Here is a 57,365-nt window from a genome sequence, read left to right as displayed (position 1 = left end):
CCGTGCAATGATGTGCGCCATCTGGACACCAAACTGCATACCGGCCGCTTGAATCCGCGCGGGAGAGTCCCGGCAGGCCGCGAGGCCGTGCCCGGGCGCCGAAGGAGCAAGTACCTCCCTTGAATCTCTCAGGCCCCGTACCGCGTGGATGAGGCAGATCTGAAAAGCGAGCAGGCGCCGCGCCCGTCCCCGACGGCCGCCCGGCACGTGCTCCACCCAAGGTGCAAGTCGGCGTTCCCCCTCCGGGAACTCTCGGCGAACCTCTCAGGTTCCGATGACAGATGGGGAGGAACCTCCTCGTCATGTCATGCCCTGGGACCCGGGAGCCACACCCATGAGCACTGCCCCCCGCCTGACCGCGCTCGACGCGCTGCACCGCTCGCTCGGTGCGACCATGACCGACTTCGCGGGCTGGGACATGCCCCTGCGCTACGCCAGTGAGCGCGACGAGCACAACGCCGTACGCACCAAGGCCGGCCTCTTCGACCTGTCCCACATGGGCGAGATCACCCTGACCGGCCCGGAGGCCGTGAAGGCGCTGGACTACGCGCTCGTGGGCAACATCTCCACCGTCGGCGTCGGCCGCGCCCGCTACACGCACATCTGCCGGGAGGACGGCGGGATCCTCGACGACCTGATCGTCTACCGCCTCGGCGAGACCGAGTACATGGTCGTCGCCAACGCCTCCAACGCCCAGGTCGTGCTGGACGCGCTCACCGAGCGCGCCGCCGGCTTCGACACCGAGGTCCGCGACGACCGCGACGCGTACGCGCTGATCGCCGTCCAGGGCCCGGAGTCCCCCGGCATCCTGAAGTCCCTCACGGACGCCGACCTGGACGGGCTGAAGTACTACGCCGGCCTGCCGGGCACCGTCGCGGGCGTGCCCGCGCTGATCGCCCGTACCGGCTACACCGGCGAGGACGGCTTCGAGCTGTTCGTCTCGCCCGAGCACGCCGTGGAGCTGTGGCAGGCGCTGACCGAGGCGGGGAAGGACGCCGGTCTGGTGCCGGCCGGCCTGTCCTGCCGCGACACCCTGCGCCTGGAGGCGGGCATGCCGCTGTACGGGCACGAGCTGACCACCGCCCTCACCCCCTTCGACGCCGGGCTGGGCCGGGTCGTGAAGTTCGAGAAGGAGGGTGACTTCGTCGGCCGCGCCGCCCTGGAGGCCGCCGCCGAGGTCGCGGCCACCAAGCCGCCGCGCAAGCTGGTCGGCCTGGTCGCCGAGGGCCGCCGCGTCCCGCGCGCCGGTTTCCCCGTGGTCGCGGGCGGCGAGGTCATCGGCGAGGTGACCTCCGGCGCCCCGTCCCCGACGCTGGGCAAGCCGATCGCGATGGCGTACGTCGACGCGGCGCACGCCGCACCCGGCACCTCCGGCGTCGGCGTGGACATTCGCGGTACGCATGAGCCGTACGAGGTCGTGGCGCTGCCCTTCTACAAGCGGCAGAAGTAACCCTCGTACCGGGCTCCACCGTCTCAGCAAGCAAGACCACCGTTCGTATCCACCTCCCCGCATCCAGGAGAATCAGGTCATGAGCAACCCCCAGCAGCTGCGTTACACCAAGGAGCACGAGTGGCTGTCGGACGCCGTGGACGGCGTCGCGACGGTCGGCATCACGGAGTTCGCGGCCACCGCGCTCGGTGACGTCGTCTACGCCCAGCTCCCCGAGGTCGGCGACACCGTCACCGAGGGCGAGACCTGCGGCGAGCTGGAGTCGACCAAGTCGGTCAGCGACCTGTACTCCCCCGTCTCCGGTGAGATCGTCGAGTCCAACCAGGACGTCGTGGACGACCCGTCGCTGGTGAACTCCGCCCCGTTCGAGGGTGGCTGGCTGTTCAAGGTGAAGCTCTCGGAGGAGCCGAAGGACGCGCTCTCCTTCGACGAGTACACCGCCCTCACCGCCGGTAACTGACACCCCAGGGGATCCTGATGTCCGTTCTGAACACCCCCCTCCACGAGCTCGACCCCGACGTCGCCGCCGCCGTCGACGCCGAGCTCGTGCGCCAGCAGTCGACCCTGGAAATGATCGCGTCGGAGAACTTCGCTCCGGTCGCCGTCATGGAGGCCCAGGGCTCGGTCCTGACCAACAAGTACGCCGAGGGCTACCCCGGCCGCCGCTACTACGGCGGCTGCGAGCACGTCGACGTGGTCGAGCAGATCGCGATCGACCGCATCAAGGCGCTGTTCGGCGCCGAGGCCGCGAACGTGCAGCCGCACTCGGGTGCGCAGGCCAACGCCGCCGCGATGTTCGCGCTGCTGAAGCCGGGCGACACGATCATGGGCCTGAACCTGGCCCACGGCGGTCACCTGACCCACGGCATGAAGATCAACTTCTCCGGCAAGCTCTACAACGTGGTCCCGTACCACGTCGACGAGACCGGCCAGGTGGACATGGCCGAGGTCGAGCGCCTCGCCAAGGAGTCCAAGCCGCAGCTGATCGTCGCCGGCTGGTCCGCCTACCCGCGCCAGCTCGACTTCGCCGCCTTCCGCCGCATCGCGGACGAGGTCGGCGCGTACCTGATGGTCGACATGGCCCACTTCGCGGGCCTGGTCGCCGCGGGTCTGCACCCGAACCCGGTGCCGCACGCCCACGTCGTCACCACCACCACGCACAAGACCCTCGGCGGTCCGCGCGGCGGTGTCATCCTGTCGACGCAGGAGCTGGCCAAGAAGATCAACTCCGCGGTCTTCCCGGGCCAGCAGGGCGGTCCGCTGGAGCACGTGATCGCGGCCAAGGCCGTCTCCTTCAAGGTCGCGGCCTCGCCGGAGTTCAAGGAGCGCCAGGAGCGCACCCTGGAGGGCGCGAAGATCCTCGCCGCCCGTCTGGTCCAGGACGACGTCAAGGCCGTGGGCGTGGACGTCCTCACCGGCGGCACCGACGTGCACCTGGTCCTGGTCGACCTGCGCAACTCCGAGCTGGACGGCCAGCAGGCCGAGGACCGCCTCCACGAGGTCGGCATCACGGTCAACCGCAACGCCATCCCGAACGACCCGCGGCCCCCGATGGTCACCTCGGGCCTGCGGATCGGTACGCCGGCCCTCGCCACCCGCGGTTTCGACGCCGAGGCCTTCACCGAGGTCGCCGAGATCATCGCGCAGGCCCTGAAGCCGAGCTACGACGCCGAGGCCCTCAAGGCCCGCGTCTCGGCCCTGGCCGCGAAGTTCCCGCTGTACCCGTCGCTCTAGGCAACGGCCCGGAAGGGCCCGGCCTTGTTTCACACAGGGCCGGGCCCTTTTCATGACCAAAGCCCCAGGCGGATGCGGCCCATTGCCACCGAAAGAACCAAAAAACCGGCACATAGGTTCCCCGTAAGGAAGCCGATACGGCAAGGCATTCCCTGGCAGGACGGACGCACCCATGGACGTCCTCGTGGGGCTTCGGCCGGGCGAAGGACCTGGTGGACGCGGGCTCGCACCGGCCGACCGGCTTCGGGACGCTGGTGGCGCTCGCGCCGACCGTCCTGCTGTGGCTGTCCTGCCACTGGTCGGTCCGGCTCCTCTCCTGCCTCGCTCCGCCGACTTCGGCGGCCGCGGCGCCCTCCCCGGCGGCGTGGACATCGCCCTGGTGGCGGCCATGGCGCTCGTCACGTACGCCTGGGCCGTCCGCGCGGGCGTCCGGGCCCACCTGGCCGGTCCGCCGGGCCCCGACCCCGTCCTGGACGCCCCCGCGGCGGCCGCCCGGACACCGGAACGCGAGGCGGCTCACGTCTGACCGACCCGTCCGTGAGGCGAACCGTTCATCTCCACGCGATACGCTCGTCTGCCGGACAAAATCCGCAGATCCCCCTCCTTGATCCACCACACCCCTGCCCCCTCTCCACCCCACGAGCAGACAAGGGAGTCCGCCAGTGGCCATCTCCGTCTTCGACCTCTTCTCCATCGGCATCGGCCCGTCCTCCTCCCACACGGTCGGCCCGATGCGCGCGGCGCGCATGTTCGTGACGCGGCTGAAGAAGGACGGCGTCCTCGCCCAGACCGCCTCCGTCCGGGCGGAGCTCTTCGGCTCCCTCGGCGCGACCGGTCACGGGCATGGCACGCCCAAGGCGGTCCTGCTCGGCCTGGAAGGCCACTCCCCCCGCACCGTCGACGTCGAGACCGCCGACGACGAGGTGGAACGCATCCGCAAGAGCGGCAAGCTGCGCCTGCTGGGCGCGGAAATAGGCGGCGCCCACGAGATCGACTTCGACGAGCCGAACCAGCTGATCCTGCACCGCCGCCGCTCGCTGCCCTACCACGCGAACGGCATGACCCTCTTCGCGTACGACGCCTCCGGCGCCCCGCTGCTGGAGAAGACGTACTACTCGGTCGGCGGCGGCTTCGTCGTGGACGAGGACGCGGTCGGCGAGGACCGGATCAAGCTCGACGACACCGTGCTGAAGTACCCCTTCCGCTCGGGTGACGAGATGCTGCGCCTGGCCAACGAGACCGGCCTGTCGATCTCCTCCCTGATGCTGGAGAACGAGAAGGCCTGGCGCACCGAGGAGGAGATCCGCGAGGGCCTCCTGGAGATCTGGCGCGTCATGCAGTCCTGCGTCTCGCGCGGCATGTCCCGCGAGGGCATCCTCCCGGGCGGTCTGCGCGTCAAGCGCCGGGCCGCGTCCACGGCGCGCCAGCTGCGCACCGAGGGCGACCCGATGATGCACCGCAGCGAGTGGACGACGATCTACGCGATGGCCGTCAACGAGGAGAACGCGGCGGGCGGGCGCGTGGTGACCGCCCCCACGAACGGCGCGGCGGGCGTGCTCCCGGCGGTCCTGCACTACTACGTGAACTTCGTGCCCGGCGCGGACGAGGACGGCGTGGTCCGCTTCCTCCTGGCCGCGGGCGCCATCGGCATGCTCTTCAAGGAGAACGCCTCGATCTCGGGCGCCGAGGTCGGCTGCCAGGGCGAGGTGGGCTCCGCCTGCTCGATGGCGGCGGGTGCCCTCGCCGAGGTCCTGGGCGGCACCCCCGAGCAGGTCGAGAACGCGGCCGAGATCGGCATGGAGCACAACCTGGGCCTGACCTGCGACCCGGTCGGCGGCCTCGTCCAGATCCCCTGCATCGAGCGCAACGGCATGGCCGCCGTCAAGGCCGTCACCGCCGCGAAGATGGCGATGCGCGGCGACGGCAGCCACAAGGTCTCCCTCGACAAGGTCATCAAGACCATGAAGGAGACGGGCGCCGACATGAAGATCAAGTACAAGGAGACGGCGCGCGGCGGTCTCGCGGTCAACGTCATCGAGTGCTGATCCGGAACCTTCTCGAAATGGTCTCCGGTTCGGGGTTTGGACCGAGTTGATCACGCTTGCGAGGGAAGAAGCCGGTCCGGGCTGGTTTCTCGATGATCACGTACGCCACTCTGGTCACGCGACGTCGCAACACCCCCGGGCGGTAGGCCAACCGCCTTACCCCCTTGCTGTTTTGCGTACTGGAGGCTTCACCATGGCAGGCATCCGCACCATCCGCGTGATGGCGGCGCTCGCATCGCTCCCCCTCGCCGCCGCCCTCTTCACGGGCACGGCGCAGGCGGACAACGGGGCCGGTGCCGCCGGCACCGCCTCGAACGCCGCGCTCGCCGACATCCTCGGCAGCGGGGTCGGCGGCAGCAACCTCGGCAACTCCTCCACCGCGCAGCAGGTCGCGTCGGGCTTCGGGGCGTCGAACCAGAACAACGGCGCCCAGTCCAACGGTTCCGGCTTCACCGCCATCGGCCAGTCCAACAACCACGACTCGCTGATCTACGACCCGCTGCCGTAGCGGCCGCGCGGGCCCGCCCTCCCCCCGGAGGGCGGGCCTTTCGCGTTCCCGTGGCCGAAAAGAGGTCCTGCGGCCCGGCCCTTCGGGACCTTCGGCCCCGGGGTGCGCGCACGCCCCGGCGATACCGTGCCGGAAGGGCGCGGAAGCGCCCGGGAACGACGAGAGGCAGCCGCCGATGGCCACCATCACCGAACACCGACTCCTGCCTCTGCGGCTGGAAGCCGCCCCTCTGTCCGTCCCGCTGACCGGTCGCTTCGTGTACCGCACGGACCGCCCGTACGAGGTGTCCGTCGACTTCCGGGGCGCCGGGACGCACCTCGCCCGCTGGGTGTTCTCGCGGGAGCTGCTGCTCGACGGGCAGACGACCGCCACCGGGGAGGGCGACATACAGGTGTGGCCGCACTGGAGCGGCTCGGAGCCGCGCGTCCTGCTCGGTTTCAGCAACGGCGAGCAGAGCTGCGTGGTCTCCGCCCGCGCCAAGGACGTGCGGGCGCTGTGCCGGCGGATGACGGAGCTGGTCCCGCGCGGCCAGGAGCGGCGCCACTACGACCTGGACGCGCACCTGAGCGCGCTGCTGGCGCACTGAGGCGGCGGGCGGGGAACCGCCCGCGCCGCTGCGGTGTCCTATGAGATGACAGGCAGTCCCCGTCTCACGGAACCGGGGAGACATCATGCGTCACCCGCACCGCCGCCGGATCGTGGCCCTCGCCACGGGTGCCCTGCTCACCGCCGGGCTCGCGCTCTCCGCGTCGCCGGCTTCCGCCGCCACCACGACCGCCCGCACCCAGACGCCGCTCGTCGTCAACGCACGCTGGGGCGGGCACTGCACCTTCGACCGGCTCGTGATCGACATCCAGGGCTACGTGCCCCCGGTCACCGTCACTCCCGTGTCCGAGCTCGTCTACGACGGGTCGGGCCAGCCCGTGCCGCTGGCCGGGAAGTACTTCCTGGAGATCCGGCTGCACCCGGCCGCCGGCCACGACGACGCCGGGCAGAACGTCTACCAGGGGCCCCGGCTCCAGAAGATCTACCTCAGCAAGCTCAAGGGCATCGCCATGACCGGCGACTACGAGGGGTACGTGACCTTCGGCGCCGCCTTCGACACCAAGCCGACCTACAAGACGTCCGTCCTGCACTCGCCCGAGCGGCTCGTGGTGGACTTCCCGCACCCCAACACCTGCTGACCCGCCGACGGCCCCGGAGCCGCCGCTAGCGGTGTTCGGGGTTGGGGAAGTCGAAACGGCAGCCGGCGTCCCACAGGGAGCGCTGGTTGCCGTGGGCGGGCATGCCCCCGGCGCGCTTGAGAAGGGCGGCCAGGTGCATGAGGTTCCAGGACATGAAGGTGGTGTTCCGGTTGGTGAAGTCGTTCTCGGGGCCGCCGGAGCCCGGGTCCAGGTAGGAGGGGCCGGGGCCGGCCTCGCCGATCCAGCCCGCGTCGGCCTGGGGCGGGACGGCGTACCCGAGGTGCTGGAGGCTGTAGAGGATGTTCATGGCGCAGTGCTTGACGCCGTCCTCGTTGCCGGTGACGATCGCCCCGCCCACGCGCCCGTAGTAGGCGTACTGGCCCTGCTCGTTCAGCAGCGAGGAGCAGGCGTAGAGCCGCTCGATGACCTTCTTCATGACGGAGCTGTTGTCGCCGAGCCAGATCGGTCCGCACAGCACGAGGATGTCGGCGTCCATGATCTGGCTGTAGAGCACCGGCCACTGGTCGCTCTCCCAGCCGTGGTCGGTCATGTCGGGCCAGACGCCGGTGGCGATGTCGTGGTCGACGGCGCGGATCAGCGAGGTGCGGGCGCCGGCCGATTCCATGACGGCGCGGCTCCTGGCGATCAGCCCCTCGGTGTTGCTGGTCTCGGGCGAGCGTTTGAGGGTGCAGTTGACGTAGACGGCGGAGAGGTCCTCGTAGCGGGGGCTCTGGTCTGCGGCCATGTCCTCCACCGTGCCCGGCGTCCGGCGGGGCGGCCAGCGGGCCTGGACCGTACGGGGTGGCGGTGCACCCGGGCCGCAAACCTAGGATGTCGGCATGTCGCTGCCGCACGCCATCCTCACCGCCCTGCTGGAGAAGCCCTCGTCGGGGCTGGAGCTGACCCGGCGGTTCGACAAGTCGATCGGCTACTTCTGGTCCTCGACGCACCAGCAGATCTACCGGGAGCTGGGGCGGCTGGAGGAGGCCGGGCTGATCCGGGCGCTGCCGAGCGAGGTGCCGGTGCGCGGGCAGAAGAAGGAGTACGAGGTGCTGCCCGACGGCCGCGCGGAGCTGGCGCGGTGGGTGGACGAGAGCCAGGACCCGAAGCCGATGCGGGACGCGCTGCTGCTGCGGATCCGCGCGGCGGCGGTGGTCGGCCCGCAGCGGCTGGGACCGGAGCTGCGGCGGCACCTGGATCTGCACCGGGCGCAGTTGGCGGTGTACGAGGCCATCGAGGCGAAGGACTTCCCGCCGGGGCGGGACGCGGCCGCGGACCGGCTGCGCCGGCTCGTGCTGCACGGCGGGATCGCCCTGGAGGGCTTCTGGCTGAGCTGGCTGGAGGAGGCCCTGTCCGAGGTGGAGGACCTGGCCTCGGCGGCGACGGGGCAGGAGCCGCCGGAGGGCCCCGGAAGGGTTTCCTGACGCGCCCCCGCCCCGGCGGGCGGGGCGGAGGCGGACGCGGCGGTGCCTACTTGTTCAGGGAGGCCCAGAACTCGTCGAAGCTCATCAGCTTGTCGCCGTCGCTGTCCCTGGCGGCGATCAGGGAGTCCGCGATCGCGGCGGTGACGTAGTGGTCACCCATCGCCTTCATGGCGGCGCTGTACTCGTCGGCCGTGACGAATCCGTCACCGTTCCCGTCGAACTGGTCGAACGTCGCCCGTGCGTTCTCGATGTCGGCCACTGGGTCCACCCCTTCTCGGTGCTTGTTGACCGGCTCAGGGTAACGGCCCCGGCGCCGCAGGGGCGCCGCGGGTCCCGTTCGGGCGGCAGATAGATATTCAATTACCGGCCCGTAAGCCGCCGGAACAGCTCGCCCAGCAGGCGGAAGCAACAATTCCAGCCAACAAATCCGCCGAGCACTTGTCACGCTCCGGGATCACGGCATAACGTACGGCATTGCCGCCACACCAGGAGCGCAGGGCTCCCAGGGACATGCGGCAACAAGGGCGATCAAAGGTGACGATCACAGCTGACGCTTCATTCGAGGTTCTGCCCTTCACCCGCACCTGCCGTCATATCTGGGAAGACGGCGACCACGTGCTCATCGGCGTGAGCCCCGGCAACGGCTACTTCAGCGCCGAGCGCGTGTCCAGTCTCGCCCGGTGGGCCACGACCCGCTTCGCGCAGGTCGACTTCGTGTACGCGGACCTCCACGTGGACCGGATGTTCGCCGCCTTCGGATACACCCCGGAGCACGCGCACAAGCGCGCGTCGAAGGAGATCAAGGCGGTACGCAGACGGATCATCAAAGGCGTCGGGGAATCGGGGTACCGGCACGCCGAGATTCGGGTGAGGGCACTTTCGGAGTTCCAGGCGAACCCCGTCTACCAGCTACTGCACCGGCGCGTACTGCATTTCCTGGAGACCGATGACGCATTCCGGAAGGGATGCGAGGAAATGGCCCTTCATTTCGTCGGTTCGAAACTGCCCGAGGGCGAATCCATGACGGACTCCCAGTTGCAGGTGTGTTTCGACTACCTGGCAGCCGAGCTCCCCTTCTTCATCGACACTCCCAGCATTCTCGACGTGCCGTCCTCGGTGGCGGCCTACCACGTGAGGATGCCGATGACCGACGTCCTCTTCGCCCGGGGCGGGGGCCTGCGCGCCACCCGCAACCAGGCGTACGCCGTCGTGCGCCCCGAGCCCGCCGTCTCCGGCGGCACGGACGCCCCGGCAGCCGCGGAAGGAGGGGCCGCCGATGAGCGCCGGGCGGCTTGAGGACCACGGGGCCCGGGAGCGTCCGCTCCTCGACTTCCCGCTCTCGCGGCGCGGTGACGTGCTGCCGGAAGAGTGCGCCCGGCTGCGCGAGAAGGCCCCCGTGGCCCGGGTCCGCACCCTCACCGGGGACCCGGCCTGGCTGGTGAGCAGCCACGCGCTGGCCAGGCAGGTGCTGGAGGACGAGCGCTTCAGCCTCAAGGACACCGCGCGCGCCGGGGTGCCGCGCCAGTACGCGCTGACGATCCCGCCCGAGGTCGTCGACAACATGGGGAGCATCAACAGCGCCGGTCTGCGCAGTGCGGTGATGAAGGCGCTCAACCCCCGCCGCCCGGGCCTGCGCGAGGCGCTGCGCGCCCGGGCCGGGGAGCTCCTGGACGCGATGGCCGCCGAAGGGGGTCCGGCGGACCTCCGGGCCGGCTTCGCCGACCCCTACTCGGCGTTCCTGCACTGCGAGGTGCTGGGGGTGCCGTTCGAGGACTGGCGGCGGCTGATGGCGGGGCTGGACGTCGCGTTCATGACCGCGCGCGAGCCGTTCGCCGACTCCGCGCTCAACTGGTACAAGGACGTCGGCTACTTCGCCGGCCGGCTGGTGGCCCAGCTCGGGCTGCCCGCCGAGGAGCGTACGGGGCTCCTCGGCACCTTCGCCGGCCTGCGGGAGTCCGACCCGGACTCGGCGCACCTGACGGACGAGATGTTCGCGACCGTCGCCGTCTCCCTCTTCGGCGCGGGCGCGGTCTCCACCTCCGCCTTCCTCGTCCTCGCGGTCCTCGCGCTGCTCCAGCGGCCCGAGCTGATCGGGCGGCTGCGCGGACGTCCGGAGCGCATCGGCACGGCGGTCGAGGAACTGCTGCGGTGGAACCTGTCCGTCGGGGACGGGCTGCCGCGCATCGCCCTGGCGGACGTCCGGGTCGGGGAGGTGCTGGTCAAGGAGGGCGAGCTGGTGCTCGTCCTGCTGGAGGGGGCCAATTTCGACCCGGAGGCCTTCGAGCGTCCGGAGGAGCTGGACCTGGAGCGGTCGCCTGCCGCCGCCCACCTCGCGTTCGGCGCCGGACGGCACTTCTGCCCGGCGTCGGCGCTGGCCCGGGCGCACGCGGAGATCGCGCTGGAGGTGCTGGTCGAGCGGCTTCCGGGGCTGCGCCTCGCGGTGCCCGCGGAGAACCTCGTATGGCGCACGGGCTTCATCAAGCGGCTGCCCGACCGGCTGCCGGTCGCCTGGTAGCGGCCTCACGGACACGGTGTCCCGGGAGCTGTGCGAGCTCCCGGGGCACCGTCGCGTTCCCGACCGGGGCGGCGGACTCCCTAGCGGAAGATGCCGGTGTGGCCGAGCGAGTAGCGGCCGGGCTGCGGGTAGACGGCGAGGCCGTGGGGGCCGCCGCCGACCGGGATCCGGGCGAGCTGCTTGCCGGTGACGGTGTCGATCGCGTACACCTCGGAGTTGTAGCGGCCGGAGAGCCAGAGCACCTTGCCGTCGGCCGAGACCCCGCCCATGTCGGGGCTGCCGCCGTCGGGCAGCTCCCACTTCTTGGTGAGCCGCTTCTCCTTGAAGTCGAAGACCGAGACGGTGCCCTCGCCCCGGTTGGAGACGTACATCTCGCGGGAGTCGCGGCTGACGTAGAGGCCGTGGCAGCCCTTGCCGGTGGGCAGCAGCTTGGGGACGTCGAACTTGTCCCCGCTGAGCACCCACATGCCGTGCGCCATCATGTCCGCGACGTAGAAGGTCTTGCCGTCCGGGGAGATCTTCACGTCCTGCGGCATCGCCCCCTCGAAGGGCAGCTTCTGCTGGCCGATGACCTCCATCTTCTCGGTGTCGACCTTGAGGAGCTCGCCGGAGAACTCGCAGGAGACGATGAAGTAGCGGCCGTCCGCGGAGAAGTCGGCGTGGTTGACCCCGAAGCAGGTGACGGGGACGGTCTTCACCCGGTCCATGGTGTGCGGGTCCCGGAAGACCAGTTCGCGGTCCATGGAGGCCATCACCACCGCGTACTTGCCGTTGGGCGTGAAGTACAGGTTGTACGGGTCGTGCACCTCGACGGGCTTGCCGGCCTCGCCGGTGGCGGGGTTGATGGGGGTGAGCGTGTGGCCGCGGTTGTTGTTGACCCACAGGGTCTTCATGTCCCAGGAGGGCACCACGTGCTGGGGCTGGACGCCGACCGGGATGGTGTCGATGACCTTGTACGTGGCCGGGTCGATGACGGAGACCGTGTTGGAGTTGGTGTTCGGCACGTAGACGCGGGACGGGAAGTCCTTGACCGCAGGGGCCAGTCTGTTCGGCCGGTCGGCGGCGTACACGTCGTTCGGGTCGAGCAGCGGGGGCATGCCGGGCAGGCCCTGCGGCGCGGGAGGGACGGCCTTGCCGGGCTTGGCCGGGCCCTTGGAGCCGAGCGCCTCGGCGGGCGCCTTGTCCGCCGATCCGCAGCCGGCCAGGGCGGCGAGGACCAGACCGGCCAGGAGCACGGTGGCCTTCCGGGGAAGGCGGGTGGTCTTCATGAGGTCAGCAGCTCCGTGGTGGTCACCGCGCGCAGTTCGCGGCGCGCGAGTTCTTCGAGGAGGGGCGGCATCGCGTCGACCGTGTCCGCGTAGCCGAAGTGCAGGCTCACCACCGATCCGCGCTGGATCGTCCCGGTGACGGTGCGGATGACGGCCGCCGCGCCGGGCGAGGTGAAGTCGAGGGAGTCCACGTCGTACGAGAGGACGTGCGGGTAGCCCGCCCGCTGGGCGAGCCGCCGGACGAGGGGGGTGGCGTGCTGGGTCTGCGAGGGCCGGAACCAGGTGCCGATCGAGCCGGTGAGGCGCTTGAGGCGCTCGGCGCAGCCGGTGATCTCGGCGTGGGCCTCCGCCTCGGACATGCCGTTGATCGCGAGGTGGCGCTGGGTGTGGTTGCCCAGTTCGTGGCCGCCGTCGAGGATCCGCCGGGCCATGGCGGGGTGCTCGTCGAGCCAGCTGCCGATGGCCAGTACGGTGACCCGCGCGCCGGCCTTCTCCGCCGCGGTGAGTACGGCCCGGGCGAGGGCGGGCTCGCCGTTGCCGTGGAAGGTGAGCGCGACCCGGGGCCGGTCGCGGGGGCCGTGGGCGATCTCGACGGGCTGCCCGGGGAAGCGGCGGGGTGCCGCGGCCGCCGGTGCGGCCGGCCGGGCGGGTCTGGCCGGGGCGGGCCTGACGGGTCCCGGGGCCGCCGGGCCGGAGCCCGGCCCGCAGGCCGCGGTGAGGGCGCCGGCGGCGGCCGCCGCCGTGGCGCGCAGGGCCGTACGGCGGTCTGGGTAGGAGAGCACCTGCCCATTTAAGGGCCGGATGCCCCCGACGGTAATGATTGACCCAATTCGGGACTTTCGTCGGGGTGCCCCGCACGGCAAGGTGTCCGCTATGTGATCAACGATTTACACGGAGCGGTCGATAGTTATTCATCGAATGTGAGGTGAGTGGCCCACCTCACCTAGGATTTAGGTGGAAACTCTTGGGATATGCACACTTATGTCCGAGTAGGGACTTTTGGCGTTCGGGCCCTCGTCTGTCATAGTCGGAACCACGGCTTCCCTTTGACCCGAGCGAAGTCCGACCGCCGAGGATCACACACCCCATCGATCCTCGGCGCCCCACGAAACCCCCGCAGCGCCCCACCTCGGCGATAGGGGGTTTCTGGCGTTCAGGGGCCCTGCCGCACGCCCGCACCCGCACACGTGCCCGCTCACGCACACCCCCTAGCGGTCGGCGACCCGCATCTCGAACCAGGTGATCTTGCCGCGCGGCAGCAGGTCGGCGCCCCAGCGGTCGGACAGCTTGTCGACGAGGAACAGCCCCCGGCCGGTGGTGTCCAGCTCGTGGACCGGCATCAGGCACGGCAGCCCGCGCGAGGGGTCGCGCACCTCCACCCGGATCCAGCCGCGCCGGCGCAGCATCCGTAAGCCGAAGGAGCGGGCCCCGGTGTGGCGCACTGCGTTGCCGACGAGTTCCGACACCAGCAGGACCGCGTGCTCGGAGATCTGCGGCGACAGCCCCCAGAAGCGGATGACCACGCTCTGGGTGAGCCTGCGGGCCGTGCTCGCGGACTCCGGCATGGACGGCAGCGTCACTTCCGCCTCCGCCGGGTTCCCGTACAACTCCAGCGCCCTGAGACCCTGTTCGTCCTCGACCGCCGCCGTGAGCCGTACGGCCGAAGCGCTGCTGCGCTGCCGCGGCTGTTCCACACCCTCCAGGCCCGCCATGCACCCATCATGGACGGCCGGCGCGCCCGTCCGGGCCGTTCCGCAGGAATACACCCCCCGGAACCATGGATTCCGAGGGGGCGTTCCGGCATATGCGAAAGGCAACCGAGGGCCGCATGGGCCAGGCTGACCTGGGGTGACGTTCCGCTGCCCGGCGATCACCGTCAGTGGATCACCGTTTCTCCTTAAGGTTGCCTTAAGGCCTGGCTAATCCACCCTCAGGGGGTCACTCAGACGAACTTGGCCTTCCCCGGGCCCTCTTCGACGAAGCTCCGCATCCCGCGCTCGCGGTCCTCGGTGGCGAACAGGCCCGCGAACCAGTTGCGTTCGATGGTGAGGCCGGTGTCGATGTCCGCCTCCAGACCGGCGTCCACGCACTCCTTCGCGGCGCGCAGCGCGATCGCCGGGCCCTGGGCGAGCTTCGCGGCCCAGGCGTGCGCCTGCTCGTACACCTCGGCGGCGGGCACGACCCGGTCCACCAGGCCGAGGGCGAGGGCCTCCTCGGCCTTGACCATGCGGCCGGTGAAGATCAGGTCCTTGGCCTTGGAGGGGCCGACGAGCCGGGAGAGCCGCTGGGTCCCGCCCGCGCCCGGGATCAGGCCGAGGAGGATCTCGGGCTGGCCGAGCTTCGCGTTGTCGGCGGCGATGCGGTAGTCGGCGCACAGGGCCAGCTCGCAGCCGCCGCCGAGGGCGTAGCCGGTGATGGCGGCGACGACCGGCTTGGGGATCCGGGCGACGGCCGTGAAGGCGTCCTGGAGGGCGCGGGACCGGGCGACCATGGCCGCGTGGTCCATGTTCTGCATCTCCTTGATGTCCGCGCCGGCCGCGAACACCTTCTCGCCGCCGTAGAGGACGACCGTGCGCACGTCGGCGCGGTCGGTTGCCTCCGCCGCGAGCTCGCGCAGCCGGTCCTGGGTGGCGATGTCCAGGGCGTTCATGGGCGGGCGGTCCAGCAGGATGGTGCCGACGCCTTCGGAGACTTCGAGAGAGATGGTCATACGGGGAAGGTTAGCCGCGGTTAACGCGGAGTGGCCCGGTGCTGTGGGTCACAGCACCGGGCCACTCCGCTCCTGCGCGGTGGACTACTTGATCCACTCCGCCCAGTCCATGTTCCAGCCGTTGAGGCCGTTGTCCGGGGCGATCTGCTTGTCCTTGGAGTTCTTCACGACGACCACGTCGCCGATCAGCGACTCGTTGTAGAACCACGCGGCCGGGGTGTTGGGGTCACCGGCGCCGCGCTCGTCCTCCAGGCCGACGCAGCCGTGGCTGACGTTCTCGTTGCCGAAGGTGCTGGAGGAGGCCCAGTAGTTGCCGTGGACGAAGGTGCCGGAGGTCGAGAGCCGCATCGCGTGCGGGACGTCCGAGATGTCGTACTCGCCGCCGAATCCGACGGTGGCGCCGTTCATCCGGGTCACCTTGTACTTCTCGCTGATGACCATCTGGCCGTTGTACGTGGTCGTCGCCGGGGCGCCCGCGGTGATCGGAATGGTCTTGAGGACCTGGCCGTCGCGGACGACCTCCATCTTCTTGGAGGTCGCGTCGACCGTGGTGACCTGCGAGCGGCCGACGGTGAAGGTGACGGTACGGGTCTGCTTGCCGTAGACGCCCGGGCGGCCCTCGACGCCGTCGAGGGCGAGCTTCACGGTGACCTTGGTGCCCGCGGCCCAGTACTTCTCGGGACGGAAGTCGAGGCGGTCGTTGCCGAACCAGTGGCCCTCGATCGGCACGGACGGCTCGGCGGTGACGGTGATGGCCTTCTCGACGGCGTCGGTGTTGGTGATGCCGCGGGTGAAGTTGATGGAGACCGGCATGCCCACGCCGACGGTCGAACCGTCCTCGGGGGTGTAGTGGCCCACGAAGGTGTTCTGCGGGGTCAGGGTCGTGAAGGTGGTGTCCTTCGCGGACTCCCGGCCGGCCGCGTCCTTGGCGACCGCGTGCACCTTGTACTCGGTGGCGGCGGCCAGGTGGCGGGCGGGCTCCCAGGTCGCGCCGTCGGCGGCGAGCTTGCCCTCCACCGCGTTGCCCTTGGTGTCGGACACCGTGACGGTGGTCAGCTTGCCCCCGCTGCTGGTGATCTTCAGGACACCGCTGGTGGCGACCTCCTTGGACCCGTCGTCCGGCTTGACGCTGACCACGGCCTTGGACGCCTCGGTGCCGGTCTTCGCCGTACCATCGGCCTTGCCGTTGTCCCCGCCGCTGCCCCCGCTGTTGCCGCCGCCGCTGCACGCGCTGGTCAGCAGCAGGGCCGCCCCCAGCAGAACGGCCGGCAGGCCGGTGCGGACGCGGCCGCGTATCGGCTGCAGGTTCACTCGTGTTCTCCCCATGTCCCCCGCGCGCGGGCAGTCGCGCGCATGTCGCCAGGAAATCACACGGGGAGACTACGAATAGGCACAGTCGTGTCACCGTTCCGTCCCAACTGCCGGGGCGGAGGGAGCGTCAGGCCTTCCGGTCACCGCCCAGGGGCCAGTCGCCCGGGTTCCAGGCGGGGCCGTCGGGACGGCCGTGGTCGGGCTTGCCGTGGTCCGGTCCCTCGTGGTCGGGTCCCTCGTGGTCCGGTCCGTCGTGGCCGGGACCCTCGTGGTCGGGGCGGCCGTGGTCGGGCTTGCCGTGGTCGGGCTTGCCGTGGTCGTCCTTGCACTTGCAGCCCTGGCCGTCGTGCGCGCGCTTGTTCAGCAGGGTGACGGAGATCCGGTGGCCCGGGGTCCGCCCGTCCAGCGTCAGCGGGCCGGTCACCGGGTCGCGCGGCAGGACGTAGCCGTCGGGCACGTCCACCTCGACCACGTAGTACCGGCCGTCCGCCAGCCCGTCGAAGGCGCAGACGCCGTCACGGCCGGTGGTGCACTCGTCCCCGACCCGCACGTCGGCGTTGTCGCCGGCCCGCTGGAGGCCCGCCTCGCGGCCGGTCTCCCGCCAGAGCTCGAACTCCGCCCCCCGCAGCGGACGCTTCGTCCTGGCGTCCTTCTTCAGCACCTTGATGGTGCCGGTCCGGTCCTCGTCCTCCTTCTTGTTCGGGACCGTGACGACGACGAGCTCCTCGGTGTCACCCTGTTCCAGCTCGAAGGCGGTGACCGGGTCCCCGGGGCGCTCGTAGCCCGCCGGCAGGCCGACCTCCCGCCAGTAGTAGCGCTGCCCGACCGGCAGCTCGACCGTGCAGGAGCCCCGCGCGTCGGTCACGCAGAGGCCGTCGAGCCTGGTGTCGGGGTTGTCGCGGGTCTGGAGGCCGGCGGTGTCGTTGCTCTCGCGCCACAGCTCGAAGCGGGCCCCGGGCAGCGGGTCACCGGTGTCCTTGTCGACCTTCCGCAGCACGACCCGGGCGCTGCCGTCCGGCGGCTCCGGGGTCCTGCGGTTCACGGCGGCCCAGCGCACCCCGGCGGAGGCGTTCTCGGCCGTCAGGACCAGCTCGTGGACGGGCTGGGCGGGCGGCTCGTAGCCGGTGGGCGGGGCCGTCTCGCGCCAGTAGTAGGTGCCGAGCTCCTGCTCGCGCGCGCAGATCCCGTCCGCACCGGTGGTGCAGTCGGCGACCTTGGTGTCGAGCTCGCCCGTGCCCTCGTACTGGAGGCCGTCCCGGCCGTTGGTCTCCTTCCACAGCTCGAACTGCGCCCCGGGCAGCGCCCGGCCGTTCTCGTCCTGCTTGAGGACGGACACCGAGCCCCTGGCGGGCGGGACGGGCGCGCAGTCGGGCAGGTCCCCGTTGAAGGGGTAGGCGTGGAACTCCGCGCCCAGGCCGGTGGTCTCCGTCGGACTGGTGTGGGTGACGCTGCCGGCGGTGAAGAAGCGGCCGTTCATGCCGATCACGGAGACGTCGGCCACCGACGTCTGCGGCCCGATCAGGACGCTGCCGCCGAGCTGCGCCGAGCCGGCGATGGTGGCCGTCTCGGCGTTGGGGAAGTTCCACAGCAGCCGCTCGCGCAGTCCCTCGGGCAGCAGGGCGTTGTTGACGCGCAGCGCGGGGTTCTCCCCGGTGACGTTGACCAGGACGGTGGCGTTGGCCGGGATCCCCGCGAAGCGGATCGTCTGCTGTGCGCCCGCCGGGCCGGCGAGGTCGAAGTCCACGTTGAAGACCTGGACCGGCGAGGTCCCGTCGCCGGTGAAGACGGTCTCCTGGGCGCTCCAGACGGCCCGGCCCGTCGGCGTGCGCGGGACGCCCTCCGGCAGCGCGTAGCAGGTGCTGGCCGTGGTGAGCGCGCCGCGCAGGCGGGTGTAGGCGTCGGCGGCGTTGGGGTCGGCGGTGCGGGTGCCGGTCACGTTGCCGGTGAGGGTGCCCCCGTAGCGGACGACGCCGCCGTCGGCGAGGAGGGTCTGGCGGGGGGCCACCGTGACGTCCCCGCCGGTGGTCAGGAAGTCCGAGCCGGTGGGCGGGGGGACGCGGGAGCCGACTCCGGCGATGCCCACGTTGTAGACCAGGCCTCCGGCGGACTTGTTCATGTCGAAGTCGCCGAGGACGACGACCTTCCCCTCGGCCTCGGCGGCGCCCCGGCGCACCAGCATGTCCCCGCCGACGAAGACGTTGATGTTCGCGTCCCTGCCGGTGAACGGCCTGTTGTTGGGATCCGGCCATGACGACGGGCAGCCCTCGCCGGGGAGGACGCCGGGGATGCAGGGCCCGAGGCCGCCGGGCAGCGGGGCCCTCAGGGTGCGCGCCGTGGTGGGCGGTTCGCTGCCGGGACCCGCCGCGAGGGCCGTGGGGGACCCCGCGGCGAGTACGACGCCCACGGCCAGCCCGAGGGTCCATTTCCTTGCTGACATGACACTCCGTCCGCTGTCTCGGCCACCTGCCCGCGCCGATGGCCCTGACAGGCTGCGGGCGGGCTCCGGCGCGGCGGACGGAAGACACTCGGCGCGTACGGCATTCCGGTCCGACAATCACTCGATTGCAGCGCTTCTCCGGGATGCGGGGAGGTCCGGGACGTGTCAGCCGATGGCGGAGCCCGCCACCCAGTCGGCCCAGGACATGTTCCAGCCGCCGAGTCCGTTGTTCGGGGCGACGGTCTTGTCCTGCGAGTTCACGACCTCCACCACGTCCCCGACCAGCGTCCGGTCGAAGAACCAGCCGGCCGGGGTGTCCGAGCCGCCGCCCTTGTCGTCGCGCAGGCCGATGCAGCCGTGGCTGGTGTTGGTGCTGCCGAAGGTGTCGGGGGCGGCCCAGTAGTTGCCGTGCAGGAAGGTGCCGGAGGCGGTGAGCCGCATGGCGTGCGGGACGTCCGGGATGTCGTACTCGCCCTTGCCGTCCTCGCTGGTGAAGCCGACGGTGGCGCCGTTCATCCGGGTCACGTCGAACATCTCCGTCACCACCATCTTGCCGTTGTACGTGGTGTTCTTCGGCGCGCCGGCGGTGATGGGGATGGTGGAGAGCAGCTCGCCGTCCCGGCGGACCTCCATGGTGTGCGCCTCCGCGTCGACGGTGGACACCTGGGAACGGCCGACGGTGAAGCGGATGGTCTTGTCCTGGATGCCGTACGAGCCGGGCGCACCCTCGATGTCGCGCAGCTTCATCTTCACGGTGACCTCGGTGCCGGCCTTCCAGTAGGCCTTGGGCCGGAAGTCGAGGCGTTCGGAGCCGAACCAGTGGCCGACGACCTCCACGGGGGGCTGGGAGGTGACGGTGATGGCCCGCTCCACGTCGGCGCGCTGCTTGATGGAGCGGTTGAAGTTGAAGGAGACGATCATGCCGGTGCCGACGGTGGAGCGGTTCTCGGGCTTGAAGTAGCCGATGAACCGCTCCTCGGGGACGTAGGTGGTGAAGGTGGTGTGGCGGGCCTGGCGCCGGTTGTGCCCGTCGAGGGCGACCGCGTCGACGGTGTACTTGGCGGCGAGCGAGAGCCGGCCGGCGTCGGGGTCGGGGCTCCAGCTGAGGCCGTCGGCGGCGATCTCGCCCGGGACCTCCTCCTCCTGGGCGTCCTCGACCTTGGTGACCCTGACGCGTTCGAGGCGGCCCTCGGGGACGTTCACCCGCAGCGGCCCCTCGGCCGGCACGCCCTTGGCGTTGTCCTCGGGGGTGACCCGGATGGCCTGGTCCGGGGAGCGGGGTTTGCCGGGCAGCTGGATCTCGACCGGGGATCCGCCGTCCCCGGTGCAGCCGGTCAGCCCGCCCAGCAGGCCCGCCCACGCCGCCACGGCGGCCAAGCCCGCCCCTGCCCGCCTCGTCAGAAGAGTCACGCTCCGTCCAACGACCGGGGCCCTCCGGGGGAAACGTGAGGGCCGGGCACGTTCCGGGCAGAACAGTCCGGGCAGAACAGTGGGAAGGACCAGACGGGGCGGGCCCGGCCGGGACGCCGGGCCGCACTCCTCCCCGCCGGTACCAGGAGCCGTGGAGGCGGGCAGTGTCGAGCGCAGCCGAGCAAGAGGCGGTGGATGCCGCCGGCAGCGATGCCGGCAGGGCCGTCGAGGGGATGGACGCCGTACGGGAGCGGGTCCAGGCCAAGGTGTTACGGGCGGCCGCGCACCCGCCGCCGCCGGTGTGGCCGGGCTCCTCGCACCCGCTGGGGGCCCGTTACCACGCCGGGCCGGCCGGGGTGGAGGGGACCAACTTCGCGCTCTGGGCCCAGGGCGCGGAGGCGGTGGAGCTGTGCCTGTTCGACGCGCTCGGGGCGGAGACCCGCTGCACCCTGACCGAGCTGACGCACGAGATCTGGCACGGCTTCGTACCCGGTGTGAGGCCGGGGCAGCGGTACGGCTTCCGGGTGCACGGGCGCTGGGACCCCTGGACGGGGGCCCGGTACAACCCGGCGAAGCTGCTGCTGGACCCTTACGCCCGGGCGGTGGACGGGGACTTCTCGCTGCCGCCGGAGGTGTACGGGCACGTCCGGGACTGGCCCCAGCAGTACATCGCGGACACCGTGCGCGACGACCGGGACTCGGCCCCGTTCGTCCCGAAGGGGGTGGTCGTCCACGATGACGACGACTGGTCGGACGACGTCCGGCCGAAGACCCCCTGGGCCGATACGGTGATCTACGAACTGCACGTGCGCGGGTTCACGATGCGCCATCCGGGTGTTCCGGAGGAGCTGCGCGGCACGTACGCGGGGCTGGCCCATCCGGCGGCGGTGGAGCACCTGAAGTCGCTGGGCGTGACGGCGGTGGAACTGCTGCCGGTGCACCAGTTCGCGCACGAGGACCACCTGCTGCGACGGGGGCTGCGCAACTACTGGGGCTACAACTCGGTGGGCTACTTCGCCCCGCACGCCGGCTACTCGGCGAGCGGGACGGCCGGGCAGCAGGTGGGCGAGTTCAAGCGGATGGTGCGGTCCCTGCACGCGGCGGGGATCGAGGTCATCCTCGACGTGGTCTACAACCACACGGCGGAGGCCGGCGAGCTGGGCCCGACCCTGTCGCTGCGCGGGGTCGACAACCGCGGCTACTACCGGCTCCAGTCCGACCAGCGCCGCTACGCCGACTACACGGGCTGCGGGAACACCCTGCACGCCGGGCGGCCGCACGTGCTGCGCCTGATCACCGACTCGCTGCGGTACTGGGTCACGGAGATGGGGGTGGACGGCTTCCGCTTCGACCTGGCGGCGGCGCTGGCCCGCTCGATGCACGACGTGGACATGCTGTCGCCGTTCCTCGCGGTGATTGCCCAGGACCCGGTGCTGCGGCGGGTCAAGCTGATCGCGGAGCCGTGGGACGTGGGCTCGGGCGGCTACCAGGTGGGGGCGTTCCCCCCGCTGTGGACGGAGTGGAACGACCGGTACCGGGACGCCGTACGGGACTTCTGGCGGGGCGCGCTGCCCGACGTACGGGACCTCGGGTACCGGCTGTCGGGGTCGAGCGACCTGTACGCGTGGGGCGGGCGGCGCCCGTACGCGTCGGTGAACTTCGTGACCGCCCACGACGGGTTCACCCTGCGGGACCTGGTCAGTTACGAGCGCAAGCACAACGAGGCCAACGGGGAGGCGAACCGGGACGGCACCAACGACAACCGGTCCTGGAACTGCGGGGCCGAGGGCGAGAGCGCGGACGCGCGGATCGGGGCCCTGCGGCGGCGGCAGCTGCGCAACCTGCTGACGACGCTGCTGCTGTCGACGGGGGTGCCGATGCTGGTGGCGGGCGACGAGTTCGGGCGCACGCAGGGCGGCAACAACAACGCGTACTGCCAGGACAACGAGACGGGGTGGGTGGACTGGTCGCTGCTGGAGGACCCGGCGTGGCGCGAGCTGTTCGCGCTGTCCCGGCGGCTGATCGCGCTGCGCCAGGCCCATCCGGTGCTGCGCCGGCGGGCGTTCTTCTCCGGGCGGGCGCAGGGCGCGGACGGGCTGCGGGACCTGGCCTGGTTCACGCCGGCGGGGGCGGAGATGACGGAGCGGGACTGGTACGCGCCGGCCGCGGCGGTGGGGCTGTACCTGTCGGGCCGGGACATCCCGGGCCGGGACGAGCGGGGCCGGCAGGTGACGGACGACAGCTTCCTGGCGCTGCTGCACGCCGGGGAGCGGCCGGTGGAGTGGGTCCTGCCGGACGCGCCGTGGGCGGCGGCGTACGAGCTGGTGCTGGACACTTCACGGGAGTCGCAGGCGGCCCCGCCGGGGACGCGTCACCGGGGCGGGGAGGCGCTGTCGGTACCGGCCCGTTCGGTGCTGCTGTTGCGGGTGGTGGCCTGACCGCTGCCGTGAGTTGACCGATCCGGAGCGGAAGCTTTCGTTCCCCCTGCGATGATGTGCCCTTCTCGTGAACACGCGAACACATGAACACATGAACAGGGGCACGCATGGGGAAGGCAGGGACCGCGCTCCGGGAACTGCGGGGGGCGCAGAAGTCCGCCAAGGGGGTGTCGCTCTACTCGCGGTTCGTCAACCGGCCCGTCGGCCGGTACCTGGCCGCCGGCTCCTACGCCGTGGGGCTGACTCCCAATCAGGTGACGCTGGTCAGTGCCGCCTTCAGCTTCGCGGCGGTCGCGGCGGTCGCCCTGGCCGCGCCCTCCTGGGGGCTCGGCGTGGCCGTCTGGGCGGCGCTCGCGGCCGGCTTCGCCTTCGACTCGGCCGACGGCCAGCTGGCCCGGCTGCGCGGCGGCGGGAGCGCGGCGGGCGAGTGGCTCGACCACGTGGTGGACGCCGCCAAGCTGACCGCGCTGCACTCCTGCGTGCTCATCGCCTTCCACCGCTTCCCCGAGGCCTACGGGACCGGCTCGCAGGGCTGGCTGCTGGTGCCGCTGGTCTTCCAGTTCGCCGCGGTCGTCACCTTCTTCGGCGGGCTGCTGACGGAGAAGCTGAAGCCGAAGCCGGCCCCGGGCAGCCCGGCCGCCGCGCCGTCGACGCTGCGCGCGGTGGCCCTGCTGCCCGTGGACTACGGGGTGTTCTGCCTGGTGTTCCTGCTGCTGGGGGGCGGGGCGCTGTTCCGCTGGGCGTACGCGGGCCTGGGCGCGGTCGCCGTCCTGTTCCTGCTGGCGTTCCTGGCCAAGTGGTTCCGGGAGCTCAGCGCCGTTCGCCGGTGAGCTGTTCCGGCAGCGCCGGGCCCGCCGGCTGGGCGAGGGCGTCCAGGGCCCGGCGCAGCTGGGTGCTGGAGGTGTGGACGGTGTAGGGGAAGTAGACGACGTCGACCCCGTGGGCGGCGAAGTCCCGTTCCAGCTTGTCCCCCTTGGGCGTGCCCCGCCAGTCGTCGCCCTTGAAGATGACGTCGAAGCGGACCTGCTTCCAGGTCTCCACCTTGTCCGGGACGGTCTCCACGAAGGCGGCGTCGACGTACTTGACGCTGCGGACGATCTCCAGCCGCTCGACCAGCGGGATCATCGGGCGCCGCCCCTTGGCCAGTTCGGCCATCTCGTCCGAGACCACACCCGCCACCAGGTAGTCGCACCGGCTGCGGGCGTGGCGGAGGATGTTGAGGTGGCCTATGTGGAACAGGTCGTAGGCGCCCGGGGCGTAGCCCACCCGGTACGGTCTGCGCGCGGACGGCACAGGGTCGGTCATTTCGCGCTCCGTCATCGGTCACCCCCAGCGCCCGCACCCCCCGGTGCGAACAGATGAGCTGACAATAGCGTGCACGTTCCACTGCCTGTCGGTGAACGAATAGGGTGACGTGCGCACCATCCAGGGGAGAAGGGGACGTTCAGTGTCCACATCCGGTCACCGGCGGCTGCTGCTGGTTTCCACCAACTACGCCCCCGAGCATGCGGGCATAGGCCCGTACGCCACCCAGATCGCGGAGCACTGGGCGAGTACCGGCCATGACACCCACGTACTCGCGGGCATGCCGCACTATCCGGCCTGGTCGGTCGAGCCCGAGTACAAGGGGGCGCTGCGGCGCACCGAACGGCGTGCGGGAGTCACCGTGCACCGGCGCGCGCACACGGTGCCGCCCCGTCAGACCGCCGTCAGGCGGGCCCTGTTCGAAGGATCGATTCTGCTCCACGGTGCCGTGGCCCCGCCCCGGATGCCGAGGCCGGACGCCGTCATGGCGCAGATGCCGAGCCTCGCGGGCGGGGTGACGGCCGCACGGCTCGCGGCGCGGTGGAAGGTGCCGTTCGTCCCCGTCGTCCAGGACCTGATGGGCGCCGCCGCCGCGCAGAGCGGCATCAGCGGCGGGGACAAGGCGGCCGCCCTCGCAGGACGCGCCGAGGCGTACGTCCTCAAGCGGGCCACCCTCGTCGGCGTCATCCACGAGACCTTCGTGGACCGGGTCGTGGGGATGGGCGTGGACCCGGGGAAGATCCGCCTGGTGCCCAACTGGTCCCACGTGCCCCGGCCCACGAAGCCGCGCGGGGAGACCCGCCGCCACCTGGGCTGGGCTCCCGGCCAGACCGTCGTCCTGCACTCCGGGAACATGGGGCTCAAGCAGGGACTCGAAGTCCTCGTCGGCGCCGCCCGGCTGGACCCCTCCGTCCGCTTCGTCCTCATGGGCGACGGCAGCCGGCGCGCCGCTCTCGCGGACCTCGCCGCCGACGTGCCGAATCTCGACATCATCCCGCCCGCCGCCGACGGCGAGTTCCCCGACGTCCTCGCCGCGGCGGACGTGCTCGCGGTCACGCAGCACGCGGCCGTGCTGGACATGAGCGTGCCGTCCAAGCTCACCTCCTACTTCCAGGCCGGCCGGCCCGTCGTCGCCTCCGTCGCGGCGCAGGGCGGCACCGCCCAGGAAGTGGAGCGTTCGGGCGCCGGGGTGCTCGTACCGCCGGAGGACCCCGAGGCGCTGCTGAAGGCCGTCCGGGCCCTGGCCGAGGACCCCGGGGGCGCGGATGCCCTGGGCGCGGCCGGACCCGTCCACGTGGCGGCGCACCTCAGCCGCGAAGCGGGCCTGGCCCGTATCGACGCACTGATCGACGAAGCACTCGGGGGTCCCCGGCCGTGACCGAGACGAACCGCGCGGCGGCGGCCCCGGCCGAGGACGAGCCCGATCTCCTGCGGGACCAGTTCAAGCAGCTCCTGCGCTACCGCCGGCTCCTGGGCGCGGGCGTGGCCGTCGGCCTGCTGGGGGGCGTCTACCTCGGCGTCTCCACGGCGGACACCTACGTGTCCGTCGCGGACGTGGTGCTGCGCGCGCCCACCGACGACCCGTTCAACCCGAGCCTGGCCCCCGACAAGGCCATCAACATCGGCTCGGAGCGACAGGTCGCGCTCTCCAGCTCCATAGCCGAACAGGCCGCGAAGAAGCTCGGCGTGGCCGGCAAGGACTTCTCCGCCTTCCGCGGCGGCCTCCAGGTGACCAACCCGCCGCAGACGATGGTGCTCCGCTTCACCTACACCGCTGGCTCCCCCAAGGAGGCCGCCCGGCGGGCCGACGGCCTGGCCGCCGCCTACCTGCTCAAGCGGCAGGAGGCCCTCGCCGTCACCCGCGACACGATGGTCAAGGGGTACGAGGCCCAGCGCGACCCGATCGCCAAGCAGCTCGACGAGGTGGCCCGGCAGATCAACAACATGCCGGCCGGCACGGCCCGCGACGGGGCGCTGTCCTCGCGGACCGACCTCCAGAACAAGGTCAACACCCTCAACGGCAACATCGCCAAGCTCCAGGCCCTGGACATGACCCCGGGCCGGGTCACCAGCGCCGCCGCCCCGCCCGCCGCCGCGGACGGTCCGGGGCTGCCCATGTCGCTCGCGCTGGGCGCGGCCGTGGGCCTGGCGCTGGGCCTGCTCGCCGCCTGGGTCCGGCTGGTGTTCGACCCGGCGCCGCGCTCCGAGGGCGACGTGGCCCGGGCCCTGCGCGCCCCCGTACTGGGCTACCTGCCCCGGGACCGGACCGGTGGCGGCCCGCTCCTCGCCGCCGGGGAGGCCGATCCGCGGCTCGCCGAGGAGTACCGGTCGGTGGCGTTCCGGCTGGCCTACGACGCCCGGTTCGCCGACCGGCGCCGGCTGCTGGTGGTCGCCCCGCGCGGCAGCAGCGAGACGGCCGCCGCCGTGGCCGTGAACCTGGCCGCCTCCTTCGCCGAGACCGGCAAGGACGTCCTGCTCATCGAGGCCGACCTGCGCACCCCGGTCCTGGCCGGGCAGCTGCCGACGGACGCGGGCGGCCGGCCCGGCTGGAGCCGGCCGTCCGGCGGCACGGAGAGCGGCGGGACGGCCGGCTCCGAGTGGCCCCACGGGCGCCGGCTCGTCGTGGACGCCGGGGAGTCGGGCGACTTCGACCTGATCCCCGGCGACCGGGTGCGCAACGTGGCCCGGGCGCTGACCTCCGCGCGCACCGGCCGGCTGATCGCCGAGGCCGACTCGCCCAACTCCACCGTCGTGGTGCTCGCGCCGCCCGTGCTCTCGTACGCCGACGCGCTCGCCCTGGTCGACCGGGTCGACGGCGTCCTCGTGGTCTGCGACCCGCGCGCCGTGCACCGCACCGACCTGGCCCGGATCCGCGAGCTGATCAGCGGTGCCGGCGGGACCGTCCTGGGCGCCGTCCTGCACGCCCCGCCGCCCTCCGAGAAGCGCGCCCGGAAGCCCGAGGACGGCACCGCCGGCCCGCCGCCCGCCCCGGCCGCCCCGGCCGCCGCCCGGCCGCCCGGCCTCGATCCGGCCGGTCCCGAGGAGCCGGCGCCGGGCGACGGGAGCGAGACGGTGGCCCTGCGCACCGTCCGCACGGGCCGGAGGTGAGCCGGCGGGGTCTCGCCGCGGTCGCCTCGGTCCTGGACCAGGCCGCCTCCAGCGCCACGAACATCCTGGTGCTGGTGCTGGCCGCCCGGCTGTCGTCGGCGTCCGGCTTCGCCGCCTTCTCGATGGTGTACGTGGCCTTCAGCGTGCTGCTCGGGCTGAACATGGCCTACGTCGGCCAGACCGTGGTGCTGGAGAAGGGCGAGGGGCTCCGGACGGTGTGCCGGTCCTCCGTGCTGTTCACGGCCGCCGCCGCCGCGGCCGCCGGGCTGGTCCTCGCCGTCGTGGGCCTCGCGGTGCCCGGCGACACCGGGTGGGCGCTCCTCGCGCTGGGACTCGTCCTGCCGCCGGTGCTGGTCCAGGACGGGCTGCGGTACTGCTTCTCCGCGCTGCGGGTGCCCGAACGGGCGCTGGCCGCGGACGCGCTGCGGCTGGCGTGCGTGGTCGCGGCGCTGGCCGCGCAGCCGCAGGGGGCCCCGGCGGGCCGCCTGGTCCTCGTGTGGGGGCTGTCCGCGCTGCCCGCGCTGGGGCTGGGCGTGTGGCTGCTGCGGCCCTTCGTGCGCGGGGTGCGCGCGGACCTGCGCCCGTACCTGCGGCGCGGGCACCTCGGCCGCCGCTTCGTCGTCGAGTTCGCCGTGGGCAACGGCTCCAGCCAGCTCGCGGTGCTGGGGCTCGGCGTCTTCGCGACGCCGCTCGCCGTCGGCGCGCTGCGCGGCGCGGGCACCCTCTTCGGCCCGCTGAACGTGCTGTTCAACTCGGCGAGCGCCTTCGGGCCGCCGGTGGTGGGCCGGGCCTCCGGCAAGCGGGGCGTGGTCCGGCTGACCGCCCTGACGGGGGCCGTCCTCGCGGTGCTGGGCGCGGGCTGGGCCGCGGTGCTGTACGCGCTGCCCGACCGGCTGGGCCGGCATCTGCTGGGCGACACCTGGGCGTCGGCCGCCGCGCTGCTGCCCGCCACGGGCGCGCAGTACGCCGTCATGGGCCTGGGCACCTGCGCGCTGCTGACGCTGCGCGTGCTCCGGCCGAAGGCCACCCTCTCCCTCCAGGTGGTGTTCTCGCTGCTGTCGGTGGGCCTGCTGCTGGGCGGGTACGCCGTGTGGGGCGTGGCGGGCGCCGCCTGGGGACTGGCCCTGGGCTCCGCCGCGAAGGCCGCCGCCGGGTGGCTGCGGGTGGCCCGGCTGAAGGTGCCCGCGCAGGTCGCGGCCGCCGCCTGAGGCGCCCGGGAGCGGGCCGGGACGGTGGTCGTCCCCGGCCGGTGCCCGCGCCGCGTCAGCGCAGGGTGGTGGCCTTGTCCGTCCGGTACGTGGCCACGAGCGCGAGGCACATCGCGGCGATGGCGACCCGCCCGGAGGCCTGGAGCAGCGGACCGCGCAGCAGGATGAAGGAGTACCCGGCGACGAGCGGGACGACCACCGAGACCAGGCTGCCCGGCGCCGAGCGGCGGGTGGCCCGCCTGGCGTAGCGGCGGTCGACGCGCGCGGCTGCGTACCCGATGCCGAGCAGTCCGGCGCCCATGCCCAGCGGGCCGAAGTCCAGCCACAGCTCGGCCCAGACCGGGGAGGAGAGGTTGGTGTTGACCGTGCCCATCCACTGGCCGACCATCACGCCGGTGTCGCGCGGCTTGCCCGGCCACACCGAGCGGGGCACCGCGAAGAAGACGGATCCGGCGAGCTGGCGCCCGTAGAAGTGGCCGGGGCCTGAGCCGGAGAAGGTGATGGTGTTCGCGAACATGCCGATCTGGTCGTAGTCCTTGAGCGCCATCGGCTCCAGGAACGAGGTCGTCTCGACGGGCTTGTAGTTCTTCTCGTCATAGCGGAAGCGGTCCGCGAAGGGGAAGACGAGCAGGGCGACCACCACGGCCATCGACAGCGCCACCCGGTACATGGCGGCGCTCACCGGGAAGACCGTGAAGAGCAGGGCGAACAGGACGGTGAGGAACCAGTACCGCGGGTTGGAGACCGGGTTGTTGACGATCACGTTCAGCACCGCGAGCGCCGACCAGGTCGCGATGACCGACACCTTGCGCCGGGCGAACTCCGAGGTGATCAGCCAGCGCGTGTACAGCAGCAGCGCGAGCAGCGCGGGCACGGTGCCGAAGCCGCGCAGCAGCGCCTGCCCGGCCTGGCCGTCGCCGTTGGAGACGCCCGCTTCCTGGATGCCGGCGATGATCTCCTGGCGGCTGGAGAAGAAGACCGCCGGGCCGCCGAGCTTGAGGATGAAGGCCGCGCTGCCCAGGAAGGCGAGCGCGGTCAGCAGCTGGAGCCGCCGCCGGTGGGCCATGAGCGGCCGGGGCTCCTTCGGGGAGCCGCCCGCCCGCCCGGCGGGCCGGTGACGGGCGAGCAGCACGCCGACGTCGAAGGCCGTACAGCCGAGCAGGACCAGCCCGATGGCGAGGGTGAGGTCGGAGCGGGGGCCGACGACGGGGGTGGGGACCCGGCCGAGGACGGCCTGGGCGAGCGGGGCCACGCCCATGGCCATGTAGACGAACAGCCAGAAGGAGCCCTGGAGCAGTTTGCGGCGGCTGGTCAGGACCATCGCGGAGAGCCGGGCGCCCGCGTACATGGTGAGCAGCAGCTGGAGCCAGAAGGCGGCGTCGCGCTGCCCGTCGCCGGGCTGGACGGCGACGAAGAGGGGGAGGAAGACGGTGAATCCGAGGGCGAGCGGCACGGACAGCGCCCGCGAGAGCAGGGTGCGCGGGGTGGTGACCTTCCCCCACTGGGACTCGTCCTCGAAGGGCGGTGGCACCGGCTTCGCGGCGGGCTTGCGTATGTCCGTGGCCACTGTTGCCCCCACCCCTGTACGTGATCAGCGCGCAGTCTAATCTGAGCGTTCGGCGCCCGGGGAGGCGCGCCCGGGGTGGACGACGAGGGGCTTCTGTTGCGTGATCTACCTGCCTTCACGCTGGCCGGATACGACAAGGGGCGGGGGCTGTTGACGCAGGCCCTGTGGTTCGCGGTGATGAACACCCTCTTCATGTCGTGGCTTTGCCCGGCCCGGCTGCGCGTGGCGCTGCTGCGGGCCTTCGGCGCGAAGATCGGCGAAGGGGTGCTGATCCGGCACCGAGTACGGGTGTTGTGGCCGTGGAAGCTGGAGGTCGGCGACCACACGTGGATCGGTGAGGGCGTCTGGCTGCTCAACCTGGAGCCGGTGACGATCGGTTCCCACGTGTGCCTGTCCCAGGAGTCGATGCTGTGCACCGGCTCGCACGACCACCGGGCCGCCGACTTCCGCTACCGCAACGCCCCGGTCACCGTGGAGGACGGCGCGTGGGTGGCCGTACGGGCGACCGTGCTGGCGGGCGTGACGGTGGGCCGGTGCGCGGTGGCGGGCGCGGGCGCGGTCGTCCACGAGGACCTTCCCGCGCTGACCCTGCAGACCCAGGACGGGCGGCGCCGCCCGGTGGAGGAGCCCAAGTGAGAGTCCTGCACGCGGTCACCCTGCACTCCCCCTCGCACGCCTTCGGCGGGCCGGTACGGGTCGCCCTGAACCTGGCCGGGGGGCTGCGGGCGCGCGGGCACGAGGCGCGCCTCCTCGCCCTGGGCGAGGGCTTCGACCCGTGGCCGGCCTCGGTGGAGGGGGTCCCGGCGAAGCTCTTCCCGGCCCGCCGCCTCCTCCCGCTCGGCTTCAGCGGGATGACCTCGCCGGCCCTCCTGGCCGCCGCGTCCCGCCTGGTGCGGGAGGCGGACGTGGTCCACGTCCACCTGGCCCGGGACCTGGTGACCCTGCCCGTGGCCCTGGCGGCGCTGCGGGCCCGCAGGCCCCTCGTCCTCCAGACCCACGGCATGGTGGACCCGAGCGACAGGCTCCTCGCGAAGCTCCTGGACGCGGTGGCGGTACGCCGCCTGCTGCGCGGGGCGGACGCCGTGCTCCACCTGACCCCGCACGAACGCGCGGGCCTGGACGCGGTGGCGGGTGCCCCGCCCCTCTCCCGGGCCGTCCGCCTGGTCAACGGCACCCCGGCCCAGGAGGAGCGCCCGCCGCTCGCCGGGCCGCCCCGCATCCTGTACTCGGCCCGTCTCCAGGCCCGCAAGCGCCCGGTGGACTTCGTGGACGCCGCCCCGGCGGTGCTGGCGGCCCACCCGGACGCGGAGTTCGTGGTGGCCGGGCCGGACGAGGGCGAGCTCGCGGCGGTCCGGGCCCGGATCGACGCCCTGGGCCTGAACGCCCGCTTCACGGTCCCCGGCGCGCTGTCCACCGCCGAGGTCCTCACGGAGCTGCGGCGCGCCCACGTCTACGTACTGCCCTCGGTGGACGAACCGTTCCCCATGTCGGTCCTGGAGGCCCTCGCGGTGGGCGTCCCGCCGGTGGTGACCCACTCCAACGGCCTGGCCCGCGACATCGCGGCGGCGGGGGCGGGCCGGGCGGTCGACCCGGGCCCGGGCCCGGTGGCGGAGGCGGTCCTGGACCTCCTGGAGCCCGCCGCGAACGCCAAGGCCTCCTCGTCCGCCCGCGCACTGGCCGCGGGGTCCTTCTCGATGGACGCCGTCCTGGACACCCTGCTGGACGTGTACGAGGGGATCCGGCGCTGAGCGGTCAGAGGCCGTCCCGGTGGTGGTGTTCCTCGACCACCGGGAAGGCCGCCGTGCGGCGGCGCTTGAGGACGCTCGCGTAGACGCCGAGGCCGACGCAGCCGGCGGCCATCATGATCAGGCCGACGAGGTCCAGGTTGACGCTCTCCAGCTCCCAGTCGCTCGCGAAGGTGAGGATGGCCCCCACCACGATCAGGGCGATGCAACCGCCGATGCCGCGCATAGGATTCGCCTCCGCTGTGTCGTGTGACGGCGCGGGTACCCGGAGGGCGGGGGCGGAAACGCCGGGCGCGGGCGGGGGTTACGCGGGGAGCCAGGCGTAGCAGCCCGTCGAGGTGAACTCGGCGGTGCCGGCGGGGATGGTGGCCGTGGTCTTGTCGCCCGGCTTGGGCGGGGCTTCCGGGCCCGAGGCGAGGACGGAGCCGTCCTTGGACTTCGCCTCCCAGGTGCACGTGGTGCTCTGGGTGAGCGCCCGGTAGGTGCCGGGGGCCGGGGAGGTGCGGGGGCCGTCGCCGAAGCCCTTCTGCGCGGCGTCGAGGACCGGCTTCTGTTCCGGGCAGAGGAAGGTGATCGCGTCCTTCGCCCCGGTGACCTCGCCGGAGATGACGGCGGCGACCGCCGCGTCCTTGTCCCGCTTGGCGGTGCGCTCCACGCGCTGGCAGGTGTCCTGGCCGGTCTGGAGGACGGCCGCCGGGTCCGTCTTCTCGGGGACGCGGCCGCTGAGGTACTTCTTCTCGTTCTCCTTGAAGGTGCCCGTCTTCGGGGTCAGCTTCGCGTCGGGGAGGACCGGGCCGGTCGGCTTCGCGTCGGGCGGCGGCGGCGCGGTGGGCGCCGTCGTGGCGTCCGCCGGGTCGGGGGCCGAGGACGGCGCCGGCGGCTTGGGCGTGGCGCCCCGGGCGGTGCCGGGCTTGCCGTCGTCCGCGGAACCGCAGCCGGTGAGCGTCAGGGCGGCGGCGAGGAGGACGGCGGCCGCCGCGGGGCGTCGGTACATCAGGGGGCTCCCGTACGTGGGGTGGGGTACGGGGCCCGGCGCGCATCCGGGCCGGGCCCCGTACTCCGTCGGGCGGTTACTTCTGGCCGAAGGTGAGGAGCAGCTGCGGAGCGGCGTCCGCGGCGGTCGACTCCGAGGACCAGATCCACAGCGGGTCGGTGCCCGTGCTGGTCAGGCCGAGGCTGTGGCTGCTGCCGAGGGCCGCGGAGACCGCTGCCGTGTCCAGTTCGACGTTCTGGATGGCCGAGCCGTCCGGCACGCCCGCGATGCTGCCGAGCGGGGTGGTGCCGAGGGTGGGCTTGGTGTTGAACGTCGTGGCCTCGCCGCTCCAGGTTCCGGTGACCGGGACCACGGAGACCGTGTCGGCGGTACCCGCGCCGGCCTGAGTGGAGGTCTTGAACTGGAGGGAGGCGGCCTTCAGGACCTGCCCGGCCGGGGCGGCCGGGAGGGTGAAGCGCAGGTACGTCTCGTACGCCGAGGTGCCGCGCACCGCGAGCGAGGACGAGGTGCCGTAGGCGGTGGCCGGGGCGCCCTGGTTGACGTAGGTGTCCTCGGACGCCGTCACCTTGGAGACCGTGTCGGCCGGGGCCTTGGCCAGGTCGAAGTGGGACTTGACCTGGGCCTGGGTGAGCGCCGTGGGGTACACGGCGGTCTCGTCGATCTGGCCGGCGAAGAAGTTGCTCGTCGGGCGGTTCGGCCAGCTGCCGAGGTTGTCGCCGCCCACGTGCCAGTAGCCGGCGTACGGGGTGGAGGTGGTGGCGCTGTTGGTGCCCTTGTTCTGGCCGTCCACGTAGAGGGTCATGCCGCCGGGGCCCTGGGTGCCGACGACGTGGTGCCACTTGTTGTCGTTGTACGTCTCGAAGAGGCCGGTGGTGATGGTGCGGGTGGTGCCGTTGTAGACGCCGAAGGCGAGGCGCCCGGTGTTGGTCATGTACAGCTGCTTGTCGTACGAGCCGCTGCTGTTGACGGTGTTGTTGCCGAAGCCGATGAGCTTGCCGCCGCGCGTGGTGCCGGTCTTGAACCACGTCTCGATGGTGAAGGAGGCGCCGACGGTCTGGCGGTGGTCGCTGTACACCTGCTGGCTGGTGCCGTTGAAGCCCATGGCCGTGCTGGTGCCGCTGACGGCGCCGGGGCTCTGGCGCAGGGCCGGGGCGTTGACCTGGATGCCGCTGGTGTTGCCTCCGTCGGAGGAGTCCGCGACGTACGGGGTGACGGTGTCGTCGTAGCGCCAGTAGAGGTTGGCGCCGTCCGCGCGGACCTTGTCCGGGTAGGCCTGGACGGAGGTCGGGACGGTCACGGAGACGCTCGCCGACAGGGCGCTGGTGTTGCCGGCGGCGTCGGTGGCGGTCACCCGGTAGCTGTAGGACAGGCCGGCCTTGACGGTGGTGTCGTTCCAGGATGCCTGCGGACGCTCGAACTCCAGGGAGTCGGCGGTCATGGTGTGGACCGGGGTCGCCGAGCCGTTGCGGTAGATCCGGTACGTCAGCCTGCTGTCGTCCTGGTCGTAGCTGGTGCGCCAGCGGACCTGGGCCTCGCCGGGCTTGACGCTCGCGGCGCTGGCGACGGGGGTGGTCGGGGCTCCGACGTCACCGGTGTTGGCGAAGCGGGTCAGGCCCTGCTGGGGCCGGCCGTTGACGAGGGTGAACTCTCCGCCCGCCCACAGGTACTTGACGCCGCCCTTCTCCGCGACGGACATGACGCGCGGGCCGATGCCCTCGCCGACGCCGTCGTTGGCGGTGGGGTGCCAGCCGAGCTTGCGCGGGCCGCGCACGAAGCCGTCCACGGGCGCGGGGGCGGCGCCGGCGTGGTCGGTGGGCTGGGCCAGGAAGAAGTGCCGCTTGCCGTCGGGGAACTCCAGCTCGCTGGAGCAGTCGTGCGCGTGCGAGGAGCTGTAGAGGACTCCCTCGTGGGGCAGCACGTACTGGGTCGCGCCGAGGCAGCGGTCGCGCCACTTCTCGTTGAAGTCGGGGCCCAGGCCCAGGCGGCCGTCGAAGACGCCGCCGCCGGAGCCCTCGTTGGCGGTGTAGTAGCCGGTGGCGTCGGCCGAGATGTGCTTGACGACCGAGTTCGACGGGATGCTGGAGTAGGTCTTGGCGACCGCGCCGGTGGTGGCGTCGACGACCGCCAGGGCGTGCGAGTTCGAGCCGTTGACCGTGAAGAAGTCGCCGCCGAGCAGGACGTTCTTGCCGTCGTTGGCGACCTTGACCGCGCGGCCGGGCTCGTCCGCGTTGGCGGTGAAGGGCTTGAGGGCACCGGAGGCGGCGTCGACCGCGGCGAACCGCTCGCGGGTCTGGCCCTCGACGGTGGCGAAGTCGCCGGCCACGTAAAGGGTGTCGTCGGTGACGTCGAGCGCGCGGACGGTGGCGGGGACGGCCGGGTGGAAGGCGGTCTTGGGGGTGCAGGTCTCGATGTCGATCGCGGCGAGGCTGGAGACCGGGGTGCCGTTGACGGCGCCGAAGTAGCCGCCCGCGTACAGGGTCTTCTTGTCCTTGGAGACGGCCAGCGCCCGGACGGTCGCGCTGCCGTCGCCGACGGTGAAGGCCAGCTTGCAGGAGGTGGGGCTGCCCGTCGCGGCGTCCAGCGCCACGAAGTTGACCGCTTCCTGCTCGGCGCCGCCGACGGCGTCGGGCGGGCGGACCGCCGAGAAGGTGCCGCCGGCGAAGACGGTGCCGTTCGCCTGCTCCATGGCGAAGACGACGCCGTTCGGCTGCCAGGTGGGCAGCTCGTCGGCGGTGAACGCCACCGGCGCGGTGATGGCGGACGCCTCGGGTATCAGCACGAGGCCGAGACCGGCGCCGGTGCCGGCCAGTGACAGTGCGAGGGCAGCAGTCAGCCCTCTGGATCTACGCATGAGCCCCCCAGGGCGGTCGCCCGGTTTGATGGCTGGAACTATCCGAACAGCCATATGTACTGGCGCAGACTAGGGCTCACGCGAGGGCCCGGTCACCTCACTTGACCCATTGCATACCAACTTGGAATCAACGGAGTTCAGGCGGGAGGGTGCACCGTGGACATACGGCGGGTACGCCCCGGCCACACCCGTACGGAGCCCTGAGCTCGCGGGAATGACCGGGACACGGCAAATCGTAGGCGACGTACGAGGCCTCAGCGGTCGATCCGCACGGTGGCGCCCGCCAGTTGGTCCTCGACCTGACGCACGTCGGCGTCCACCATGATCCGCGCGAGTTCGGGCACCAGGACCGTCGGCTTCCAGCCAAGGATCTCGCGGGCCTTGGAGGCGTCGCCGATGAGGGCGTCCACCTCGCTCGGGCGCTCGTACTTGGGGTCGTAGCGCACGTGCTCGGTCCAGTCGAGGCCGGCGTGGGTGAAGGAGGACTCGACGAACTCCCTCACCGTGGCCGCGACTCCGGTGGCGACCACGTAGTCGGTGGGCTCGTCCTGCTGGAGCATCCGCCACATCGCGTCGACGTACTCGGGGGCGTAGCCCCAGTCACGGACGGCGTCGAGGTTGCCGAGGTAGAGGTGCTCCTGGAGGCCGGCCTTGATGCGGGCCACCGCGCGGGTGATCTTCCGGGTCACGAAGGTCTCGCCGCGGCGGGGGGACTCGTGGTTGAAGAGGATCCCGTTGACGGCAAACATGTCGTACGCCTCGCGGTAGTTGACCGTCGTCCAGTACGCGAAGACCTTGGCCGCGCCGTACGGGCTGCGCGGGTGGAAGGGGGTGCCCTCGTTCTGCGGGGGCGGGGTGGAGCCGTACATCTCGGAGGACGAGGCCTGGTAGATCCGGGTGTCGACGCCGCTGGCCCGGATGGCCTCCAGCAGCCGCAGCGCGCCGAGGCCGGTGACGTCGCCGGTGTAGAGGGGGGCGTCGAAGGAGACGCGGACGTGCGACTGGGCGCCGAGGTTGTAGACCTCGTCGGGGCGTATGTCGCGCAGCAGGTTCACCAGGGCGACGCCGTCGGAGAGGTCGGCGTGGTGCAGGACGAAGGAACGATTCGCCGTCTGCGGGTCCTGGTAGACGTGGTCGATCCGCTCCGTGTTGAAGCTGGAGGACCGCCGCACGAGCCCGTGCACCGTGTAGCCCTTGGAGAGCAGGAGCTCTGCGAGGTACGAGCCGTCCTGTCCGGTGACGCCGGTGATCAGTGCGGTCTTGCCCATGTGGTGTCCCCCTGGGGTTGGTTGCTGTTCTGGTGGCCTGGTCTGGCCGGCCGGCGTGTGCGTACGCCGGCTCCCCCGGCCCGGGCGGCGCAGGGCCCCCCGACGGCCCTGCGGTGCCCCCGGCCGGCGGCGGGCCGGGCCCGCCGGTCCCCGGTCCGGGACTGGATTTGCGTACCGTACACGCCGCACGCCCTGGCGGCGGGGGCGCGGACCCGGACGGCGGACGCCGTGCGGCCCGGCCCGCTGCGCGGGTGGCGGACGAAAGGCCGTACGGGGCGGCCGACTTGGCGCGGGCCGGTGCGGTACGCCCGTCCTGTACGGGAGTTGCCGCGCCGGGCCCCCGCCGGGCTTCGGGGCACGCGGGCCGGGCGGGGCCCCGGGGGCGGCGGCGCGGGCCGGGCCGGGGGCTCCGGACGCCGGGTGCGGGATCCCCGGAAGCCCTCGCCCCGCGGACTGGCATCATCGGCGGTATGACAAGCTCCCCGCCCCTCCTGCCCCCGCACGCCCGCGTCTTCGTCGCCGGACACCGCGGCCTCGTGGGGTCCGCCGTCGCCCGCCGCCTCACCGCCGACGGCCACGAGGTGCTCACGCGCGGCCGCGCCGACCTCGACCTGCGCGACGCCGCCGCGACGGAGGCGTACCTGCGGGACGTGCGGCCGGACGCCGTCGTGCTGGCCGCCGCCAAGGTCGGCGGGATCATGGCCAACAGCACCTACCCGGTGCAGTTCCTGGAGGACAACCTCAGGATCCAGCTCAGCGTCATCGCCGGTGCCCACGCCGCCGGCGTGGGCCGGCTGCTGTTCCTGGGGTCCTCCTGCATCTACCCGAAGCTGGCCCCGCAGCCCATCAGCGAGGACGCCCTGCTGACGGGCCCGCTGGAGCCCACCAACGAGGCCTACGCCCTCGCGAAGATCGCCGGCATCGTGCAGGTCCAGTCGTACCGCAAGCAGTACGGGGCCGCGTACGTCTCCGCCATGCCCACGAACCTCTACGGCCCGGGCGACAACTTCGACCTCCAGTCCTCGCACGTGCTGCCCGCGCTGATCCGGCGCTTCCACGAGGCGGCGGCCGAGGGCCGCGACGAGGTCACCCTGTGGGGCAGCGGCACCCCGCGCCGGGAGTTCCTCCACGTGGACGACCTCGCGGCGGCCTGCGTGCTGCTGCTGGAGCGCTACGACGGCGACGAGCCCGTCAACGTCGGCTGCGGCGAGGACCTCACCATCCGGGAGCTGGCCGAGACGGTCGCCGAGGTGACGGGCTTCCGGGGCCGCCTGGCCTGGGACACGTCCAAGCCGGACGGGACCCCGCGCAAGCTGCTCGACGTCTCCCGCCTGACCTCGCTGGGCTGGAAGCCGGGCGTCGCGCTGCGGGACGGCATCGACGCCACCTACCGCTGGTGGCTCGACCAGAGCTGACGGCATCGGTCCGCCGGCCCTCAGTAGGCTCCGCGACCGTCGACGACGGCGCGGAGCGTCCGGCCCATCACGTCGACGTCGCTGGTGAAGGACCAGTTGTCCACGTACTGCAGATCAAGCTGAATCGTTTCGTCCCAGGAGAGGTCCGAGCGCCCGCTGATCTGCCACAGGCCGGTCATGCCGGGCCGTACGGAGAGCCGGCGCAGCTCGACCTCGTCGTACTCCGCCACCTCCTCCGGCAGCGGCGGGCGCGGGCCGACCAGGGACATGCTGCCCGTCAGGACGTTGTACAGCTGCGGCAGTTCGTCCAGCGAGGTCCGGCGCAGCAGCCGGCCCACCCGGGTCACCCGGGGGTCGCGGCGCATCTTGAACATCAGCCCGTCGTTCTCGTTGGCGCCCTCCAGGCCGGCCTTGAGCCGGTCGGCGTCCCGCACCATCGTGCGGAATTTCCACATGACGAACGGGACCCCGTCGCGCCCGATCCGCCGCTGGCTGTAGAAGGCGGGGCCCTTCGTGCCGAGCCGGATGGCCAGCACGAGCCCGAGGAACAGCGGCGACAGCACGATCAGCCCGACGGCGGCCCCGGCCCGGTCGAGCACCGTCTTGAGCAGCGGCTGCACCCCCCGCCGCACCGGCGGCGCGACCCGCAGCACGGCGAGCCCGCCGGCCGACAGGGTCTCCAGCCGCTTGACGGAGATCTCCACCAGTCCGGGGAAGACGGCCAGTTCGAGCCCCTCGTCGTGCAGGGCCCAGGCCACCCGGCGCAGCCGCTCCCCCGCGATCCGCGCGCCGGGCGCGACCAGCACCAGGTCGGCGTGGTGGCTGCGGACGGCGCCCAGCACGGCGTCCGCGTCCCCGTCCGGCGCCTTCGGCATCGAGGCGTCCAGCCGGGCCGCCACGGGCATCCCGCCGGCGAGGGGGCCGCCGCCGACCGGGACGACGCCGACGACGACGTAGGGGTGGTCGGTGCGCGCGGCGAGGTGCGCGATGACGTGCTCGGCGGCGGCGGGTTCGCCCACGACCAGGACGCGGCTGACGGCCTGTGCCTCGCGGCGGGCGGCGGAGAGGTGGCGGTACGTCAGTTTGTGGCAGGCGACCGTGACGAGGAGTGCGGGCAGCAGGGCGCCGAGTGCGGCGAGCCGGGGGGTCTGCTCCGCCGTCACCACCCGGGCGACGGCCAGGACGCCGATCAGAATCAGCCAGTCATGGAGTACGGGCAGCACGCCGCGGGATTCCCCGAGCGCGCGGGCCGAGTAACGCCGGCGCAGCGCCTGCACCCCGGTCCAGGCGAGGGCGGCGCCGAGGGCGCAGTAGACGGGTCTGGCCTGGCCGGCGGCCTCGAAGACCAGCCCGACGGGGACGGCCGCGCCGACGAGGTCCGCGGTCACGGCCGCGGGCAGGTACCACCGGGCCTTGTCACCGAGCCGTCGTGCGGGGGCTGTCGCCGGCGCTCCGGGCCCGGCGGAATCCGGTGCCACTCTTTGCGCAGGAAAACGGACATGCCTCATGGGCCCCCCTGGCACGTGGTCTATGTCGGTGGCGCCTGTCCACTGCTTCCCCTGGCAGCGAACATCTGTCGCACCGGGAAACAGTACGACAAACACCCGTACGGTAAATGCCGTTTGGGTTAACGGGGTCTCTCGTTGCCCAAGCGTTAACAGTCGTGGGCAACCGCTCCACGCGACGGAGGGGCGCCTCCCACACGAAGGTGAATGGTCCGGATACCGGATACGTATCTTCGGACAACGGACCGTTTCCGGCCAACCTTTTGATGTGGCCCTGACATCGCGGTCGGCAGCTGGCACTCTTCGATCCGTTCATCGCACCAGCCCTGATCTGCCCGGAGGCCCACCCAGCCATCCGGAACCCCCCTTGCAGAAGGAGTCTGCGTTGAGTCCCACCCCCCAGCGGCGTGCCACCGCGGCCGGCGCACTCGTTGCCGCGGCAGCCCTGCTCGCCGTAGGCATACAGGCCGGTTCCGCCACCGCCGACGCCACCGCGTCGCAGGCCCGCACGGCCGCCCAGCCCAACCCGGGCGCGGCCCCTGCCGCACTCAGCGCTTCGGAGCGTGCGACGCTCCTCGCCGAGGCCAACTCGACCACCGCCCAGGCCGCGAAGGCGCTCGGCCTCGGCGGCGGCGAGAAGCTGATCGTCCGCGATGTGGTCAAGGACGCGGACGGCACCACGCACACCACCTACGAGCGGACCTACGACGGTCTGCCCGTGCTCGGCGGTGACCTCACCGTCCACGCCAAGGGCGGCGTCACCAAGAGCGTGACCAAGGCGACCCAGCACGAGATCAAGGTCCCGGACACCGACGCCACGGTCACCCCGGCCACCGCCGAGGGCCAGGCCGTTTCCGCCGCGAACGCCGAGGGCTCCAAGCAGACCAAGGCCGACAAGAGCGCCCGCAAGGTGATCTGGGCCGCCGAGGGCGTCCCGGTCCTCGCCTTCGAGACCGTCGTCGGCGGCCTCCAGGACGACGGCACCCCGAACGAGCTGCACGTGATCACGAACGCCAAGACCGGCGCGAAGATCACCCAGTGGCAGGGCGTCGAGACCGGCACCGGCAACACCCAGTACAGCGGCCAGGTCACCCTCGGCACCTCGCAGTCGGGCAGCAACTGGACGCTGACCGACCCGACGCGCGGCAGCCACAAGACCTACAACCTGAACCGGGGCACCTCCGGCACCGGCACCCTGTTCTCCGGCCCGGACGACATCTGGGGCAACGGCTCCGCCTCCAACACCGAGACGGCCGGCGCGGACGCCCACTACGGCGCCCAGGTCACGTGGGACTACTTCAAGAACGTCCACGGCCGCAACGGCCTGCGCAACGACGGCGTGGCCCCGTACAGCCGGGTGCACTACGGCAACGCGTACGTCAACGCCTTCTGGGACGACAGCTGCTTCTGCATGACCTACGGCGACGGCGAGGGCAACGCCAAGCCGCTCACCTCGATCGACGTGGCCGCGCACGAGATGACCCACGGTCTGACCTCGGTCACCGGCAACATGACCTACAGCGGTGAGCCCGGCGGTCTGAACGAGGCGACCTCCGACATCATGGCGGCGGCGGTCGAGTTCCACGCCAACAACCCGCAGGACGTCGGCGACTACCTGGTCGGCGAGAAGATCGACATCCGCGGCAACGGCACCCCGCTGCGCTACATGGACAAGCCGAGCAAGGACGGCTCCTCCAAGGACGCCTGGTACTCCGGCCTCGGCGGCATCGACGTCCACTACTCCTCGGGCCCGGCCAACCACTGGTACTACCTGGCCTCCGAGGGCTCCGGCGCCAAGGTCGTCAACGGCGTGAGCTACGACTCGCCGACCTCCGACGGCCTCCCGGTCACCCCGATCGGCCGTGAAGCCGCCTCGAAGATCTGGTTCCGCGCCCTGACGGTCGGCTACTTCAAGTCGAACACGAACTACGCCGACGCCCGCGTCCAGACGCTGAAGGCCGCAGCCGACCTGTACGGCCAGGGCTCGACCACGTACAACAACGTCGCCAACGCCTGGGCCGCCGTCAACGTCGGCCCGCGCATCAACGACGGCGTGACGGTCAGCCCGATCGCCAACCAGAACACCCAGATCAACACCGCGGTGAGCCTCCAGGTCCAGGCGACCAGCACCAACCCGGGCGCGCTGACCTACGCGGCGACCGGCCTGCCGGCCGGCCTGTCGATCAACTCCTCGACCGGTCTGATCTCCGGTACGGCGACCACCGCGGCCACGTCGAACGTGACCGTCACGGTGACCGACTCCGCGTCCAAGACGGGCACGGCGTCCTTCACCTGGACCGTCGGCACCTCGCAGCCGAACGTGTTCGAGAACACGAACGACTACGCGATCGCCGACAACGCGACCGTCGAGTCCCCGATCACGGTGACCCGCACCGGCAACGCGCCGAGCACCCTCAAGGTGGACGTCAACATCGTCCACACCTACATCGGTGACCTGAAGGTCGACCTGGTCGCGCCCGACGGCTCCGTCTACAACCTGCACAACCGTTCCGGCGGCAGTGCGGACAACATCGTCCGGAGCTTCACGGTGAACGCCTCCTCCGAGGCCGCCCAGGGCGTCTGGAAGCTCCGGGTCAACGACAACGCCAGCCTGGACACCGGCAAGATCGACAGCTGGAAGCTCACCTTCTGACCCCTGGGGGCAGGAGCTGAACCGCGGCTGAGCCGCTGAAACCACGGGGCCGCCCGGGAGGAAACCTCCCCGGGCGGCCCTGTCCCATGCGCGGGACGTTCCTCCGGCCGGTGTCAGCCGATGGAACGGAAGAGACTGTTCATGAAGTCGCCGGGGGTCATGGCCCGGCCCTGCCCGGGGCGGACCATGCTGCGGTCGGCGTCGTCCCAGTCGTCGTGGCCGCCGTGGTGGCCGCCGTGGTGGCCGTCCGGCTTGAGGAAGACCGAGCGGACGTTCAGGTCGCGCGCGTGCTCGCCCGGCCGCAGCACCTCCTGGGCCTCGCCGCCGCAGCTGTCGCCCCGGAAGACGAGGGCCAGCCCCTCCGTGTCGTTCTGCACCGCGAAGGCCGGGCGGCTGCGGCTGGTGCCCGTCAGGCGGTAGCAGGTGTCGTAGTCGGCGGGTTCGATCGTCCTGCGCCGCACGTCCCCGTCGTCGTCCGCGTACCGGTAGTGGATCTCGCCGAGTCCGTAGTTGCGGTCGTCGGCCAGGGACTGGCCGGAGGCGGGGAGGACCAGCGCGAAGGAGGCGAGGAGCGCGGCCGCGGCGGTGGAGCGAAGACGCATGTGAGGGTCCGTTTCTCGGGGGGCGTGGGGACCGGGTCCGGTGGACGTCCGCGGGCAGCCTAGGAGCGGACCGTCCGGCGGGAGGACCGCCATGCACAGGGCGTTCGAAGGTTCACCCTCCCGTGGAGCACCCCGCCCGTACGGGCGCCCGGACGGCCGTACGGGCGCCCGGGCGCGTGCGCGCCGCGTGGGACGTGCGGCGGGCCGGGACGCCGGTCGAGGGCGGGCGGCCGGTGGATCCGCCGCCCGCCCCCGAGACCGTGCGGCGCGCTCAGCGCAGCAGGACCCCGCCCGGAGCGTCGGCGTCCACCGGCGCCGCGACCAGGCCCAGTTCGGCCGGGGTCGCCAGCAGCGGGTGCGCCGGCAGGATCCGTACGGTGTAGCCGAAGGGCCCCGTCCGGTCGAGGGCGAGCGGGCCCTCGTACACCCAGCGCCCCTCCAGGTCGGGCCCGGCGGCGGGCTTGAGCGGGAAGGCCCGCCCGTCGCGGATCACGTCCTGGGCGTCGACCCGGCCGGCGACGGCCTGCACCTCCACGTCATCCGGCGCGAGCGAGTCCAGCGCCACCCGCACCCGCAGCGTGAGGGTGGCGCCCAGTTCGGCGGTGCCCCCCACGGGCGCGGCGGCGACGGCCTCCACGTGCTCGACGGCGACCCGCGGCCAGGACGCCCGGATGCGGCCCTTCCACCAGGCGAGGTCGCGCGCCGTGTCGGGGGTCAGGGCCCGGTGGGAGAGCGCGGCGGGGGCGTAGAGCCGCTCCACGTACTCCCGCACCATCCGGCCCGCGAGCAGCTTCGGGCCCAGGGAGACCAGGGTGCGCCGGACCATCTCGATCCACCGCACGGGCAGTCCGGCGCGTCCGTCCCGGTCGTAGAAGCGGGGGGCGACCCGCTCCTCGATGAGCTCGTAGAGGGAGCCCGCCTCCAGGTCGTCGCGGCGGTCCTCGTCCGTGCCGAGCCCGTCGGCCGTGGGGATGGCCCAGCCGAAGTCGGGCTCGAACCACTCGTCCCACCAGCCGTCGAGCACCGACAGGTTGAGGCAGCCGTTGAGGGCGGCCTTCATCCCGCTGGTGCCGCAGGCCTCCAGCGGACGCAGCGGGTTGTTCAGCCAGACGTCGCAGCCCGGGTAGAGCTTCTGCGCCATGGCCATGCCGTAGTCGGGCAGGAAGACGATGCGGTGGCGCACGCGCGGGTCGTCGGCGAAGCGCACCAGTTCCTGGACGAGCCGCTTGCCGCCGTCGTCGGCGGGGTGCGCCTTGCCCGCGACGACGATCTGCACCGGGCGGGCGGGGTCCAGCAGCAGCCGGCGCAGCCGCTCCGGGTCGCGGAGCATCAGCGTGAGCCGCTTGTACGAGGGGACGCGCCGGGCGAAGCCGATGGTCAGGACGTCCGGGTCGAGGACGTTGTCCACCCAGCCCAGCTCGGCGTCGGCGGCACCGCGCTGCTTCCACGAGGCGCGCAGCCGGTCGCGCACCTCCTGGACCAGCTGCTCGCGCAGGGACCGGCGGACGTCCCACACGTCCTGGTCGGCGATCTGCGCGACGGCGTCCCAGCGTGCGGAGGCGCCCACCGCGAGGGCGTCCTCGGTGCGTCCGGCGCCGATCTGCCGGGCGCCGAGCCGCATGACCTCGGGGGCGACCCAGGTCGGGGCGTGCACGCCGTTGGTGACGGAGACGATGGGCACGTCGGCGGCGTCGAAGCCCGGCCAGAGCCCGGCGAACATGCCCCGGCTGACCGCCCCGTGGAGGGTGGAGACGCCGTTGGCGCGCTGGGCGAGGCGCAGGCCCATCACCGCCATGTTGAACACCCCCGGATCGCCGCCGGGGTAGGACTCCGCGCCGAGTTCCAGGATCCGCTCGACCGGTACGCCGGGCAGTTCGCCGCCCTCGCCGAAGTGGCGGGCGACGAGGGAGCGCTCGAAGCGGTCGATGCCGGCGGGCACGGGGGTGTGCGTGGTGAACACGGTCCCGGCGCGCACGGCTTCGACGGCGGCGTCGAAGCCGAGGCCCTGCTCGCCGTCCAGTTCCCTCATGCGTTCCAGTCCGAGGAAGCCGGCGTGTCCCTCGTTGGTGTGAAAGACCTCGGGGTCGGCGTGGCCGGTGATCCGGCAGTACGTCCGGACGGCACGTACGCCGCCGATGCCCAGCAGCATCTCCTGGAGGAGCCGGTGGTCGCTGCCGCCGCCGTAGAGCCGGTCGGTCACGTCGCGGGCGCCGGCGTCGTTGTCCTCGACGTCGGAGTCGAGCAGCAGCAGGGGTACCCGCCCGACGCGGGCCTGCCAGATGTGCGCGTGCAACGACCTTCCGCCGGGGAGGGTGAGCGACACCCGGGCAGGGCTGCCGTCCTCCTGCCGCAGCAGGGACAGGGGCAGCTCGTGGGGGTCGAGCACGGGGTAGTGCTCCTGCTGCCAGCCGTCGCGGGAGAGCGACTGGCGGAAGTAGCCGTGCCGGTAGAGCAGGCCGACGCCGATGACGGGGACGCCGAGGTCGCTGGCGGCCTTGAGGTGGTCCCCGGCGAGGATGCCGAGCCCGCCGGAGTACTGGGGCAGGGCTGCGGTGATGCCGAATTCGGGGGAGAAGTAGGCGATGGCGGAGGGGAACTCGGCGGCGTTCTCGTGGGACTGGTACCACCTCCCGGCGTGGAGGTAGTCGTCGAGGTCGGCGGCGGCGACGGCGAGCCGCCGCAGGAACCGCCGGTCGGCGGCGAGTTCCTCCAGCCGGGAGGCGGGCACGGCGCCGAGCAGGCGGACCGGGTCGCCGCCGGCGGCCTGCCAGCCCTCGGGGTCGACGGATTGGAAGAGTTCACGGGTTTCCGTATGCCACGACCAGCGCAGGTTGCGCGCGAGATCGGAGAGCGGCATCAGGGGCTCGGGGAGGACGGGGCGCACGGTGAATCGACGGATGGCCTTCACACGTTCCACCTTCGCAGGGGATGACGGATCGGAGCGACCGCACCACGCTGTGCACCCGCGCGTCGCCCCCGGAAGGCTAGCGGCGCAGTCCCGTCCCGGCCATCCCGCCTCCCGGCGCTCCCGGCTCCGGGCGGCTGTCAGGCGTCCGTCGCGAGGCGGGCGTGGAGGTGCTCGTCGTGCCAGCCGTCGGCGTGCCGCAGGGCGCCGCGCATGGTGCCCTCCAGGGGGAAGCCGGCCTTGAGGGCGACGGCGCAGGAGGCCGGGTTGGCCACGGAGTGGCAGATCCGGAGCCGGTGCACGCCGGCCTCGCGGAAGGCCCACTCGGACACCGCGCGCACGCCCTGCGGGACCGCGCCCCGGCCGCGCCCGGCCGGCAGCAGCCAGTACAGGAACTCCGCGCTGGAGCCCTCCGGGCCGAAGTCGGCGAGCCCGATCAGGCCCACGGCCGGGGAGTCCGGCTCCGCCGACACGGCCCAGGCCGCGGCCTCCCGCTCCGCCCAGCGCCGGTTCCAGCGGGCTATGCGGGCGGCGGCCGACGCGGGGGTCTCCGGCTCGGGGCGGTTCCAGTGCCGGATGCCGGGGTCCTCGTAGGCCTCGGCGAGTACCGGGGCGTCGGTCTCGCGCCAGGGCCGCAGGACCATCCCGCAGGGAAGGGGGAACACCGGCTGCGGGGTGCCGCCCCAGGGGGCGGGAGGGGCTGTGGGGGCCGGTGTGACGTGGGTGTTCGCGCTGTCCATCGGCCCATCCTCGCCGACTTGACGGAGCATCGGCGGATGCCGGGACGCGCCGAGCCGTTCCTCGGCCGTCCGCGTCCCCCTACGTACGAGTAGTTAACCGACAGCACGGATTGGGCGGGGTGAGAGTGGGAAGGGCTGTGCGGGTACACGCGGTACACGCACGGCGCACCCGCCCACAACCTTTCCCCGCCACCCGAGTGAACGCGGACAGGAGCGGCCATGCCCGCAGCCCAGCCGTCTTCCGAGCGGCTAGAAACAGAGCGAACAGAGCGTGCACTACCAGCCGCCTTTCCGGCTGGCCCGTCACCGAGCCCTGCGAACTCCCTCCAGGTGATCCCATCATGATCGGTCGCATTCCCGTGCTGGACGTCCGCCCCGCCGTCGACTGCGGCGCCAGACCCGCCAAGGCGGTCGTGGACGAGGTCTTCGAGATCTCGGCCACCGTGTTCCGGGAGGGCCACGACGCCGTCTCCGCCCATGTCGTCCTGCGCGACCCGAGCGGGCGGCTGCGCCCGCCGGTGCCGTTGCGGGAACTCGCTCCCGGCACCGACCGGTGGGGGGCGCGGGTGTCCGCCGACGCCGAGGGGAGGTGGACGTACACCGTCGAGGCGTGGAGCGATCCGGTCGCCACCTGGCGGGCCCACGCCGCGGTCAAGATCCCGGCGGGCCTCGACACCGGGCTGACGCTCCTGGAAGGCGCGGAGCTCTACGAGCGGGCCGCGGCCAGGATTCCCAAGCGGGACGGCCGCGAGGCCGTGCTCGCCGCGGCCGACGCGATGCGCGACGAGGACCTCCCGGCCGGGCAGCGGTACGCGGCGGCCCTGGCGCCCGCCGCGGACGCGGCGCTGGCCCGGCGCCCGTACCGGGAGCTGGTCACGGCGGCCAAGCCGCTGCCCCTGATCGTCGAACGCAAGCGCGCCCTCTTCGGTTCCTGGTACGAGATGTTCCCGCGCTCGGAGGGTGCGGTGGTGGAGCCGGGCAGGGCGCCGGTGAGCGGGACCTTCCGCACCGCCGCCGAGCGGCTGCCGGCGATCGCCGCGATGGGCTTCGACGTCGTCTACCTGCCGCCGGTCCACCCGATCGGGTCGACGCACCGCAAGGGCCCCAACAACACCCTTTCCGCGGGTAGTTGGGACCCGGGCGTGCCCTGGGCGATCGGCTCGCCGGAGGGCGGGCACGACGCCGTCCACCCCGAGCTCGGCACCCTGGAGGACTTCGACGCCTTCGTCGCGCGCGCCCGCGACCTCCGGATGGAGATCGCCCTCGACTTCGCCCTCCAGTGCTCCCCCGACCACCCCTGGGTGGAGAAGCACCCGGAGTGGTTCCGCCACCGCGCCGACGGCACGATCGCGTACGCCGAGAACCCGCCGAAGAAGTACCAGGACATCTTCCCGGTGCACTTCGACACGGACATGGCCGGGATCGTCGAGGAGACGGTGCGGATCCTGCGCCACTGGATGGACCACGGCGTCCGGATCTTCCGGGTCGACAACCCGCACACCAAGCCGGTCGTGTTCTGGCAGAAGGTCATCGCCGAGATCAACAAGTCGGACCCGGACGTGATCTTCCTGGCGGAAGCTTTCACCCGGCCCGCCATGATGCGCGCGCTCGCCTCCGTCGGCTTCCAGCAGTCGTACACCTACTTCACCTGGCGCAACACCAAGGCCGAGCTGACCGAGTACCTGACCGAGCTGTCCGGTGACCGCTCGGCCTCCGTGATGCGGCCGAACTTCTTCGTCAACACCCCCGACATCCTCCACGAGTACCTCCAGAAGGGCGGCCGGCCCGCCTTCGAGGTCCGGGCGGTCCTCGCCGCCACCCTCTCCCCCACCTGGGGCGTCTACGCGGGCTACGAGCTCTGCGAGAACGAGCCGGTCCGGGAGGGCAGCGAGGAGTACCTGAACTCCGAGAAGTACGAGCTGCGCCCGCGCGACTGGGCCGCCGCCGACCGCGAGGGCCGCACGATCGCGCCGCTGATCACCGCCCTGAACCGGCTGCGCCGCCGCAACCCCGCACTCCAGCAGCTGCGGGACATCCACTTCCACCCGACCGACAACGAACAGGTGATCGCCTATTCGAAGCACTCCGGAGCCAATTCCGTACTGGTGGTCGTCAACCTCGATCCGCACCACACCCAGGAGGCGACCGTCTCGTTGGACATGCCGGTACTCGGCCTCGACTGGCACGGGTCCCTCGCGGTGCGCGACGAGCTCACCGGCGAGACCTACCACTGGGGCAGGGCGAACTACGTGCGCCTCGAACCGGGCCGTACCCCCGCGCACGTCCTGGCCGCCCTGCGACCGTCCCCGCCCACCGGAGGGTCACCCACCACATGATGATCAACGATCCCGTCCACGACACCTTCGAGGACACCCCCGCCAAGGACCGCGACCCCGACTGGTTCAAGCGGGCGGTCTTCTACGAGGTCCTGGTCCGCTCCTTCCACGACAGCAACGGCGACGGCGTCGGCGACCTCAAAGGGCTCACCGCCAAACTGGACTACCTCCAGTGGCTCGGCATCGACTGCCTGTGGCTGCCGCCCTTCTTCGCCTCGCCGCTGCGCGACGGCGGCTACGACGTCTCCGACTACACCTCCGTGCTGCCCGAGTTCGGCGACCTCGCCGACTTCGTGGAGTTCGTGGACGCCGCGCACACCCGCGGCATGCGGGTGATCATCGACTTCGTCATGAACCACACCAGCGACCAGCACGAGTGGTTCCAGCAGTCCCGCAAGGACCCGGACGGGCCGTACGGCGACTACTACATGTGGGCCGACAACGACAAGCAGTACCAGGACGCCCGCATCATCTTCATCGACACCGAGACCTCGAACTGGACGTACGACCCCGTCCGCAAGCAGTACTACTGGCACCGCTTCTTCTCGCACCAGCCGGACCTCAACTTCGAGAACCCGGCCGTGCAGGAGGAGATCATCTCGGCGCTGCGCTTCTGGCTCGACCTCGGCATCGACGGCTTCCGCCTCGACGCCGTGCCCTACCTCTACGCCGAGGAGGGCACCAACTGCGAGAACCTGCCCCGCACCCACCAGCTGCTCAAGCGGGTCCGCGCCGAGATCGACGCCCACTACCCGGACACCGTGCTGCTCGCCGAGGCCAACCAGTGGCCCGAGGACGTCGTCGACTACTTCGGCGACTTCTCGAAGGGCGGGGACGAATGCCACATGGCCTTCCACTTCCCCGTCATGCCGCGCATCTTCATGGCGGTGCGAAGAGAGTCGCGCTACCCCGTCTCCGAGATCCTGGCCAAGACCCCGGCGATCCCGGCGAACTGCCAGTGGGGCATCTTCCTGCGCAACCACGACGAGCTCACCCTCGAAATGGTCACGGACGAAGAGCGCGACTACATGTACGCCGAGTACGCCAAGGACCCGCGCATGCGGGCCAACATCGGCATCCGGCGCCGGCTCGCCCCGCTCCTGGACAACGACCGCAACCAGATGGAGCTCTTCACCGCCCTGCTGCTGTCGCTGCCCGGCTCGCCGGTGCTCTACTACGGCGACGAGATCGGCATGGGCGACAACATCTGGCTCGGCGACCGCGACGGCGTACGCACCCCCATGCAGTGGACCCCGGACCGCAACGCCGGTTTCTCCTCCTGCGATCCGGGCAGGCTGAACCTGCCGGTCATCATGGACCCGGTCCACGGGTACCAGGTCACCAATGTCGAGGCGGCCATGGCGTCGCCCTCCTCACTGCTGCACTGGACCCGCAGGCTGATCGAGATCCGCAAGGCCAACCCGGCCTTCGGCCTCGGCTCGTACACCGAACTGCCCTCGTCCAACCCGGCGGTGCTCGCGTTCCTGCGCGAGTTCGGGGACGACCTGGTGCTGTGCGTGCACAACTTCTCCCGCTTCGCGCAGCCCACCGAGCTGGACCTGAGGTCGTTCAACGGGCGGGTCCCGGTGGAGCTCACGGGTGACGTGCGCTTCCCGCCGATCGGCGAGTGGCCGTACCTGCTGACCCTGGCGGGCCACGGCTTCTACTGGTTCCGGCTCCGCGCCGACCAGCGCGCGGACTGACGTACCGAGTACGGGGCGGGCACTCCTTCGGGTCAACGGCCCGCCCCTGTACGGATCATCCTGACCCGACACTCGCACATACCGGAGAAGCAACTGCCGCGCATCCGGGACACTCTGCGCATTCTGTGACGGCCCGGGGAAAGGACGCGACGCCATGTCGGAGGCTGCATCCGCCCGGAGCCGGCTGACGCCCGCCCGGGCCGGCGGGACCGCCGGGCTGGATCCGATGCTGCGGGACTGGCTGCCCGCACAGCGCTGGTTCGCCGGCAAGGGACGCCGGATCGACCGGATCGAGGCCGTCTCGGCGGCCGAACTGCTGCCGCCGGGCTCCGCCCCCGGACTGCTGCACCTGCTGCTCGACGTGGACGGGGACTGCTACCAGCTCCTGCTGGGCATCCGCCCCGCCCCGCTCCCGCCCGCCCTCGCGCCCGCCCTCATCGGGCACGCCCAGGACGGCCCGTACGCGGGCCGGGCCGTGTACGAGGCGCTGGGCGACCCCCGGCTCGCCTCCCTGCTGCTGGAGCGGCTGCGCTCCCCCGGCACCCTGGGCCCGCTCCGCTTCGACCGGGACCCGGACACGCCCGTCCAGGCCGGGCTGCTGCCCCGGCCGCTGTCCGGGGAACAGACCAACTCCTCCCTGATCTACGGGGATTCGTACATCCTCAAGGTGTTCCGCCGGGTCGGTCCCGGGGTCAACCCGGACCTGGAGCTGCCCAGGGCCCTGGCCGCCGCCGGCTGCGCCCGGGTGCCCGCCCCGGTCGCCTGGTACGAGGCCGAGCTGGCCGGTGGAGAACCGTTGACCCTGGGCGTGCTCCAGCCCTACCTGCGCGGCTCCGACGACGGCTGGCAGCTGGCCCTGCGCAGACTCGGGGCCGGGGCGGACTTCACCGCCGAGGCGCACGCGCTGGGCCGGGCCACCGCCGAGGTGCACAGCGCGCTGGCGGCCGCCCTGCCCACCCTGGCGCTCGGCCCCGAGCAGACCGCCCGGCTCGCCGCCGGGATGACCGCCCGGCTCGCCGCCACCTGCCGTGAGGTGCCCGCCCTGCGGCCGTACGAGGCCGGGCTGCGCGGCGCCTTCGACGCGCTCGCCGCCTCCCGGGGCGCCGGGGTCCCCGCCCAGCGCATCCACGGCGACCTGCACCTGGGCCAGACCCTGCGCACCGCCGACGGCAGCTGGGCGCTGATCGACTTCGAGGGGGAGCCGGCCCGGCCGCTGGCCGACCGCCGCCGTCCCGAACCGGCGGTGCGCGACATCGCCGGGATACTGCGCTCCTTCGACTACGCCGCCCGCTCGCACCGGCCCTTCGCCCCCGCCTGGGCCGACGCCTGCCGGAGCGCGTTCTGCGAGGGCTACGCCCGTACCACCGGCCGCGACCCGCGCGAGGACCCGGTGCTGCTGCGCGCGTACGAGACCGACAAGGCGGTGTACGAGGCCCGCTACGAGTCCCGGCACCGTCCCGACTGGCTGCACGTCCCGATGGCGGCGATCCGCCGGCTGTCGGAACCCCAGCGGCCCGCACACCGCATGCCCCCGCCGGTCCCCGGCACCTCCCCCACCCCCCACCCGAAGCCCCCGAGGAGGCCGCTCGCGTGAGCGCCGCACGACAGCCGTCACCGACCGTCCGCGAGGAAGCCGCAGCCGTACCCGCACCCGTGGCGGAACCCGAACCCGCCAAGCGGACCCGCGCCCCGAGGGCCCGCCGCGCCGCCCCTCCGCACGGGGTCCGGCCGGCGCCCGCGCTGGACGCGGAGCAGCGGGCCCGGCTGCTGGAGGGCCGCCACCACGACCCGCACGCGGTGCTGGGCGCCCGCGCGCAGCGGGGCGGGGTGGCCTTCCGGGTGCTGCGTCCGTACGCGAAGGCCGTCACGATCGTGGCGAAGGGGCTGCGGGCCGAACTCTTCGACGAGGGCGACGGGCTGTTCTCCGGGCTGCTGCCGCTGACCGGGGTGCCGGACTACCGGCTGCTGGTGACGTACGACAGCGACGAGATCGAGGTCCACGACCCGTACCGGTTCCTGCCCGCCCTCGGGGAGCTGGACCTGCACCTGATCGGCGAGGGCCGGCACGAGGAGCTGTGGACGGCGCTGGGCGCCCGGCCGATGGAGCACCAGGGGGTGGCGGGCACCCGCTTCACGGTGTGGGCGCCGAACGCCCAGGGGGTGCGGGTCACCGGGGACTTCTCGTACTGGGACTCGGTCGCCTATCCGATGCGCTCGCTCGGCGCGAGCGGGGTGTGGGAGCTGTTCCTGCCGGGGGTCGGCGAGGGCACCCTGTACAAGTACGACATCACGCGCCCGGACGGGAGCCACACCCTGCGCGCCGACCCGATGGCGCAGTACGCGGAGGTCCCGCCGGCGAACGCCTCGGTGGTCACCGCCTCGCGGTTCGTGTGGCAGGACGCCGAGTGGATGGCCACGCGCGGCGCCCGGCCGGCGCACCAGGCGCCGATGTCGGTGTACGAGCTGCACCTGGCGTCCTGGCGGCCGGGGCTCACGTACCGGCAGCTGGCGGACCAGCTGCCGGCGTACGTGAAGGAGCTCGGGTTCACGCACGTGGAGTTCATGCCGGTCGCCGAGCACCCCTTCGGCGGGTCCTGGGGCTACCAGGTCACCGGCTTCTACGCGCCGACCTCGCGGATGGGCACGCCGGACGACTTCCGGCTGCTCGTGGACTCGCTGCACCGGGCCGGGATCGGGGTGATCGTCGACTGGGTGCCCGCGCACTTCCCGCGTGACGACTGGGCCCTCGCGGAGTTCGACGGGCGCCCGCTGTACGAGCACCAGGACCCGCGCCGGGCCGCGCACCCGGACTGGGGGACGCTGGAGTTCGACTACGGGCGCAAGGAGGTCCGCAACTTCCTGGTCGCCAACGCCGTCTACTGGTGCCAGGAGTTCCACGTGGACGGGCTGCGCGTGGACGCGGTGGCCTCGATGCTGTACCTGGACTACTCCCGTGGCGAGGGGCAGTGGTCGCCGAACGAGCACGGCGGCCGGGAGGACCTGGACGCGGTGGCGCTGCTCCAGGAGATGAACGCGGTGGTCTACCGGCGCTGCCCGGGGGTGGTGACGATCGCGGAGGAGTCGACGGCGTGGGACGGGGTCACGCGGCCGACGGACTCGGGCGGGCTGGGCTTCGGCCTGAAGTGGAACATGGGCTGGATGCACGACACCCTGCGGTACGTGTCGAAGGAGCCGGTGCACCGCAAGTACCACCACCACGACATGACCTTCGGGATGGTGTACGCGTTCAGCGAGAACTACGTGCTGCCGATCTCGCACGACGAGGTGGTGCACGGCAAGCGCTCGCTGGTGTCGAAGATGCCGGGCGACTGGTGGCAGCAGCGGGCCACGCACCGGGCGTACCTGGGCTTCATGTGGGCCCACCCCGGCAAGCAACTGCTCTTCATGGGCCAGGAGTTCGCGCAGGGGTCGGAGTGGTCGGAGGCGTACGGGCCGGACTGGTGGCTGCTGGACTCCGCGTACCCGGCGGCGGGCGACCACCGGGGGGTGCGCGACCTGGTGCGCGACCTGAACCGGGCGTACGCGGCGGCGCCGGCGCTGTGGGAGCGGGACTCGGTGCCGGAGGGTTTCGCCTGGGTGGAGGCGGACGCGGCCGAGGACAACGTGTTCGCGTTCCTGCGGTACGCGCAGGACGGCTCGCAGCTGCTGTGCGTGTCGAACTTCTCCCCCGTGGTCCGGCACGGCCACCGGATCGGGGTGCCGGAGGAGGTGCCGCTGTGGCGGGAGGTCCTCAACACCGACATGGAGGCGTACGGCGGGAGCGGCGTCCACCACGCCCGGCCGCTGCGCCCGGAGCCGGTACCGGCCCAGGGGCGCGCGGCGAGCCTGCGGATGACGCTCCCGCCGATGGCGACGGTCTGGCTCAGGCCGTGACCGGCGCGAGCTCCTCGTCGAGTTCCTGAAGCAGGCGCCGCTTGGGCCGGGCGCCGACGATCTGCCGGACGGGCTCGCCGTCGCGGAAGAGGAGCATGGTCGGCATGGACAGCACCCCGTAGCGCGTGACGGTGCCGGGGTTGCTGTCCGCGTCGATCTGGACGACCTTGAGGCGGTCCGCCCGTTCGACGGCCACGGCGGAGAGCACCGGGGCGAGCTGGCGGCAGGGGCCGCACCAGTCCGCGGTGAACTCCACCAGCACGGGCCGGTCCCGTTCGGCCAGGACCTCCGCCGCGAAGTCCGCGTCGGTCACTTCCGCCACACCCTGTGCGTGGATCATGCCGTTCCCCTCTCGCCATCCTGTGTTCCGTGTCCGTGTTCCGTATCCCGCGCACCGCCGCGTCCCCGGCCGTCAGCCGGTCATCTCGCAGCGCGGCACGGCGTGCCCGGCGGCCTCCTCGGCCGCCGCCAGCTGGTGCGCGACCTGCTCGCGCACGTCGGCCAGCTGGCCGATGAGGCCGTCCAGCTCGGCGAGCTTGCGGCGGTAGACCGCGAGCGAGGCGGGGCAGGAATCCCCGGCCGGGTGGCCGGCGCGCAGGCACTCGACGAACGGGCGGGTCTCCTCCAGCTCGAAGCCGAAGTCCTGGAGGGTGCGGATCTGCCGCAGGAGGCGCAGGTCGTCCTCGTCGTAGTCCCGGTAGCCGTTGCCGGTCCGGCGGGCCGCGAGCAGCCCGCGCGATTCGTAGTACCTGAGCGTCCGGGTGCTGGTCCCGGCCCGCTTCGCCAGTTCGCCGATGCGCATGGCCCGACCGTATTCCTTGACGTCGGCGTCAAGGAAAGGGCCTGGGGCGGGAACGGTGGCGGGGGCCCTCGCCACCCCCGTATGCGAGGGCCCCCGTCATGGATCACGGACGGCGGGCCCGGCCGGTTCAAAGGGTGTGACCGGGATCACTCGCCGGGCTCGCCGGGTCACCTGAAATGGAGTGGCCGAATCCGTACGCTGGCTCCACTCCCCACAATGGATCTTCCCCTGACCCGATTACCGGACAGTCGCCGGGAAAACCACCCAAAGTCATGAACTCCATAGGACTTTCCTACGAGTTATGGGCTTGTTTGAATAGTCTGTAGTCGTCACACCTCGGCCACTTCTACCGTGTGCCCTGTGCACTCCAGCCCACCTTTCAATGCCCCCGCCGCGCGTCGCCTGCGCGCGGCCCTGGGCATGGCTCCCGGTCATGTCGCGTACGGCCTGCGGGCCCAGTACGGCCTGCTCGTCGCACCCGAGACCGTGATGGCCTGGGAGCGGGGCGAGCAGTCGCCCACCTCCACCGAGCTCACGGCCCTGGCCGGCGTGCTCTGGTGCTCGCCCGGGGAACTGCTGGCCGAACCCGTCACCCTGCGGGAACACCGCATCGCCCGGGGCCTGGACCCCGAGGACCTGGCCCGCCGGATCGGGGTCGAGGCGAACGCGTACCGGAAGATGGAGGACACCGGGCGCTGGAAGGGCAACGAGCGGCAGTCCGCCGCCCTCGCCTCGGTGCTCGGCCTGACCCTGGCGCAGTTCGTGGCGGCGACCGGCAAGCACGACGAGCTCGCCGAGATGCTGCGCAGCGCGGTGACCACCCGCTGGCAGGCGTACGTGAAACCGCTGGGCAAGCTGCTGCCGGTGCCCAAGGCGCACCTGGAGCGGGTCCTGGAGCTCCTCTACAACGACTACCAGTCGCGCATGGTGGCCACCCTCGGCTGGGGCGGCGCCGAGGGCTCGGCCGGCACGGGTGACGCGGGGCGGGAGTTCCTCTCCGAGATCACGGACCGGTTCTGGGCCCTGGCGGGCGGGGCGTAGTACGCCGCGCCGGCGCCGGAGGAACCGCGGCCCCGGGCGCTTCCGCGGGGAGCGCGGCCGGGGCGGTCCGGCGGGCGGATCCGTGACCCCGGCCCCGGCGGGAGGGGCGGTGCGGCCGCGCGCCGGACGGGCCGTACGGCCGCGCGCCGGGCGGGCGGCCGCCGGGCGGGTGGTCAGAAGACCGACTCGGCCTCGTACATCCGGTGCTCGGGGACGGTCTTGAGCTCGGTGACCGCCTCGGCCAGCGGGGCCATCACGATGTCGGTGCCGCGCAGGGCGGTCATGTTGCCGAACTCCCCGCGGTGCACGGCCTCGACGGCGTGCCAGCCGAAGCGGGTCGCGAGGACCCGGTCGTACGCGGTCGGCACGCCGCCGCGCTGGACGTGGCCGAGGATGACCGGACGGGCCTCCTTGCCCAGGCGGTGCTCCAGCTCGATGGCCAGGCGGTTGCCGATGCCGGCGAAGCGCTCGTGGCCGTACTGGTCGATGGCGCCCTTCTCGTACGGCATGGAGCCGGCGGCCGGGTGCGCGCCCTCGGCGACGCAGACGACGGCGAACTTCTTCCCCCGGGCGAACCGTTCCTCCACCATCTTCACCAGGGCGTCCACCTCGAAGGGGCGCTCCGGCAGGCAGATGCCGTGGGCGCCGCCGGCCATGCCGGACTCCAGGGCGATCCAGCCCGCGTGACGGCCCATGACCTCGACGACCATCACGCGCTGGTGGGACTCGGCGGTGGTCTTGAGGCGGTCGATGGCCTCGGTGGCGACGGTGACAGCGGTGTCGAAGCCGAAGGTGCGGTCGGTGGAGGAGATGTCGTTGTCGATGGTCTTCGGCACGCCGACGACCGGCATCCCGGCGTCCGCGAGCATCCGGGCGGCCGTCAGGGTGCCCTCGCCGCCGATCGGGATCAGGGCGTCGATGCCGTAACGCTCCGCCAGCTCGGCGGCGTTCTCGGCGGCTTCGTGCAGCCGGGCGCGCTCCATGCGGGCCGAGCCCAGGATGGTGCCGCCGCGGGCGAGGATGCCGCTGACGGCGTTGATGTCGAGGGGGCGGTAGTGGCCGTCGAGGAGTCCCTTGAAGCCGTCCTCGAAGCCGATGACCTCGTCCCCGTGGCCGACGAGGGCGCGGTGTACGACCGACCGGATGACAGCGTTGAGGCCCGGGCAGTCGCCGCCTGCGGTGAGAACTCCGATACGCATCGTGCTGTGTCTCCTGCCGTACATATGAAGGGCGTATTTGATGACGCCTGTCCGATTGTTCCATGTTCCGAGGGGGGTGCGCGCCGGGCG

General features: G+C 72.2%; 47 protein-coding genes and 1 riboswitch. Of the genes, 25 read left to right on the top strand and 22 right to left on the bottom strand.

Going from position 1 to position 57,365, the window contains the following annotated elements; genetic code table 11:
• The first annotated feature begins 49 nt into the window (after window positions 1-49).
• Window positions 50-153: riboswitch (glycine riboswitch) on the top strand.
• Between the two features lie 181 nt (window positions 154-334).
• From gcvT to AC069X_RS16090, 8 genes are all read left to right on the top strand, one after another.
• Window positions 335-1,450: a glycine cleavage system aminomethyltransferase GcvT gene (gene gcvT / locus AC069X_RS16125; RefSeq protein WP_467887825.1), complete on the top strand. Its 1,116-nt coding sequence runs from the start codon at window positions 335-337 to the stop codon at window positions 1,448-1,450.
• 79 nt (window positions 1,451-1,529) lie between these two features.
• Window positions 1,530-1,910 (top strand): glycine cleavage system protein GcvH, encoded by a 381-nt coding sequence (gene gcvH / locus AC069X_RS16120; RefSeq protein ID WP_478729123.1) that lies wholly within the window; start codon window positions 1,530-1,532, stop codon window positions 1,908-1,910.
• 17 nt (window positions 1,911-1,927) lie between these two features.
• The gene (gene glyA, locus AC069X_RS16115; RefSeq protein ID WP_478729121.1) at window positions 1,928-3,184 is read left to right on the top strand and encodes a serine hydroxymethyltransferase; all 1,257 of its coding nucleotides are present in this window, start codon (window positions 1,928-1,930) and stop codon (window positions 3,182-3,184) included.
• A 280-nt stretch (window positions 3,185-3,464) separates the two neighbouring features.
• Entirely contained in the window at window positions 3,465-3,710 is a 246-nt protein-coding gene (locus AC069X_RS16110; protein ID WP_478729119.1) for a hypothetical protein, read from the top strand.
• A gap of 136 nt (window positions 3,711-3,846) precedes the next feature.
• A complete protein-coding gene (locus tag AC069X_RS16105; protein WP_478729117.1) occupies window positions 3,847-5,229 on the top strand; it encodes an L-serine ammonia-lyase in 1,383 nt (460 codons plus the stop codon).
• A gap of 193 nt (window positions 5,230-5,422) precedes the next feature.
• The gene (locus AC069X_RS16100; RefSeq protein ID WP_478729115.1) at window positions 5,423-5,737 is read left to right on the top strand and encodes a hypothetical protein; all 315 of its coding nucleotides are present in this window, start codon (window positions 5,423-5,425) and stop codon (window positions 5,735-5,737) included.
• A 175-nt stretch (window positions 5,738-5,912) separates the two neighbouring features.
• Window positions 5,913-6,323, top strand: coding sequence for an SsgA family sporulation/cell division regulator (locus AC069X_RS16095; RefSeq protein ID WP_478729113.1), 411 nt, complete (start codon window positions 5,913-5,915; stop codon window positions 6,321-6,323).
• Window positions 6,324-6,408: 85 nt separating this feature from the next.
• Complete coding sequence (locus AC069X_RS16090; protein ID WP_478729111.1) at window positions 6,409-6,921, top strand: AMIN-like domain-containing (lipo)protein; 513 nt, start codon at window positions 6,409-6,411, stop codon at window positions 6,919-6,921.
• 25 nt (window positions 6,922-6,946) lie between these two features.
• Here the strand turns inward: AC069X_RS16090 and AC069X_RS16085 are convergent, their stop codons facing one another.
• Window positions 6,947-7,666 carry a flavodoxin family protein gene (locus AC069X_RS16085; protein WP_478729109.1) on the bottom strand — a complete coding sequence of 240 codons (720 nt, stop codon included), beginning with the start codon at window positions 7,664-7,666 and terminating at the stop codon, window positions 6,947-6,949.
• Window positions 7,667-7,760: 94 nt separating this feature from the next.
• Between AC069X_RS16085 and AC069X_RS16080 the strand changes: the two genes are divergently transcribed.
• On the top strand, window positions 7,761-8,345 hold the full coding sequence (locus AC069X_RS16080; RefSeq protein WP_478729107.1) for a PadR family transcriptional regulator: 585 nt from the start codon (window positions 7,761-7,763) through the stop codon (window positions 8,343-8,345).
• A 46-nt stretch (window positions 8,346-8,391) separates the two neighbouring features.
• Here the strand turns inward: AC069X_RS16080 and AC069X_RS16075 are convergent, their stop codons facing one another.
• Complete coding sequence (locus AC069X_RS16075; protein WP_478729105.1) at window positions 8,392-8,604, bottom strand: EF-hand domain-containing protein; 213 nt, start codon at window positions 8,602-8,604, stop codon at window positions 8,392-8,394.
• Window positions 8,605-8,879: 275 nt separating this feature from the next.
• Between AC069X_RS16075 and AC069X_RS16070 the strand changes: the two genes are divergently transcribed.
• Together AC069X_RS16070 and AC069X_RS16065 are read left to right on the top strand one after the other, a co-directional pair.
• On the top strand, window positions 8,880-9,641 hold the full coding sequence (locus AC069X_RS16070) for a tRNA-dependent cyclodipeptide synthase (RefSeq protein WP_478729103.1): 762 nt from the start codon (window positions 8,880-8,882) through the stop codon (window positions 9,639-9,641).
• Window positions 9,622-10,860, top strand: a complete 1,239-nt coding sequence (locus tag AC069X_RS16065; RefSeq protein WP_478729101.1) for a cytochrome P450 — start codon at window positions 9,622-9,624, stop codon at window positions 10,858-10,860. The genes AC069X_RS16070 and AC069X_RS16065 overlap by 20 nt, the downstream gene beginning before the upstream one ends.
• 80 nt (window positions 10,861-10,940) lie before the next feature.
• On the opposite strand, the gene AC069X_RS16060 is transcribed toward AC069X_RS16065, so the two are convergent.
• From AC069X_RS16060 to AC069X_RS16030, 7 genes are all read right to left on the bottom strand, one after another.
• Window positions 10,941-12,128, bottom strand: a complete 1,188-nt coding sequence (locus AC069X_RS16060) for a YncE family protein (RefSeq protein ID WP_478729099.1) — start codon at window positions 12,126-12,128, stop codon at window positions 10,941-10,943.
• Window positions 12,125-12,910, bottom strand: coding sequence for a polysaccharide deacetylase family protein (locus AC069X_RS16055; protein WP_478729097.1), 786 nt, complete (start codon window positions 12,908-12,910; stop codon window positions 12,125-12,127). Before AC069X_RS16055 ends, AC069X_RS16060 begins: the two co-directional genes overlap by 4 nt.
• Window positions 12,911-13,336: 426 nt before the next feature.
• A complete protein-coding gene (locus tag AC069X_RS16050; RefSeq protein WP_478729095.1) occupies window positions 13,337-13,945 on the bottom strand; it encodes an ATP-binding protein in 609 nt (202 codons plus the stop codon).
• Window positions 13,946-14,070: 125 nt separating this feature from the next.
• Complete coding sequence (locus AC069X_RS16045; RefSeq protein ID WP_478729094.1) at window positions 14,071-14,838, bottom strand: enoyl-CoA hydratase/isomerase family protein; 768 nt, start codon at window positions 14,836-14,838, stop codon at window positions 14,071-14,073.
• A gap of 84 nt (window positions 14,839-14,922) precedes the next feature.
• The gene (locus AC069X_RS16040) at window positions 14,923-16,164 is read right to left on the bottom strand and encodes a L,D-transpeptidase (protein ID WP_478729092.1); all 1,242 of its coding nucleotides are present in this window, start codon (window positions 16,162-16,164) and stop codon (window positions 14,923-14,925) included.
• Between the two features lie 112 nt (window positions 16,165-16,276).
• Window positions 16,277-18,586, bottom strand: coding sequence for a choice-of-anchor A family protein (locus tag AC069X_RS16035; RefSeq protein ID WP_478729090.1), 2,310 nt, complete (start codon window positions 18,584-18,586; stop codon window positions 16,277-16,279).
• 165 nt (window positions 18,587-18,751) lie between these two features.
• Window positions 18,752-19,987, bottom strand: a complete 1,236-nt coding sequence (locus tag AC069X_RS16030; protein WP_478729262.1) for a L,D-transpeptidase — start codon at window positions 19,985-19,987, stop codon at window positions 18,752-18,754.
• A gap of 242 nt (window positions 19,988-20,229) precedes the next feature.
• Between AC069X_RS16030 and glgX the strand changes: the two genes are divergently transcribed.
• Window positions 20,230-22,434 carry a glycogen debranching protein GlgX gene (gene glgX / locus AC069X_RS16025; protein ID WP_478729260.1) on the top strand — a complete coding sequence of 735 codons (2,205 nt, stop codon included), beginning with the start codon at window positions 20,230-20,232 and terminating at the stop codon, window positions 22,432-22,434.
• A 107-nt stretch (window positions 22,435-22,541) separates the two neighbouring features.
• Window positions 22,542-23,264, top strand: a complete 723-nt coding sequence (locus AC069X_RS16020) for a CDP-alcohol phosphatidyltransferase family protein (protein ID WP_478729088.1) — start codon at window positions 22,542-22,544, stop codon at window positions 23,262-23,264.
• Here AC069X_RS16020 and AC069X_RS16015 read toward each other — a convergent pair.
• Complete coding sequence (locus tag AC069X_RS16015; RefSeq protein ID WP_478729086.1) at window positions 23,245-23,739, bottom strand: FAD synthase family protein; 495 nt, start codon at window positions 23,737-23,739, stop codon at window positions 23,245-23,247. The genes AC069X_RS16020 and AC069X_RS16015 overlap by 20 nt on opposite strands.
• A 172-nt stretch (window positions 23,740-23,911) precedes the next feature.
• Between AC069X_RS16015 and AC069X_RS16010 the strand changes: the two genes are divergently transcribed.
• The 3 genes from AC069X_RS16010 to AC069X_RS16000 are packed head-to-tail and all read left to right on the top strand — an operon-like array spanning window position 23,912 to window position 28,055.
• Complete coding sequence (locus AC069X_RS16010) at window positions 23,912-25,117, top strand: glycosyltransferase family 4 protein (protein WP_478729258.1); 1,206 nt, start codon at window positions 23,912-23,914, stop codon at window positions 25,115-25,117.
• Window positions 25,114-26,847 (top strand): lipopolysaccharide biosynthesis protein, encoded by a 1,734-nt coding sequence (locus tag AC069X_RS16005; protein ID WP_478729084.1) that lies wholly within the window; start codon window positions 25,114-25,116, stop codon window positions 26,845-26,847. Before AC069X_RS16010 ends, AC069X_RS16005 begins: the two co-directional genes overlap by 4 nt.
• Window positions 26,844-28,055, top strand: coding sequence for an MATE family efflux transporter (locus AC069X_RS16000; RefSeq protein ID WP_478729082.1), 1,212 nt, complete (start codon window positions 26,844-26,846; stop codon window positions 28,053-28,055). Before AC069X_RS16005 ends, AC069X_RS16000 begins: the two co-directional genes overlap by 4 nt.
• Window positions 28,056-28,110: 55 nt before the next feature.
• Here the strand turns inward: AC069X_RS16000 and AC069X_RS15995 are convergent, their stop codons facing one another.
• On the bottom strand, window positions 28,111-29,622 hold the full coding sequence (locus AC069X_RS15995) for a hypothetical protein (RefSeq protein WP_478729080.1): 1,512 nt from the start codon (window positions 29,620-29,622) through the stop codon (window positions 28,111-28,113).
• Window positions 29,623-29,718: 96 nt separating this feature from the next.
• Between AC069X_RS15995 and AC069X_RS15990 the strand changes: the two genes are divergently transcribed.
• Window positions 29,719-30,258, top strand: coding sequence for a WcaF family extracellular polysaccharide biosynthesis acetyltransferase (locus AC069X_RS15990; RefSeq protein ID WP_478729078.1), 540 nt, complete (start codon window positions 29,719-29,721; stop codon window positions 30,256-30,258).
• Entirely contained in the window at window positions 30,255-31,370 is a 1,116-nt protein-coding gene (locus tag AC069X_RS15985; RefSeq protein WP_478729076.1) for a glycosyltransferase, read from the top strand. Before AC069X_RS15990 ends, AC069X_RS15985 begins: the two co-directional genes overlap by 4 nt.
• 4 nt (window positions 31,371-31,374) lie before the next feature.
• Here the strand turns inward: AC069X_RS15985 and AC069X_RS15980 are convergent, their stop codons facing one another.
• From AC069X_RS15980 to gmd, 4 genes are all read right to left on the bottom strand, one after another.
• Window positions 31,375-31,593 carry a DUF6458 family protein gene (locus AC069X_RS15980; protein WP_478729074.1) on the bottom strand — a complete coding sequence of 73 codons (219 nt, stop codon included), beginning with the start codon at window positions 31,591-31,593 and terminating at the stop codon, window positions 31,375-31,377.
• Between the two features lie 78 nt (window positions 31,594-31,671).
• The gene (locus tag AC069X_RS15975) at window positions 31,672-32,361 is read right to left on the bottom strand and encodes a hypothetical protein (protein WP_478729072.1); all 690 of its coding nucleotides are present in this window, start codon (window positions 32,359-32,361) and stop codon (window positions 31,672-31,674) included.
• A 76-nt stretch (window positions 32,362-32,437) separates the two neighbouring features.
• Entirely contained in the window at window positions 32,438-35,212 is a 2,775-nt protein-coding gene (locus tag AC069X_RS15970; protein WP_478729070.1) for a CBM96 family carbohydrate-binding protein, read from the bottom strand.
• A gap of 254 nt (window positions 35,213-35,466) precedes the next feature.
• Complete coding sequence (gene gmd, locus AC069X_RS15965) at window positions 35,467-36,480, bottom strand: GDP-mannose 4,6-dehydratase (protein ID WP_478729069.1); 1,014 nt, start codon at window positions 36,478-36,480, stop codon at window positions 35,467-35,469.
• A gap of 470 nt (window positions 36,481-36,950) precedes the next feature.
• Here gmd and AC069X_RS15960 point away from each other — a divergent pair, with 470 nt between their 5' ends.
• A complete protein-coding gene (locus AC069X_RS15960) occupies window positions 36,951-37,895 on the top strand; it encodes a GDP-L-fucose synthase family protein (RefSeq protein ID WP_478729067.1) in 945 nt (314 codons plus the stop codon).
• A 20-nt stretch (window positions 37,896-37,915) separates the two neighbouring features.
• Here the strand turns inward: AC069X_RS15960 and AC069X_RS15955 are convergent, their stop codons facing one another.
• The gene (locus AC069X_RS15955) at window positions 37,916-39,403 is read right to left on the bottom strand and encodes a sugar transferase (protein WP_478729065.1); all 1,488 of its coding nucleotides are present in this window, start codon (window positions 39,401-39,403) and stop codon (window positions 37,916-37,918) included.
• A gap of 382 nt (window positions 39,404-39,785) precedes the next feature.
• Here AC069X_RS15955 and AC069X_RS15950 point away from each other — a divergent pair, with 382 nt between their 5' ends.
• Entirely contained in the window at window positions 39,786-42,053 is a 2,268-nt protein-coding gene (locus AC069X_RS15950; protein WP_478729063.1) for a M4 family metallopeptidase, read from the top strand.
• A 113-nt stretch (window positions 42,054-42,166) separates the two neighbouring features.
• On the opposite strand, the gene AC069X_RS15945 is transcribed toward AC069X_RS15950, so the two are convergent.
• The 3 genes from AC069X_RS15945 to AC069X_RS15935 all read right to left on the bottom strand — a co-directional run bounded on the left by AC069X_RS15945 (window position 42,167) and on the right by AC069X_RS15935 (window position 46,300).
• Complete coding sequence (locus AC069X_RS15945) at window positions 42,167-42,655, bottom strand: hypothetical protein (protein WP_478729061.1); 489 nt, start codon at window positions 42,653-42,655, stop codon at window positions 42,167-42,169.
• Window positions 42,656-42,926: 271 nt separating this feature from the next.
• Window positions 42,927-45,563: an alpha-glucan family phosphorylase gene (gene glgP, locus AC069X_RS15940; RefSeq protein ID WP_478729059.1), complete on the bottom strand. Its 2,637-nt coding sequence runs from the start codon at window positions 45,561-45,563 to the stop codon at window positions 42,927-42,929.
• A 137-nt stretch (window positions 45,564-45,700) separates the two neighbouring features.
• Window positions 45,701-46,300, bottom strand: coding sequence for a GNAT family N-acetyltransferase (locus AC069X_RS15935; protein ID WP_478729057.1), 600 nt, complete (start codon window positions 46,298-46,300; stop codon window positions 45,701-45,703).
• Between the two features lie 341 nt (window positions 46,301-46,641).
• Between AC069X_RS15935 and AC069X_RS15930 the strand changes: the two genes are divergently transcribed.
• The 4 genes from AC069X_RS15930 to glgB all read left to right on the top strand — a co-directional run bounded on the left by AC069X_RS15930 (window position 46,642) and on the right by glgB (window position 54,233).
• Window positions 46,642-48,636, top strand: coding sequence for an alpha-1,4-glucan--maltose-1-phosphate maltosyltransferase (locus AC069X_RS15930; protein ID WP_478729055.1), 1,995 nt, complete (start codon window positions 46,642-46,644; stop codon window positions 48,634-48,636).
• Entirely contained in the window at window positions 48,633-50,339 is a 1,707-nt protein-coding gene (gene treS / locus AC069X_RS15925; protein ID WP_478729053.1) for a maltose alpha-D-glucosyltransferase, read from the top strand. Before AC069X_RS15930 ends, treS begins: the two co-directional genes overlap by 4 nt.
• 154 nt (window positions 50,340-50,493) lie before the next feature.
• Window positions 50,494-51,933 carry a maltokinase N-terminal cap-like domain-containing protein gene (locus tag AC069X_RS15920; RefSeq protein WP_478729051.1) on the top strand — a complete coding sequence of 480 codons (1,440 nt, stop codon included), beginning with the start codon at window positions 50,494-50,496 and terminating at the stop codon, window positions 51,931-51,933.
• Complete coding sequence (glgB, locus tag AC069X_RS15915; protein ID WP_478729049.1) at window positions 51,930-54,233, top strand: 1,4-alpha-glucan branching enzyme; 2,304 nt, start codon at window positions 51,930-51,932, stop codon at window positions 54,231-54,233. The genes AC069X_RS15920 and glgB overlap by 4 nt, the downstream gene beginning before the upstream one ends.
• On the opposite strand, the gene trxA is transcribed toward glgB, so the two are convergent.
• Together trxA and AC069X_RS15905 are read right to left on the bottom strand one after the other, a co-directional pair.
• Window positions 54,223-54,573 (bottom strand): thioredoxin, encoded by a 351-nt coding sequence (gene trxA, locus AC069X_RS15910; protein ID WP_478729047.1) that lies wholly within the window; start codon window positions 54,571-54,573, stop codon window positions 54,223-54,225. The two genes, glgB and trxA, sit on opposite strands and share 11 nt — an antisense overlap.
• Before the next feature lie 72 nt (window positions 54,574-54,645).
• Window positions 54,646-55,035, bottom strand: a complete 390-nt coding sequence (locus AC069X_RS15905; RefSeq protein WP_478729045.1) for a MerR family transcriptional regulator — start codon at window positions 55,033-55,035, stop codon at window positions 54,646-54,648.
• Between the two features lie 351 nt (window positions 55,036-55,386).
• On the opposite strand from AC069X_RS15905, the gene AC069X_RS15900 reads away from it, so the two are divergent.
• On the top strand, window positions 55,387-56,076 hold the full coding sequence (locus tag AC069X_RS15900) for a helix-turn-helix domain-containing protein (protein WP_478729043.1): 690 nt from the start codon (window positions 55,387-55,389) through the stop codon (window positions 56,074-56,076).
• 173 nt (window positions 56,077-56,249) lie between these two features.
• On the opposite strand, the gene AC069X_RS15895 is transcribed toward AC069X_RS15900, so the two are convergent.
• On the bottom strand, window positions 56,250-57,275 hold the full coding sequence (locus tag AC069X_RS15895) for an ATP-dependent 6-phosphofructokinase (protein ID WP_478729041.1): 1,026 nt from the start codon (window positions 57,273-57,275) through the stop codon (window positions 56,250-56,252).
• Window positions 57,276-57,365: the final 90 nt, after the last annotated feature.

It is taken from the genome of Streptomyces sp. NPDC043896, from assembly GCF_056435605.1.
The sequence above is the reverse complement of the archived record's forward strand: the minus strand, read 5'-3'. Positions and strand labels throughout refer to the sequence as shown.

What these genes read in the sequence shown, in the direction of transcription:
- AC069X_RS15935 (WP_478729057.1), bottom strand. Translation starts at nt 46,300, where the DNA reads ATGGACAGCGCGAACACCCACGTCACACCGGCCCCCACAGCCCCTCCC.
- trxA (WP_478729047.1), bottom strand. Translation starts at nt 54,573, where the DNA reads ATGATCCACGCACAGGGTGTGGCGGAAGTGACCGACGCGGACTTCGCG.
- AC069X_RS16065 (WP_478729101.1), top strand. Translation starts at nt 9,622, where the DNA reads ATGAGCGCCGGGCGGCTTGAGGACCACGGGGCCCGGGAGCGTCCGCTC.
- AC069X_RS15955 (WP_478729065.1), bottom strand. Translation starts at nt 39,403, where the DNA reads ATGAGGCATGTCCGTTTTCCTGCGCAAAGAGTGGCACCGGATTCCGCC.
- gcvT (WP_467887825.1), top strand. Translation starts at nt 335, where the DNA reads ATGAGCACTGCCCCCCGCCTGACCGCGCTCGACGCGCTGCACCGCTCG.
- AC069X_RS15895 (WP_478729041.1), bottom strand. Translation starts at nt 57,275, where the DNA reads ATGCGTATCGGAGTTCTCACCGCAGGCGGCGACTGCCCGGGCCTCAAC.
- glyA (WP_478729121.1), top strand. Translation starts at nt 1,928, where the DNA reads ATGTCCGTTCTGAACACCCCCCTCCACGAGCTCGACCCCGACGTCGCC.
- AC069X_RS16020 (WP_478729088.1), top strand. Translation starts at nt 22,542, where the DNA reads ATGGGGAAGGCAGGGACCGCGCTCCGGGAACTGCGGGGGGCGCAGAAG.
- AC069X_RS16100 (WP_478729115.1), top strand. Translation starts at nt 5,423, where the DNA reads ATGGCAGGCATCCGCACCATCCGCGTGATGGCGGCGCTCGCATCGCTC.
- AC069X_RS16035 (WP_478729090.1), bottom strand. Translation starts at nt 18,586, where the DNA reads ATGTCAGCAAGGAAATGGACCCTCGGGCTGGCCGTGGGCGTCGTACTC.
- AC069X_RS16095 (WP_478729113.1), top strand. Translation starts at nt 5,913, where the DNA reads ATGGCCACCATCACCGAACACCGACTCCTGCCTCTGCGGCTGGAAGCC.
- gcvH (WP_478729123.1), top strand. Translation starts at nt 1,530, where the DNA reads ATGAGCAACCCCCAGCAGCTGCGTTACACCAAGGAGCACGAGTGGCTG.
- AC069X_RS15945 (WP_478729061.1), bottom strand. Translation starts at nt 42,655, where the DNA reads ATGCGTCTTCGCTCCACCGCCGCGGCCGCGCTCCTCGCCTCCTTCGCG.
- AC069X_RS16045 (WP_478729094.1), bottom strand. Translation starts at nt 14,838, where the DNA reads ATGACCATCTCTCTCGAAGTCTCCGAAGGCGTCGGCACCATCCTGCTG.
- gmd (WP_478729069.1), bottom strand. Translation starts at nt 36,480, where the DNA reads ATGGGCAAGACCGCACTGATCACCGGCGTCACCGGACAGGACGGCTCG.
- AC069X_RS15930 (WP_478729055.1), top strand. Translation starts at nt 46,642, where the DNA reads ATGATCGGTCGCATTCCCGTGCTGGACGTCCGCCCCGCCGTCGACTGC.
- AC069X_RS16015 (WP_478729086.1), bottom strand. Translation starts at nt 23,739, where the DNA reads ATGACCGACCCTGTGCCGTCCGCGCGCAGACCGTACCGGGTGGGCTAC.
- glgX (WP_478729260.1), top strand. Translation starts at nt 20,230, where the DNA reads ATGGACGCCGTACGGGAGCGGGTCCAGGCCAAGGTGTTACGGGCGGCC.
- AC069X_RS16040 (WP_478729092.1), bottom strand. Translation starts at nt 16,164, where the DNA reads ATGGGGAGAACACGAGTGAACCTGCAGCCGATACGCGGCCGCGTCCGC.
- AC069X_RS15960 (WP_478729067.1), top strand. Translation starts at nt 36,951, where the DNA reads ATGACAAGCTCCCCGCCCCTCCTGCCCCCGCACGCCCGCGTCTTCGTC.
- treS (WP_478729053.1), top strand. Translation starts at nt 48,633, where the DNA reads ATGATGATCAACGATCCCGTCCACGACACCTTCGAGGACACCCCCGCC.
- AC069X_RS16085 (WP_478729109.1), bottom strand. Translation starts at nt 7,666, where the DNA reads ATGGCCGCAGACCAGAGCCCCCGCTACGAGGACCTCTCCGCCGTCTAC.
- AC069X_RS15975 (WP_478729072.1), bottom strand. Translation starts at nt 32,361, where the DNA reads ATGTACCGACGCCCCGCGGCGGCCGCCGTCCTCCTCGCCGCCGCCCTG.
- AC069X_RS16080 (WP_478729107.1), top strand. Translation starts at nt 7,761, where the DNA reads ATGTCGCTGCCGCACGCCATCCTCACCGCCCTGCTGGAGAAGCCCTCG.
- AC069X_RS15980 (WP_478729074.1), bottom strand. Translation starts at nt 31,593, where the DNA reads ATGCGCGGCATCGGCGGTTGCATCGCCCTGATCGTGGTGGGGGCCATC.
- AC069X_RS15970 (WP_478729070.1), bottom strand. Translation starts at nt 35,212, where the DNA reads ATGCGTAGATCCAGAGGGCTGACTGCTGCCCTCGCACTGTCACTGGCC.
- AC069X_RS16060 (WP_478729099.1), bottom strand. Translation starts at nt 12,128, where the DNA reads ATGAAGACCACCCGCCTTCCCCGGAAGGCCACCGTGCTCCTGGCCGGT.
- AC069X_RS16090 (WP_478729111.1), top strand. Translation starts at nt 6,409, where the DNA reads ATGCGTCACCCGCACCGCCGCCGGATCGTGGCCCTCGCCACGGGTGCC.
- AC069X_RS15920 (WP_478729051.1), top strand. Translation starts at nt 50,494, where the DNA reads ATGTCGGAGGCTGCATCCGCCCGGAGCCGGCTGACGCCCGCCCGGGCC.
- AC069X_RS15905 (WP_478729045.1), bottom strand. Translation starts at nt 55,035, where the DNA reads ATGCGCATCGGCGAACTGGCGAAGCGGGCCGGGACCAGCACCCGGACG.